Consider the following 57,671-nt stretch of genomic DNA (forward strand, 5'->3'; position numbering starts at 1 on the left):
ATGTTTGGCATATCTATTAAGTAAGTAGAGTTCAATAATATACGTTGTGTCTCACAACTACTTTTGCAAGAGGTCTATTGAGTGTTGAAGGGTTATGCTCAAGCTCAGTGAGCTGATAAGTATCGCTATAATAGTGCTGCAATTGCTCAGCGCTAATTGAGAACGGAGGGCCGTCCTTTTGACTTTGATCATAGTTAAGCGTAATCAGTAATTGTGGTGCGGCTTTTTTATCGACACTACCGCTCAGTTTGCGTATCTGCTCGCTATATTTTGGACCCATATTTGGCGGTAGGGCAATCAAGGCTGCTCTATCATATACTGCATCAACTTGACCTATATTGTCAGCCGTTAGCGCAAAGATATCTGCCACCCATAGCTCAATCGTCTGCCCTGATAGCTGACCTTGATAGCGTTTTATATCAGCGTTATCGGTAGGATGGCTAATTTTCGGTGTCATACCTTGCTCAGTGAAGAATTCCTCTACTGCAGATTCGACAAGCTCGATACCAACAACATCATAACCTTGCTGCGCCAGCCAAGCCATATCTATCGACTTACCACTTAACGGTACGAGTACGCGACTGGCTTTCGCAAGATTTAGAGTCGAAAAATATTTGCGCAACAAGGGATTAACCTCGGACTTATGAAAGCCAATACGACCCTCGAGCCAACGCGATTGCCAAAAATCAGCTTGCATATTCTATGTCCTTAACCTGTTTTTTAAGATAGTAGTGTTAGAGGTCATTATCATTGTCATTATGATAACGCTAAACGGCGCAAAAAAGCCAAGCGTAATCACACTTGGCTTAAACACGTACATTAGACACCTACAAATATAACGTCGACTGTCTAAGCGACCATATACTCTTTAAACTCTTGACGTAGCTTAGCAAGCTTTGGAGGAATGGCAAAGTTGCAATAAGCTTGACTAGGGTTTCTGTTAAAGAAGTCTTGATGATCTTCTTCTGCACGATAGAATTCAACGGCAGGATGTACTTCGGTAACGACGTTGACGCCCATATCACGCAGTTTGTTAATCGTACGATCAACGGTTGGTTTTTGTGCTGCATCCGTATAGTAGACTATGCTGCGATACTGGCTACCGACATCATTACCTTGACGATCTTTGGTCGTTGGATCGTGAGTCGCAAAAAACACGTCGAGTAGCACTTCTAGTGGTAGTACTGCGTCATCAAACTTTATTTTTATGACTTCGACATGACCACTGTTACCGCCGCATACAGCCCCATAGTTGGCAGTTGCTGCCTCGCCGCCCATGTAGCCTGAAACCACAGACTCGACGCCTTTTACGGATAAAAATACCGATTCGGTGCACCAAAAGCAGCCACCACCTAAGATAATTGTTTGCATAATAGGTCCTATTATTAATGATTTAGACTAAGCCTGTTTTGCGTCTTTCGCTATGTGCTTACAAAGCTTAGTTTTACCTATTTAGCATAACAAGCAGGCTTGGTGCTATGAGTAACAAACAGTAATGTTATAATGGGCTTTTGCTAAATGTCTTACTATACAAACTGTTTGTTAAATGAGCCGTTCCATGAGTCAATCTATTCCCTCTCCAAAAACTGATATCGACCCTAGTATTAAGCCGGATACTTTATTCGATAAGCCTTTTACCACGCCGCTGGATAAAGTCGCGCGCTTCTCCTTTGATGAGCAAGTGGTCGCCTGTTTCCCTGATATGATTCGCCGTAGCGTACCGGGTTATGGTCAAGTGCTTGCCATGCTCCCGATTTTTGCGCGTCGTCATTGCAAGTATCGTCAGACCAATAGTGAGGGTCAACGGGTCAGCCGTGTTTATGATTTGGGTTGCTCGCTTGGCGGGGCGACGATGGCGCTCGCGGGCGAGTTTGCAGCGTCTGATTTACAGATTAAAGCGATCGATATCTCACCGGCCATGACCAGTGAAGCAGAAAAGCTGCTACACGACAACTATCCGCAGCATGACATTGAAGTGATTACTGCTGATATTCGTGATATCGAATTTGAGTCCTGCGATATGGTGATTCTCAATCTCACGCTACAGTTCCTACCTGCTGGAGATAGAGTCGCGGTGCTAGAGAAGATATATCACGCGCTAGAAGAGGGTGGAATCTTAGTCTTGACCGAAAAGACTCATGCTATAGATGAGCAATATGACGCTTGGCTGGTCGAGCGCTATTATGACTTTAAACGGGCGAATGGTTATAGCGAAATGGAGATTAGCGGTAAACGTAACGCGCTAGAAAATGTGTTGATTACCGATACTTTAGATCAGCATCATCAGCGTTTGGATGAAGTAGGTTTCGCAAGGCATTTGACTTGGTTTCAGTTTTTAAACTTTGTGTCGATTGTAGCGTTTAAGTAGTTTTTAAACAAACCCTTAAGAATAAATAACCCATGCTCCGCAGATTTCACGACTGTTAAAGCACGCTAAGCTTGAGGCCAATCTTTTTATCTTTGCTCTTCTTTTTATAACTATTATCTAGCCAATGATAACTTGACGAAAATTGAAAATTTTATGACCAATCACACCATTGCCAATGCTGAACGCGAACTGTATTTAACCTTGTTGACCATCGCTGAGACGCAGCCGATGGCTTATGAGTGGCTGGCGCTGTTACCCAAGTGGCTAACGGCTATTAAGGATAAGCGCAATTACGCGCATGCGCCAGCTTATCAGTCCTCCGTGGCGCGATTGCCGACGATTACTGCTGATAGGGTGGATTTGAATAGTTCAGCTATCACAGTGAATGCTGAGCTTAGTGACTCTGAGCGTAAGCAAACGTTAGCGCTACTCAAGCAGCTGATGCCGTGGCGTAAAGGCCCTTTTTATATTGGCGGTCAGCTTGGCAAGGATGATTCAGGTATTCAGATAGATACCGAATGGCATAGCGACTGGAAGTGGGAACGAGTGGCTCCGCATTTAAGTCCGCTTAAGAACAGACGCGTGCTCGATGTCGGTGGCGGTTCGGGTTACCACGGTTGGCGCATGGCAGGGGCGGGCGCAGAAACGGTAATTATTGTTGATCCGTCTTGTCTTTTTTATCATCAATTTATGGCGATTAGGCATTTTGTGGATGCCGCTGACGCTTATCGTACGCATTATATTCCTGTGCCCTTAGAGGCGTTGCCCGAGCACAGTCAACTGTTCGATACCGTGTTTAGTATGGGCGTGCTCTACCATCGCCAGTCGCCTTTTGAACATTTGCAGCAGCTGCGTGGTCAGCTGGTAAAAGGTGGCGAGTTAGTATTGGAGACTTTAGTGATTGATGGTGATGCCAATACGGTACTAGTGCCGCACGATAGATATGCACAGATGAATAACGTGTACTTTTTACCCTCAGTAGAGGCGCTAATAGGCTGGCTAGAAAAGGTTGGGTTTAAGGAAGTGCGCTGCGTGGATGTCGATGTGACCACGATAGAGGAGCAGCGCGCGACGGAGTGGATGACTTATCAATCGCTCACAGATTTTCTTAACCCCAATGATCCTAGCAAAACGATTGAGGGATACCCTGCGCCGAAGCGGGCGACGATTATAGCTAGAAGGTAACGTTTCGCTTTATTGTCGTTTTGCATTATTGTCAATGTAGAGGTAACAAGCTGTGCAAAAATTCATGAATGCGCAGACGCTAGCAGTGTTCTTGTGGATGAGTGCTATCAGCTTATGGTCTTTACCAGCACTAGCGGCGTATGGCCATCCTTTTGAAGGCAGTGGCTTTGTAAGCGACGACTGCAATTGGTCTGTGATAATACCTTGACGTGCCGAGCAGCTGGCTATACCGACGAAGTAGCCGATTGGCGCGGTAGTATCTTGATGACCGTAGAGGCGGGAGTAAAAGTACCTGATGCCAAGGTTTTATTAAACGACTGGGAGTCTTCAGACGGAGAAGATGCTGAACTAGGATCAGCAAGTGATCCTGTTGAGCTATGGCTAAATGATAAGTCCTATGGCGAGGTTAAAGACAGTAAATTGACTAGCATACAAGCGATTCAGCTTCTCAAACATGCACGCCAAAATACCAAAATAGTCTTTGCAAGGGGTGCGTATCGATGGAAAATCTCTGATAAAGGCATGGCTGCTGTATTACTCAAGATAGATGATGTGCAAGGGCGCGTAGGCACGCCGCTAGCTTTAGTCAGCAAAAACAATCCCAATCGGCAAATTCCTAACTCTGCCAAAGCAAAACTTATAATCAAAAAAGCATTTGCTTATTCTGACGAAGAGAACACATCACTTGCTTCATCAACACTGAGCTATTTTCAAGATAATATTAATAAATGGGCAGTAGCGACTCTTGATAGTGAAGCGCGCACCGATTGTAACGTGCTGACCTCAGACCAAAGCTGGTTCGATGAAAAGAATAAGACTTGGCAGTTCATAGCTATTGATAGGGATCATACCTTAGCTCGCCAGTCTTGCTGGACGGGCGCCTACAACTTTGGTTATGGCTATTGGTTGCTCGATAACGACAAACCAAATAAACCTGAATTAATTACTCTATCTGGTTCAGAGTATAGTGAAGGTGAGATATTTTCCGCGCATAAAGGTCGCGGATTAGGCGACTGTTGGTCAATGTCTAACTGGGTTTGGAATGGCAAAAGTTTTGTGCTTTCTAGTGAATTGACGACTGGCATGTGTCGCTTAATAGAAGCTGGTGGGGCTTGGAGTTTATCCACTTATGTCAGTGAAGTGGTTGAGCCTAACCAATAAACCATTTTTCAAAAGCCACTTCGACTAAAACTTTGATAATAAACCCTACAAAACCTGCGCCTAAAGCTAAAAACATCCAAAAGGTTCCCGCGCGCCCTGCGTCAGATTTTTTAGAAAGGTCCCAAATAATAAAAAATAAGAAAGCGATAAATACAGGTAGTAATATATACAGCCCCCAGTTGGTAACCGTGCTAGCAGCAATGGCGAACATAATTTTTCCTTAAGTGAAATAAAAATAAAAGCCATATTATAACGTGGAACGGTTTTGATATGAACTTTTACGGTTGGCAATATGACAGTATTACTACATTCAACACGCCCTAGTCGTTAGATGCCATAAATTGTGGCTGTTTAACGCTATTTTTATCAATAATGATGCAATAACCTGCAAAGATTGTTATATTTACGGGTTATCACTTTTTCGTCATATTTATCTGAGTTCATACCCTTATGTCACAAGCCCAAATCGATACTTTAGCAGCCCTGTTCGAAGACGCTGTCCAAACTCTAAAAGAAGGCGGCGTATTGCCTGCTGATTGGCAAAATAATAGCCAGATTACCCGTACTAAAGACCTTAGTCACGGCGATTTTGCGAGCAACATTGCGATGACCGCTGCTAAGGCTGCGAAGAGTAGTCCGCGCGCTGTAGCGGAGCAAATCGTTAACGCGCTACCCGAAAATCAAGATATCCGCCAAGTTGATATCGCCGGGCCTGGCTTCATTAATGTATTTTTGAATAGCGATGCGAAGTTTGCGGTTTTAGAAGATATTTTTACTCTGCAAGATCGTTTTGGTCTCAGTGAGCAGTTTGCAGGGCAAAAGGTGCAAGTGGAGTTTGTTTCCGCTAACCCGACCTCAAGCTTACACGTTGGTCATGGTCGCGGCGCTGCCTTTGGTATGAGTGTGTCTAATTTGCTCGAAGCAGTGGGTTATGATGTCACCCGTGAGTACTATGTCAATGACGCTGGTCGGCAGATGGATATCTTGGCGACGAGTACTTATTTGCGCTATCTAGAAGCGAACGGCGAGAATGTGACTTTTCCTTCTAACGCTTATAAAGGCGACTATGTTCGTGATATCGCCGAAACTTTAAAGACGCAGCACGGCGCTAGTTACGTGCATTCTTTTGCCCAAATCGCTAAAGATGTTACTGCAGATGCTAAGTATGATATCAATGCTACTGGTGAAAAAGAGCTGATCTCAGGCAATAAAGAGGCGCATATTGATGGGCTGATTGCTAATAGCAAACACTTATTGGGCGAGAATTATGAGCTGTTTCTCAATGCCGCGCTGACTGGCATTTTGGCCGATATCAAAGATGATTTGAACGATTTTGGCGTGCGTTATGAGCGCTGGTTTAGCGAAAGATCGATCACTGATGAGATTGAGCCGGCGCTGCAAGTGTTACAGGAAAAAGGTCATCTATATGAGCAAGACGGCAATATTTGGTTCAAATCCACAGATTTTGGCGACGAAAAAGATCGCGTAGTACGCCGTGCTAATGGCCAAACCACGTATTTTGCCTCTGATATCGCTTATCATAAAAACAAGTTCGATCGTGGTTTTGATAAAGTAATCGATGTGTTGGGCGCGGATCATCACGGTTATGTACCGCGAGTACGAGCCGCACTATTAGCGCTCGGTATCGATGCTGAGCGTTTGGATGTAGTCTTAGTACAGTTTGTCGCCTTGTGGCGTGGTAGCGAAAAAGTGCAGATGTCCTCGCGCTCTGGTGAGTTTGTGACCTTGCGTGAGCTACGCGAAGAGGTCGGCAATGATGCGGCGCGTTTTTATTATGTCGCGCGTAAGCCTGAGGTGCACGTAGATTTTGATTTAGAGCTTGCTAAATCACAAAGCAAAGACAACCAAGTGTATTACATTCAGTACGCACATGCTCGCGTCTGCCGTGTATTAGAAAAACTACAGACTAGCGGGCTGAGTGTCGATGACAGCGTTGGCGCGGCGCAGCAAAACTTGCTGAGCGCTCCAAGTGAAGAGGCGCTTATTAAGCTGTTAGCCGCTTATCCTGCGACTTTATTACGGGCAGCGACGGGTTATGAGCCGCACATCTTGACCAACTACTTAAAAGAATTAGCAGCGCTATTCCACGGCTGGTATGACACCAATCGTATCTTGCCTATGAGCCTGACCTCAGGGGCGACACCAAGCACAGATGAGCTGGAGATGATGCAGGCGCGTTTGCGTTTATCTAAAGCAGTTCGGCAAGTACTGGCTAATGGCCTAAATCTTTTAGGGCTGACTGCACCTTCTAGCATGTAAGCGAATACGTTATACTGATACCAGTGTAGTCTTATATCAACGTCGTCTTATACCAACTCAGTAGGGAGAAACCAATCCATGTTAGCCAAAAAACCTAGAGGCGCCACTGAAAAGCGCAAGTCGAGTAGCGTATCAGGCTTATTGTGGATGTTCGTTGGCGCGATACTGACGCTCATGATAGGGGTGTTTTTATACCTCTCGCCCTTGTTTAATTTTAGTCCGGCCGAGAGTGAAACCGCGGCTGATGCTGATCGGCAGATACAGCAGCGAGTAGAGACGGACACGGATAATGCAGATTATGAGTTTTATGATATCTTGCCTAATCAAGAGATGGCGACTATTCCTGATGAAGATATCGGCGGCTTAGAGAATGATCGTTTAGGCGCTACAGATGAATTTGAGGCTGACGTCGTCGTGACTCAGCCTGAAAATCAGGATGACAATAGCAATCTAGGTATCTCTGAAAATACGACGATTGAACCGAGTGGCAACTCAGCAGCTAACAACAGCGACGCAAATAATGAGATTACGATAGTAGAAGAAAACGCCACTTACGATGGTACCACGCCTACGCCTCCAAACAGTAATAGAGCAAACAATGCCAATACAGCGGCTGGTAGTGGCACAGCGACAGTACAAAGAGCACAAGCCCCGACTTATATCCTACAAATCAACAGCTTCGGTGATGCTGATGAGGCGGATCGTCGCCGCGCGCAAGTGTTAATGGCAGGTGTGGATGCTAGAGTCGTCAAAAACATGACCGGTAATGGCCTACCTATTTATCAGGTGATTTCGCGTCCGATGAACAATCGTCAGGAAGTTACTAGTGCGCAGCAGCGTTTGCAGAACAACGGTATCGATTCCATTATCGTTGAGCAGCGTCGATAGTTGCTAGAAGTCGTTATTATCATTAAGGAAAAGCGTCACATCGACGCTTTTTTTGTGCTATTTTTTTGAGAAGTAAACTGAATAGCAGCGTATTTTAACGATAAGATGTTTTAGCAATAGATTATCTGAGCTGATAGCGATCAGCAAGACTATCCCCTTTATCAATTGACAGTGAGAGCCTAATAATGAACTCAGCTGAGACGACGACAGCGTCAACTGGCATGATTAAATCATTCTTTCAAAAATACTTTATCGATGCTTTTACTGGTATGGCCTTGGGGCTGTTTGTTACTTTAATCGCAGGACTTATCATCTCGCAAATCGGCGGTTGGTTACAGATTCCGGCACTGATAGCTATCGGCAAACTCGCCTCTGTGTTAATGGGCGCAGGGATAGGCGTAGGCATCGCTTACTATCTCAAAGCTCCGACGCTAGTGATTCTCAGCTGCTTAGTCGCTGGTATGCTTGGCGCGCATACCGAAGCTTTTATGGCGGGGACGTTGTTTACCGCGCAAGAGTCGGGCCCTGCGACCTTTTTGGCACTCCCCGGTAACCCTATTGGTGCTTATTTGGCCTCAGTGTTTGCGTATCGAGCAGGTACTTGGGTTTCTGGTAAGACTAAACTGGATATCTTGCTTGTACCTTTAGTAGTCTGTACTGTCGCTTGGGCAGTATGCGCTTTTTTAAACCCACCAGTAGTCATTGCGGTTAATGCGGTCGGTCAAGGCATACAGGCGGCGACTGAATTGCAACCCTTGTTAATGGGTATCGTCATTGCGGTCATCGTCGGTATTTTACTGACGCTCCCAACCTCTAGCGCCGCGATTTGTATTGCGATTGGGCTTGGCGGCTTGGCTGGTGGCGCGGCGGTGGTTGGCTGCGCGGCGCATATGATTGGTTTTGCGGTCGCAAGCTTTAAGGATAATGGTTTTAGCGGTGTCATCTCGCAAGGGCTTGGCACTAGTATGCTGCAAATCCCAAATGTATTGAAAAAACCTATTATCTTACTACCTGCTATTGTGGCTAGCGCCATAGTTGGACCTATCGCAACCGTGGTGTTTGAGCTGGCTTGTACTGCGACGGGCGCGGGCATGGGCACAGCAGGACTGGTTGGCGTGTTCGGAGTGATCGAAGCTTCACAGGCGCTGATGAGTACCACGCAATTGTGGACGGCGATTATCTTATTAATGTTTGTATTACCGGCTATTATTGCAGGCGCCGTGGCTTGGCTAATGAGAAAGTCAGGCTGGCTAGTCGCGGGCGATATGAAGTTGCCTTAGCAGCGACTTTATAGAATTAGAGCTGTTTTTACTAATCAGCTAATAATAAAAATCCCAGCTATGCATAATAGCTGGGATCTTGATTTTTCAATTTCGTGTCTATGATTAGCGCCGCACATCTACAGGAGCGCCACCGTTTGGCCAGTCCTTGTCTTTATTAGCTTTGACAGGACGATCAAGGTGCGTGAAGTAACTGGCAATATCGACCGCTTCTTGATCGCTGAGCGTATTACCTTGTCCAAATGGCATCTTACCTTTGATAAAGGCGGCCGCTTTGTAAGTACGCGCCATACCCGCGCCGTCATTATATGACTTATCGCCAGCGACAGCAGGATACAGATAGGTCCCATCATCATTGTACTGACCTTCACCGTTCTCGCCATGACAGACCGTACATTTTTCGGCGAACAGCTTTTCACCATTGTCGGGGTTTGGCTCCAAGGTATTGTCCACTTTCACAAAGCCGCGACCCTCAGGTGAGACACCGATAGGCATATCTTGTGACAGCCAAGTCATGTAAGAGATAATAGCGTTCATCTCGTTAGAGCCTAAATCCAACGGTTTACCGTTCATAGAACGCTGGAAACAACCGTTGACGCGTTCTTGTAAGGAGTTAACGCGCGCATCGCGAGAGCGGTAAATAGGAAAAATACCGGGTAGCCCATTCCAAGGAGCGGCGTAAGCTTCTGAACCATTGCTTAAATGACAGCTAGTACAGTTGAGCTGATTGCCTACATTATCAGGTAACTCACGATAAGTATGATTGACAATCTCTAAGCCACGGCGTACAGATTCACCATATTCATTATCTGGAATCGTCGATTCATCTGGCATTTTTATCGTAGCTGTGCCGCTAGTTGCGTTATTAGTGCTTATTTCGGTAGCAGCTGGCATGTCGTTTTTGAGCTGTTCAGCACGCGCTTCAAGTCCTTGTACGCGGGCGATGGCTGCGGCTTCTTCCAAGCGATCTGTGGCTTTGACACTGCCATCATTACTACAGCTTGTAATACCGATACTGCTGACTGCTAACAGTGCGACCGTAAGGATAGATGGTTTAGTTAATAAATTATTCTTCATTGGGATATCCTTATCTTAAATCATAATATGCTGTCACGTATATATATGCTATTTTAAGTGAGATTATAGGAGTAGTATTGGTTTAAATAAATAAGAAGGGTAGCAGATTAGTGTTTATTTACAATAGTCATAGAACACTTTAATCAAAATAATTATAAGGACATAGCGTACTTGTTAGAGTGATTTACTCTACAAGTTGAGCATAATATTATTATAGCAAGTAGTGAGACAGACAAAGCTTAGTGGTCATTTTATGCCTTTATTTTTATAAAAAAACACGCTTAAACCTTTATAGGTTTAAGCGTGTTTAGTATTTAAAACGTCAATCGCAAGCTATTAGTATTTGAGGGTAATAAGACGAGTGGTCTTAGTTAGTCTTTTTTGAACGCTTTTTACCTTTCATCTTACGGGACAGCTTGTTAACATCATTAAGTATTTTGCTATAACGGTTTGGAAATACCCGCTGCACGGCATCTATCATCTTAGCATCATTACCAATCAAGCGACGCGGCTGATTGGTAGCGGCTGCCTCTAGAATGACCCAAGCTGCGTCGTTGGCATCGAATTTCAAAAACTTATTGAAGCTGCGAATAGCGCTTGGACCTGAGCGCATTCCAAGCTCGCTTATGCTGTCGTTACCACGCGCGCTATTGGCGATATTGGTTCTGATGCCGCCTGGATGAATACAAGTAGCCGAGACGCCGCTGCGCTGAATATCTAGCTCTTGACGTAAGCTCTCAGTGAAGCCACGTACCGCAAACTTACTGGCATTATAAGCGGACTGTGAAGGCTGAGCGGTTAGACCAAACAAGCTTGAGATATTAATAACATGACCGTGCTCATTGAATTGGCGCGATTTATTGTCATCCTTGTTAATGCTCGCTTCGGTTTCGCTAAGCTTGACGCTGTTTTTAATCAGTGGCAAAAAGGCTTTGGTGCCGTAGACGACGCCCCAAAAGTTAATATCCATCACCCATTCTAGCTCTTCGATACTACTGCCTTCTACGGTAGAGTAGAGCGCTACGCCAGCATTATTAAAGACAAAATTTACTTTGCCGTGGTCTGCTACAACGCTATCCGCCCAGTCATAAACGGCGTCTTTATCAGCCACATCAAGGACGGCAATAGTGCTTTTGACATTATAACCTTCTAGCAGTTTTTGCGTTTCAGCGAGCGGCTCTGCGCCGATATCTGAGAGCGCCACTTCACAGCCCATTTTGGCTAAATGCAGGGCAAGCGCCCGACCCATACCAGAGCCTGCACCAGTAATAGCGGCGACATGGCCTTTATAGAAGTCGCTAATATCTTCACTTTGAGCGCTATTTGATGCATGCGGTTTTAACGAATCGGGTAAATGCTGACGTAGAGCAGAGGTCATAGCAGTCATGGAATTCAACATGATTAACAATCCTTTGTAATGATGAGAGTGATGATAAGGTATAAAGCACGAGTGTTAAATGAATACAATAATACGGTAAACATAATAATTTATTATATGAGCTTATCACGGCTTAGGCTGAGCGCCGAAACACATTGGTATACGCAGCTGTCATTTTTTAGCATAAAAAAAGGTGTCTAGCATATATAATGCCAGACACCTTTAGGATAACAGATGACCAATTAAGCAATTTTAGGAATTTTGCCTTCATTAATGACCGTATCATCAACAGTGACCGATTTGGCATTTTCCATTGAAGGTAGCTCATACATGGTTTCTAGCAGCGCATTTTCGACGATAGAGCGTAGACCGCGTGCCCCTGTCTTGCGCTCCATGGCTTTTTTGGCAATGGCATCAAGCGCCTTTTGGGTAAAGGTAATTTTAGCGCCTTCCATATCGAATAGATACTCGTACTGCTTAACCAAAGCGTTCTTAGGCTCGGTCAATATCTGTATGAGCGCTTTTTCGTCTAGCTCTTCTAAAGCCGCCAAAACCGGCAAACGGCCAATCAGCTCTGGGATAAGGCCGAACTTAATCAAATCCTCTGGCTCTACTAGCTGTAGTAGGTCTGAGCTACGGCGGCTATCGTCTTTTGAGCTGACGTCAGCGTTAAAACCAATGCCGCCTTTTTCAGTGCGCTGCTGAATGACTTTATCAAGTCCAGCAAAAGCGCCACCAACGATAATCAAGATATTACTAGTATCGACTTGGATGAGCTCTTGCTGCGGGTGCTTGCGACCACCGTGCGGCGGGATAGCGGCAACCGTGCCTTCGATCAGTTTGAGCAGCGCTTGCTGAACGCCTTCGCCTGAGACGTCACGAGTGATCGATAGGTTCTCGCCTTTTTTGCTGATCTTGTCGATTTCATCGATATAGATGATACCTTGCTCAGCTTTGCTGACATCATAATCAGAAGCTTGCAGCAGCTTTTGGACGATGTTTTCGACATCTTCACCGACATAACCGGCTTCGGTGAGCGTTGTCGCATCCGCCATAGCGAAAGGAACGTCAAGGAGGCGCGCTAAAGTCTGCGCTAGTAAGGTTTTACCCGAACCAGTTGGGCCAATTAGCAAGATATTGCTCTTCGCCAATTCAACCATCGCATCATCAGCGCCGATCTTAGCTTTCTTCTTATCGTTCGCTAAGGTTTGGCTCACTTTTAGGCGTTTATAGTGGTTATAAACCGCGACTGCCAAGGCTTTTTTGGCCGCGTCTTGACCGATCACATAGTCGTCAAGCTTCGCACGCAGCTCCTTAGGAGTCGGTAGCTTTTTATTGACCCATGAGGTATCTAGCTCGCCCTCTGTTTCTTCCTCGTCAACGCTGTCTACGATGAGGTCAGTACACAGCTCAATACATTCATTACAGATATTGGCATCATCAGCGGCAATTAACTGTTTCACTTCATTTTTGGCTTTACCGCAAAATGAACACTGCGGGGTCTTGTCTTTTGCCATGTAGGGGCACTCCTAAAATCTTACTTTTCTGGTTTAAAACTTAGCGATAAACGAAGTTTGGCGATTTCTTTGGCTTAATAACCGTTTAGGCAACAGGCTATTTTTTTAGTTCCGCTGGGCGACGCTCTAATACTTCATCGACTAAGCCATATTCTTTGGCTTCCTTGGCATCTAACCAAAAGTCACGCTCAACGTCTTTTTCGATTTTCTCTACTGGCTGACCTGTGCGCTCGGCCAAAATCTCGTTTAAACGGGCACGAGTTTTAATGATTTCACGCGCATTAATCTCGATATCGGTCGCTTGACCTTGCGCGCCGCCTGAAGGCTGATGGATCATCACTCGTGAGTTGGCTAGCGCATAGCGTTTACCGCGCTCACCCGCTGCTAGTAAGAATGAGCCCATACTATAAGCGCCGCCCATACAGATAGTGGATACTTCCGGCTTGATGAAGTTCATGGTATCAAAAATAGCGAGACCGGCACTGACAGAACCGCCAGGAGAGTTGATATACAGATGAATATCTTTGTCTGGGTTTTCCGCTTCTAAGAACAGCAACTGAGCAACGATAAGGTTGGCCATATGATCTTCGACTTGACCGGTCAAAAATATCACCCGCTCACGTAATAGACGCGAGAAAATATCGAATGAACGCTCGCCGCGAGCGGACTGCTCAACCACCATAGGAACCAATGCGCCTTGTGCCGCTTGGCCTGCGCTTTGTACCTGATCGTGGGCGCTCATCAGCATATCGAAATGAGGGTTGGCAGTAATGCGATCATAATCTGTCATAGCAATGTCCTAATATGAAATAAAAAGATAAAATACAATAGCGGTTATTAGAATAGATGAACACTATTAATAAATGAAAAGTTAACAAATAAAAAGTGCAGTAATAGTAACTTTTTTGACTAGCAGTAGTAAATGCCTAGCTTGTTATAGTGAGTTAACTATAAATGATAAATTGTTCCCTATTAATAAGGCGTTGATAGTCAATTATCAAGGGGTGGGCGGCAAAGATACTAAAAAAGTATCTATGAGTAGTGGAGATGACTAGTGCTAAACGTAAATTGCTCTAACGAAAATGCCCCAACAGAGTTGTTGAGGCATTTTGTTATACAATAATTAATAAACTTCTGTTAGCTAGTAACTAGTTCTTTCGTCTATTACATCGCTTGCTGTTGTTGTTGCTGAGCAGCTAGCAAGTCTTGATAGCTGACTTCTTTGTCAGTGACTTTGCCTTGCTCGATGAGATAATCAACCACTTGATCTTCTAAGACTACTGATTCGATATTAGCGCGTTGCTGCTTATCGTTGGTGTAGTACTCGATGACCTCATTTGGATCTTCGTAGTTTTCAGCAGCTTCTTTGATGAAAGTCTCGACGCGATCTTGATCGACTTCGATGTTTTTGGTATCGATGACGCGAGCGACGATGATACCAAGGCGAGCGGCACGTAGCGCTTGCTCTTCAAACAGCTCATTAGGGAGCATATCTTTATCGAAGCTATCAGCGCTGGAGCCGAACTGCTGAGCGAAACGCTGCATCATCATGCTGCGTTGACGGTCGATTTCTTGCTCAAGCATAGCGTTTGGTACATCAAACTCGTTTTTTTCTAGTAGCGCATCAAAAGTCGCTTGCTTCACTTGGCTACGAGCCGCGTTCTTGATTTCGCGTTCCATATTTTTGCGGACGTCTTCTTTTAATTTATCCACGCCGCCTTCCGTCACGCCGAATAGCTCAAGGAACTCATCATCGATTTCAGGTAGCTTAGGTTTTTCAACCAGTTTAACGTTGATTTTGAACTGGGCCTCTTTACCGGCTAAGTTTTCGGCTTGATAATCTTCTGGGAAAGTCACATCGATAGTCTTTTCTTCGCCAGCTTTCATACCTTTGATACCATCTTCAAAACCTGGGATCATCTGGCCGCTACCGATAACTAGTTTGAAGTCCTCGCTTGATCCGCCTTCAAATTTTTCACCATCGATTGAGCCTTCAAAATCGAAAGTGACCTGAGTATCTTTGGTCGCTTTACCTTTTTTCTCAACGAACTCTTGACGTTGCTTTTGTAGGTTTTCGATCATCGTATCGACATCGGCATCATCTACAGAGGCGGTATGACGCTCCACTTCGATCTCATCGATACCTTGTACTTCCACTTCTGGGAAGATCTCAACGGTCGCTTGATAGACTAAGAAGTCATCTTCAAGCTTGACGTCATCGATATTTGGCATACCAACCGCGCGGATGTCCTCTTCTTTGATCGCTTCAAAGACGGTATCGCGGATGACATCATTGATGACTTCTTGCTGAATGCCCGCGCCATACTGTGAGCGGATATGCGACATCGGCACATTGCCTTTACGGAAACCGTCAATTTTGGCAGTTTTTGCCACTTGGCGAATACGGCCTTCGACCTTATTTTGGATTTTTTCAACTGGGACTTTAACCGTCAGTTGTGTCTCTTTGTTAGACAGCTTATTGGTTGTGACTTGTAAATCTGTAGCCATGTTAATTACACCTTAGATGATTTAAATAATAGCCAATCGCGCTTATATATGGATAAAGATAAACGAGTTATCGATTGCCGTTAGAATGAATAGGGTATCGCAGATATCAGCTTTAAATACTAAGCTTCAAATACTTAGCGCTGATAACCATTATTGCTGTCCGCAAACCCTGATTACTGTTATTAGTCAGTCAGTTATCAAATAAAAGGGTCAAAGTCGAGCAGCAATAAAATTTAAAAGTAGAACAGTATAAGCTATCTACTAATTAAAGTAAAAGCTATCTGTTACCTGACGGTATATTTGCTCTAAATCGCTTGCTAAAAGCAATAAATGGACGCCAAAAACCTCATAATTGCTGCAATAACTGCCTAATCGCTTGTCCGCGATGACTGATTTGGTTTTTATGATCGCTATCCAGACTCGCAGCTGTTGCCTCAAGCTCAGGTAACCAAAACAGTGGATCATAACCAAAACCGCCCTGACCGTGAGGCGCGTCCAGTATCTCGCCTTGCCACAGACCTTGCGCGATAATCGGTAGCGGATCGTCAGCGTGACGGACCAGCGCTAGGACACAGACAAACAGTCCTTTAATTGGTGTATCCTTATTATTAGTGCGATTCTGTGCGCAAATAGGCTGCAAGTCCTCAATTAATTTAGCGTTATTCTTAGCATCGTTGCCATGCTCGCCGGCATAGCGAGCAGAGTAGATGCCGGGTGCGTTGCCGAGTACGGGCACACATAAGCCTGAATCATCAGCAATCGCTGGCAAACCGCTGCTACGGCTAGCATGGCGCGCTTTGATAATCGCGTTTTCAACGAAGCTCAAACCATCTTCTATCGCGTCCTCTATGTTTAGCTGACCTTGAGGGGTGATAGTAATGTCCAGATTCGCCGCTGTAAATAAACGCTCAAACTCTGCTAGTTTGCCTTTATTATTGCTAGCGAGTACCCATTGCTTTTGTGCTGAAAATTCGCTGAACTGATCCTTTGATAAATTTTGTGTGTGTTTTAGAGAAGTCGTACTCATAAGATATATCCAAAATTTAAGAATTTACGCTGCGTTATCCGCTAGCCTATAATAATTCGCAAACGCTCTATAACATTCAGTAACGGATATCATCCGCGACTATTGTTATACTGGTTTACAAGCTACAGTGAATTATAGCTTACGACTTATACTCTCTAAGTTTGCTTCTTATTAATTTAGAATCTATAACATTGATTTAAATGGATAAGTAGCGACTCGGAGTTATTAAGCTCGTTTTAGGGTTATAACTTTTTAGATTTCTGATAAGGGAATTTATAACAAGGTGCATAAGCACCAGTGCATATTCACTAATAATAAACTCAGCCAACTTAGTCTACTCTTTTATAGTGAGCTCTATCATTAAAACGGTATAGAATTCAATGCTATGAATCGTTGGCTAAAACAGCAAGGATAAAATAACTATGTCAAATATTAAATTACCAGATCTTCCTTATGCCAAAGACGCATTAGAGCCACATATTAGTGCCGAAACGCTCGAGTATCATCATGATAAGCATCACGCCGCTTACGTAAACAAATTAAAAGACTTGCTACCAGGTTCTGGTTTAGAAGACAAAACGCTACCAGAGATCATTGAAGCGACTGCGAAAGATGACAGCAAGCAAACGATGTTTAACCAAGCAGCGCAAGTCTGGAACCATACGTTCTACTGGAACTGCATGACGCCAGACAATGGTGGCGGCGAACCTACTGGTGATCTAAAAGGCAAAATCGAAGAAGATTTCGGTAGCTATGATAAGTTCCGTGAAGAGTTCAAGAATGCAGCAACCTCACAGTTTGGTTCAGGTTGGGCTTGGCTAGTAACCGATAAAGTCGGTGGCAAATTGTCTATCATGAAAACTAGCGACGCCGATAACCCACTTGCACATGATAAAGTTGCCGTATTGACTTGTGACGTGTGGGAGCATGCATACTACATCGATTATCGTAACCGTCGTCCTGACTATGTCGATACGTTCCTAGACAAGCTAGTAAACTGGGACTACGCAAACGCAAAATACAAAGGTCAAGATGCTGGTGTTGAAGGTAAATAAGCTACCTAGCTTTTGATTTATAAATAAAAAGAGGACGCTGAGAGGCGTCCTTTTTTTTGGTTTGAACTATCATTTTCATTTTAAATATTAAGGAGTAATTATTTATTATTTTCCATCGCGTTGTTTTATATGCTCTTGCGTTTCTAGTGGAATTAATCTGTTATATAAATCCTCTAATTCTTTGGGCTTAGTAATTAGTTCGTCAGCAATAAAGTTTAAAATATTAAATAGTCCATGAGCAATACTTTTATCGTCATCTAAATCTATTTGACCGGGATGTACGGCGTTATTGCCAATAACTCTTAAAAGGTCTAAAGCCTGTTGTACTGTAGAGTTCAAACCTTCTGCTACTAATTCCTTTATATCGTTATTAATGTTCTTGCCACTTTTACCTACTTGTTTTAAGAGCTTTTGAAGTGCTAAGCGCAAAAGGGCTGTTGAACCTTTTGGAGAGTCTATAAGAATTTGTGAGGCTTCGATGTAAAGAGCCTTTATATCTTTATCTAAATCTTCATTAGGTGGCTGAATATTGGTTTTCTTAGGATAAACAATCTCTTCATTAATCCATAATGTAAAATTATTACATGCAGCGCAAGTTGCTACTGAGAAGTTCTTAGGTACAAATTCATAAAGACGAATTTGAAAATTATTGTCGATCCTGTTCAAAAATTTCATGACATGCTCTTGACCAGTGACATTAACACTTGATCTGTAGTTTAAATAGAGATGGTTAATAATTTCTATAGCTGTAGTACCAGCCTCGTCAGCATCAAACCATTCTTGGGTCGCAACAGTATTACAATGAAGGCACTGAAACTTACTGTCTTTGTATTTTGGTAACATATATTGCTCCATAACTTATTTATACATGGTTGCATATTCTGTAGAAGATTTGATTCTACTTTACAACACCTCAAACCCAAATTTACCTAACGCCTCTCGCAACATCGCAATATTATAATAAGCATGCGCATTTACGGTGTTTTGAAAGAAGATATATAGCGTATCGAAATGCTGACGCTGATTGGCGATGGCTTGCGCCCAAGCCATCATCTCTTCTTGGCTATAACGATAATCATGACGGTCGGCGGCGCTCATGGCATCCCACCAGTTCAGATTATTGCCGTGCATCCTTAGATAGCCAGTCCGCTCAGTAAATATTAATCTGGACGGCGGTAGTCCGCTGACTTTGGGATAATCGACGCTACACCAAATAAGACCTTGCTGTTTAAAGCTATCGACCACTTGCGGGGTGTGCCATGCGTTATGACGAAACTCAATTGCTAGAGGATAATCGCCAAACCAACTGACTAGATTGGCTAAATATAAACGGTGCTCGCGAGTACGATCAAAGCCGTGCGGGAACTGTAATAATAGAGGGGCAAGAGCATCAGCTTCGATAAGCGGCGTCAAGGCATTGAGAAAAGCTTGCGCATGTTCGGCAGTGCCTTTACGGGCATGGGTAAAGTCTTGATGCAGCTTTACTGCAAACTTCAATTCACTATCCGCTTGCTCATAAGCTTTATTAATCATACCGGCAAAGGCTTTTTGGCCGATAGGCGCGTAGAAGGTGCTGTTAATCTCGACCGCGCCGTATTGCTTAGCGTATTCACGTAGGAAGTCGGTCTTTTTGGTGCCTGTTGGGTATAGTGTGCCGAGTAGGTCGGTATCGCTGTAGCCACCAGTGCCTAAATATATGGTAGGAGTAGAATGATTAGTCATAACGGCTACTTATTAAAAATCTTTATTAGCTCTTTTGATTATTAGTTCTTACGATTATGGGTTTTGCCTTACTTTTTCCGTTGCCAAAGCCATTCGATAACCGCTAATATCGCATTGTCATCACCTAGTTCACGAATGATTGCACTGCGACCCTCTGTAAACAGCGACTGCGCATAGTCTTTGGCTGCATTTACGCCCATGAGCTTGACATAGGTTGATTTGTCTAGTTTTTCATCGCTGCCAGCCGGTTTACCTAGATCATCGGTGTTTCCCGTCACATCCAAGATATCGTCTTGTACCTGAAAGGCGAGACCAATATGCTGGGCACAGTCCTGCAGTGCCATCCGCTGCGGCGCTGTAGCACCGGCGCATATTCCGCCCATCAGCAGCGCTGCTTCTATTAACGCGCCGGTCTTATCACGGTGAATGGCTTCCAAATCCGTTTGCGATATGCCTGTACTCGCTTCTGCATTGAGATCGAGCATTTGCCCTGCCACCATACGCCGCGCTCGCGGTGCAAATACTGCCAAAAGCTTACTGGCTATCAAGTCATTAAAAGGCGCAAAGGTAGCGATCTCGGCGCTCAGTACTTCAAAAGCCAGCGTCTGCAAAACATCGCCTGCTAACAAAGCGGTCGCCTCGGTAAAGACAATATGAGCGGTGGGCTGACCACGGCGCAGCTCATCATCGTCCATGCAAGGCAAATCATCATGTACTAGCGAATAAGTGTGCAATAGCTCCACCGCTAATGCCGCTCTTCGGCACATATCATAATGCGCTTCATGGCGCAAAAGAGCAGCCAAATCATCTGGCTTGTCTTGCATTATAGTTTTCGTTTTAGCTTGCTCGTCAGCTGAGGCTGCATTATCAGCGGCAGCGATAACACTAGCAAAAGCACTGGCGACTAATAAAGGTCGTACCAGCTTACCTTCACCGGTCATTACATAGCGACAAGCTTCATCTAACGGACTTGGCAAATCAGCATAGGTAAATAGCGCTTCAATATCTTCGGCTAATTGCACGCGTAACGAGCTTGAGAGCTGCTCAAAAGAGTCAAAAGGAACGAATTGCGGAGTGGAGGGATAAGACATAAAGCTACCAAGGACTAAGTGAAATGACAAAAGCGAAAATGGCCTTAGTTTAGCATGATAGTGATAGCGGCTTATATAGCGGGCGCGCAAGATTGGCTAAGCTTTCGTTACGTATTGATGATTTAATTTGTAGCGCCAATATGTTTTTATAATATAACCGTTAAGGCTTGATAATAACGGGTCAGATAACCGATCCTTCTAGGGCGCTGCTATGCAGATAAAGCATATTGAAGGAGAGGTAAATGGCTATTAGCGCTTTAAGAGTGACTTACGAGTCCGGCTTTAGCTTGTGACAGTCGCGGTTATAATCCCTAAACTGATTGTCGATACAGGCTAAAGGGCACTGATAGCAGTACACATTGCTGTATGCTCTAACAGATAAACTTAACCCGTTAGTCTTTCATTTTATTAGTCTTTTACTAATTATTGGTTTTTACTAATAACTATCAACGATAATTTTCATTTAAAAACGTACCTTTTAATAAGCTTTGATTGTATCAATCAGCTTTTGTAGTCCTATAAATCATATAACCCAGCAAGGAGTTTCAAATGGTATATCAAGGAAATCGCATTACCGTAAGCATGCTAGAGGATGGCATCGCTAATATGCATTTTAATGCTGAAGGTGAGAGCGTTAATAAATTTGACATGGAAACCAACAAACAGCTTAACGAAGCGGTCACTGCTTTAGAAAAAGCCGACGATGTGAAAGGTCTTATCGTCACTTCAAGTAAAGGTGTGTTTATCGCCGGCGCTGACATCACAGAATTTGTCGCTTCATTCCAAAAACCAGAAGATGAGATCAAAGACTGGGGCGTTAAGGTCAATGATAATTTCAATCGTTTTGAAGACCTGCCATTCCCAAAAGTTGCCGCGATCAACGGTGCGGCGCTAGGTGGTGGTTGTGAGATGACTTTGGTATGTGAATACCGTGTGATGAGCGAAAAAGCCATCATCGGCCTGCCTGAAACTCAGCTGGGTATTTTCCCAGGCTTCGGTGGTACGGTGCGTAGTACTCGCGTCATCGGTATCGATAATGCCTTAGAGCTTATTGCTACTGGCAAACCCAAAAAAGCACTAGAAGCGCTAAAATTAGGCTTGGTTGACGCCACTGTCGCGGCTGATGATTTGCAAGATGCCGCTGTCGATTTGGTCAAAAAATGTATTTCAGGCGAGCTTGATTGGCAGGCCAAACGTGAAGAAAAGCTCAATCCTGTTAAATTAAACCAGCTTGAGCAAGCGATGGCGTTCAATAGCGCTAAAGGCATGATCTTCTCTAAAGCCAATCCAAAGCAGTATCCTGCGCCTGCGCTCGCTATCGAAGCGATCGAGAAGCACGTTAACTTGCCACGTGACAAGGCTATCGAAGTCGAAGCCACTTACTTTGCCAAAGCGGCAAAAACGCCGCAAGCTGAAAGCTTAGTCGGTCTATTCTTAAATGATCAATTAGTCAAAAAGCTTGCTAAAAAACACAGCAAACAAGCGCACGAAATCAATGAAGCTGCGGTACTCGGCGCCGGCATCATGGGCGGCGGTATCGCTTATCAAGCTGCTAGCAAAGGCTTGCCGATCATCATGAAAGATATCAAATCTGAGCAATTAGATTTAGGTATGGGTGAAGCGAGTAAACTGCTTGGCAAAATGGTAGAGCGTAAAAAGATGACCCCTGCGAAAATGGGCGAAACCTTAAGCCGCATCCGTCCAACACTAAACTATGGCGACTTTAGCGAGACTGATATCGTTATCGAAGCAGTAGTAGAAAATCCAAAAGTGAAGCATGCGGTACTCAAAGAAGTCGAAGGCTTAGTCAAAGAAGACGCGATTTTGGCTTCTAATACCTCAACGATATCTATCACGCATTTAGCAGAAGTGCTTGAGCGTCCAGAGAACTTCGTCGGTATGCATTTCTTTAACCCCGTACACCGTATGCCGCTAGTCGAAGTTATCCGCGGTGAGAAGTCGTCAGAAGAAGCGGTTGCTACGACGGTAGCGCTAGCGACTAAAATGGGTAAAGTGCCCGTCGTCGTGAATGACTGCCCAGGATTCTTAGTGAACCGTGTGCTATTCCCGTACTTTGGCGCTTTTGACTTACTGCTTAAGCAAGGTGCTGACTTTGCCCATGTTGATAAAGTCATGGAAAAATTCGGCTGGCCTATGGGTCCGGCTTACCTAATCGACGTAGTCGGTTTAGATACCGGTGTCCACGGTGCAGAAGTGATGGCAGAAGGTTTCCCTGATCGCATGAACCCTGATTATAAAGGCGCTATCCAGCATCTATATGAGAATGAGCGTCTAGGTCAGAAGAACGGCGTTGGCTTTTATAAGTACGAAACCGATAAGCGCGGTAAGCCGAAAAAAGTCGCTGACGAAGCCACTTATAAGCTGCTAGAAGCTACAACTGATAGCGACAAGCAAGAGTTTGACGATCAAGCGATCATCGATCGCACTATGCTAGCTTTCTGTAATGAGACGGTACGCTGCTTAGAAGATAATATCGTCAGTACACCTGCTGAGGCGGACATGGCCATGATTATGGGTGTTGGTTTTCCGCCATTCCGTGGTGGCCCGTGCCGTTACATCGATCAATTGGGTCTAGATAACTATCTTGCACTGTGTGAAAAATATGCACACCTTGGCAAAGCTTATGAAGCGCCGCAAAAGATTCGTGATATGGCAGCGGCTGGTGAGAGATTCTACCCTGTTGCGTAATTGAGTCTTAAACGTATATAGACCGCAGTGTATAGATAATCTATTAGGATAAGTGCCGTAAGCTTGCTGACTATTGAGGATGAACAATAACCATCCATCAAGCTAAGCGTTACGGCGCTGACAACAAATTGAAAAGGAATACAGTATGACAACTTTAAGTCCAACAGACGTAGTCATCGTCGACGGTGTGCGTTCAGCAATGGGAAGAACCAAAAACGGTATGTTCCGTCATGTGCGTGCTGATAGCCTATCAGCTGAGCTGGTTCGCGCTTTAGTCGAGCGTAATGATTTCGATACCAATGACGTCGAAGATATCATTTGGGGCTGTGTCAACCAGACCCTAGAGCAAGGTATGAATATCGGTCGTAACATCGGCCTGCTAGCTGACATCCCAAAAACTACCGGTGGCCAAACCGTCAACCGTCTATGCGGTTCATCGATGCAAGCTCTGCACACGGCAGCGGCGCAAATCATGACTGGCCAAGGCGACACCTTCATTATTGGCGGTGTCGAGCATATGGGTCACGTCGGTATGATGCATGGTATTGATTTAAACCCAGCGGCCTCTAAGCACTATGCTAAAGCCTCTAACATGATGGGCCTGACCGCTGAGATGCTAGGACGCATGAACAATGTCAGCCGCGAAGAGCAAGATGCGTTCGGTCTTGAGTCGCATCGCCGCGCTTGGGAAGCGACTACTGAGGGTCGTTTCGATAACGAAATCATCGGTATCGAAGGCCATGATGACCAAGGTCGTCTGCAGCTTTGCACGGTCGATGAAGTCATTCGCCCGGATGCAACTATGGAGCAGATGCAAAAGCTACGTCCCGCCTTTGATCCAAAAGGTAGCGTAACAGCGGCCACTTCATCAGCATTATCTGACGGTGCATCCGCTATGCTAGTGATGAGCGCGCAAAAAGCCAAAGACTTAGGTCTTAAGCCGCGTGCTCGTATCCGCAGCATGGGTATCGCCGGTTGTGACGCTGCTATCATGGGCTATGGTCCTGTACCAGCATCACAAAAAGCACTGAAACGTGCGGGCCTAAGCCTAGAAGATATACAAACGATTGAGCTCAACGAAGCTTTTGCTGCGCAGAGCTTGGCCGTTATTAAGTCTATGGGCCTAGAAAATAAGCAAGACATCATCAACATCAATGGCGGCGCGATCGCTTTAGGCCATCCACTTGGCTGTTCAGGCGCACGTATCACCGTGACTCTACTTAACGCTATGGAACAGATGGATACTGAGATTGGCCTTGCGACCATGTGTATCGGTCTAGGTCAGGGTATCGCTACGGTTATTGAGCGCGTTTAAGCCTTAATGCTATTTAATGATTAGATAGCCTTTCACGCTTAAATACTAATTTTTTTAATGCAGAGCCCCCAATTGTAATGATTGGGGGCTTTTTGGTGTTTGTTGTTGAGTTTGCAATATGAGTTGATTATGAAAGTGTTATGCTTTAAGAACATATCTCAATGACAAGGAGTCAGTTATGTCAGCTAATAAAACATCGACCGCTAAAAAGGTTGCGGTTATCACGGGTTCAGCGGCAGGTTTAGGCAACGCTATTGCGACACGATTAGCCAAAGACGGTTTTAAAGTCGTCATTCATGATATTGATGAAGACAATCTTAAACAAGCAGAAAAGACACTTAAGGATTCTGGTTTTGAGGTTACTGCGGTAGTAGGCGACGTCGCAAATCGTGATGATCAGTTTAACCTCGTCAAACAGGCGGTAGACAAGTTTGGTCAAATAGATGTGTTTGTCAATAATGCAGGTGTGGAGTCGGTAGCGCCTTTTTTACAGATTGAAGAACAAGAAGTCGATAAGTTATTCAATATTAATGTCAAAGGTGTCATCTTTGGGACGCAAGCGGCCGCTGAGCAAATGAAGCAGCAAGAGGGCGTCGGTAAGATTATCAATGCTTGTAGTATTGCCGGACATGAGTCTTACGAGATGTTAAGTCTCTACTGTGCCACTAAGTTTGCGGTACGCTCTTTTACTTACGCTACTGCGAAAGAACTGGCAGAGTACGACATCCGTGTGAACGCCTATTGTCCTGGAGTCGCTGATACGCCGATGTGGGAGCGAATTGATCAAGCGTTCGTTGATCATAAAGGCTATGAGCCCAAGCAAGCATGGAACGAGTTCACAGCTGGAATCTTAGTAGGTCGTCCTCAGCAGCCTGAAGATGTCGCAAACTTAGTCTCATTTTTAGCATCGGAGGATGCCAACTACATCACAGGACAAACGATTCTTACCGATGGTGGTATGGTATTTAGATAGGGCTAGAGGCTGATTTAAGCTAATTAAATAATGAAATGTGATGATGAAATAAAGGCTTTGCATCAACGGCAAGGTCTTTTTCTTTTATTAAGATAGACTATCTCATTGACGCCCTAAGTAAACTATGCCTAAATAAGAGTAGAGAATAAATTTATATTATAGGATTCTGTAGTACACGACTACAGTCGTACAAGGAGTGTAATATGCCTACTATGATTACTGATCGGACTTACCGTATCGCCCGCGAAAATACCCAAGCTATGGTTGTCGACGTTCAAGAGCGCCTGACGCCGCATATCTTAGATCACGACAAGATCACTAAAAAGATAGTGACTTTGATCAAAGGTCTGCAAGCGCTCGATATCCCCATTATGCTCAATGAGCAGTATAAAAAAGGACTAGGCGAAACCTTGCCTGAGATTACCGATGTGCTAGAAGGCAGTAACGCCAAAGGCTTTGAAAAGGTCACTTTTAGTGCCTGTGATAATGATGACTCTTGGCATCACTTAGCGCAGCAAAACCGCAGTATTGTGATCTTATGCGGCGTTGAAACCCATGTCTGTGTGATGCAGACCGCGCTTGATCTACTAGACAACGGCATGCAGCCTGTCATTATCGGCGATGCTGTGGGCTCGCGCTTTGCCTATGACAAAAAGCAAGCCATTCGCCGTATTCGCCGTGCGGGCGGAGTGATCACTACCGTTGAATCTATCTTATTTGAGCTCTGCCGCAGCAGTAAAGACCCTGCTTTTAAGACCATTAGCAATTTAATTAAATAATAAGGTTGGGTGTTATAAGGCAGTCGTCTCCATAGTACGTCTTTGGTAAACGATGTTAATAAATGCGATGCTGCCGCGTAGTATACAGCAGCATCCATAAGTACTATTATTACAGGCTCTTAATACTAACGCTTCAAACCAACGAGTTTTTATGTCTTTGCATCAAACCGCTACATCCACTGCTAAGGCTTCTGTGTATGCTAGCCCGTCCGCTAACGGTCAAGTCAGTCCGCAGTCTAACGATAGTCATCCTGCTAGAAACATGGACAATATCACTCATTTTCTGTTAGAGCTTGATGCACTAAAACACGTCAACCGCCGTAATTACATTACCCAAAATACTGATACCAATGAGTTAAGAGTAGAGAACTCTGCTGAGCACTCATGGCATTTAGCAATGGCGTGTTGGTCCATCGCTGAAGCGTTTGAACTAAAGGTCAATCATGAGAAGTTACTGAAGATGGCGCTCATTCATGATTTGGGCGAGATTGATGCAGGTGATACTTTTTTATACGCAGATACTCGTAAGGATGCGCATATTAAAGAGCGCGATGGCATAGCCCGCCTACAACACGAGCGCGGCAATGGTATAGCACATCTAAGCAAAATTTGGGAAGAGCAAGAAACTGGAGATAGCGCTGAGACTCAACTGCTTAAAGTCGTCGACCGCTTATTGCCTTTTTTATTAAATATCCAGACCCAAGGCAAGACTTGGAGAGCGCTTGGTATCAGGCGCTCGCAAGTGGCCGCCGCCCATCGTTTTATCAAAGATAGCTTTCCAACTATTCATCATTGGATGAGCGCCCAACTCGATTATGCAACCGAGCAGGGGTGGCTAATAACAGGCTAGCGCCTTTTTTATCAGGCTTTAGCCGTTCCTAAGAGCTGACCCATTTGCACGACCGAATTTGCGCTCATACTTTGTTGCCAATCCGCCTTTGCTGCTTTTGGCAGGACTACAATCGCGGTTGAGCCGAGATAAAAACGACCAAGCTCATCACCTTTAGTAAGTTTCATATTATGCGCTTCTTCTTGCATAGTATCGGTACGCGTGATTTTACCTGTTGCGACCGTTTCAATACCTGCGACAATCATAGCGCCGACCAGTACCACTGCCGCCTTACCGTATTCGGTATCGAACATACAAACTAGCCGCTCATTACGCGCAAATAAATCGGGAATATTGGCCGCTGTGACCGTATTTACCGAAAATAGCGTACCTGGTACGTAACGAGTAGCCGTTAAAGTACCCGCAAAAGGCATATGTACGCGGTGATAGTTACTGGGCGCAAGATAAACCGTTGCAAAGCTGCCATCCGCAAAATAATCACCATCTGCGCTATTGGCAAGCAATTGACCAATGTCATAATCACGGCCTTTGGCTTGCAGGACTTTATGATCTTTGATTTGCCCAAGCTGTGATATTATCCCGTCAGCAGGACTAACGATACCACCGGCAGTACTATCGATAGTGCGCGCATCGTCTTTTAGCTCGCGGGTAAAAAAGTCATTAAAGCTCTCATAAGCGTTAAAGCTATCACGCTCATATTCTTCTAGTGTCACGTTGTAGGCTTTGGCAAAGCTACGAATAAAAGCGCGTTTGACTAGCGGATGACGGCTAGCGGCCAAGCGCCCGGCGGCTTTGCTTAATTGCTGCTGCGGTACAAACTGTTGCAGAGTGGTAAATAAAGTCATAAAAGCTACCTAAGAATAGATTAAAAATAACAACTAAATATAATGATAATAATACCCTTATTTTATCATGATCTACTTTTATCTGTGTGTGCATAAGTTATCTTTGCATACTTAACACAACATATATCAAGAGCCATAAAGGAGTGGTCGATGAAAGCGCTTATTCAGCGAGTAAAGCAGGCGAGTGTCGAGGTCGATGGTCAAAGCGTTGGCGCAATCGAGCAAGGAGTACTAGCGTATATCGGTCTTGGCCCTGATGACGACTTCCAAACGGCGAAGCGCATGATCGATAAAATACTGACCTATCGTATCTTTGAAAATGAGAGTGAACCCGCGAAAGTTGGCAAGCTTGATCAGAATGTACAGCAAGTCGGTGGCGGCTTATTATTGGTTTCGCAGTTTACCTTGATGGCGAAGACGGATAAAGGTCGTCGCCCTGATTTTGGCGGGGCGATGAGTCCTGAGACGGCAAAGTCTCTATTTGCTGAATTAGTCGCTTATGCCGAGACTCAATATGCCAAAGTGTCGACGGGTAAATTTGGCGCGAATATGCAGGTGATGAGTATCAATGACGGACCGCTGAATTTTATTTTAGAAGTGGGCTAATTTAGCATTTTTCTAATTTTTTACTAATAAAGGATGGGATTGACCGCGCTACCTTTGATATAGATCCCGTAGTGTACATGCGGCGGTGTACCTTTGGCATTGCCGCTATCACCCACGTAGCCAATAACATCGCCGACTTCCACCCAGTCATTGACTTTGATCTCGGCATACTCTTCTAGATGTGCGTAATAATGTCCCGCACCGCCAGGACCAACAATGACTACAACTCGCCCGCCTAAGTTGTTTTCACCTACTTTAGACACAATGCCATGGGTAGTGGCTTGCACGGGAGTGTGACGCTCAGCGAAGATATCAATGCCTTCGTGGCTGCGTCCTGCACTGCGAGCGGCGCCCCAAGTATCGGTCAAATGCTGGCCGGGTAGCGGACTGGGCAAGCTATTCTCAGTAGGCAGTTCTTCTTGGAGCAAAGTTACCTGCTGCCACTTGGCAACAACAAAGGTTTGTGTTTGCCAGCGAAGATTCGGTAGCACTTTGTCCACGACGAACAGTAGCGCAAAAAATAAAGCCGCTCTAGTTAACAGGCTTAGCAGACGAGCTATCGGAGACCGTTTTGGGGCTTTTGGATTAGTGGTTTTAGGTAATGGCGGTGGCTTTGATGATGGCATGACGCGCTCTTGTAATTTTAGCAAATGGTATAATATATCTTTATACTAAGCTGTTTTTGCTAAGATTAGCATGAGCAATTCGTAAACCTGCAAGATGCCCTCATGTTTAGCGATGGACGCTTGTTAACTGTCTTTCACTTAACTTGTGACTCATTTAATTTATGACTGTATTGACTACCGCCCTTATTATCGATACTGAAACCGATCAAGGCCGTGACCCGCGTCCTATTCAAGTGGCGACTATCAATGTCGCTACGGGTTTTGAGTGGATGAAGTACTTTAATAGTGGCCGCACGATATCACCGGTAGTCATCAAGGTTCATGGTATTACCGACGATGATGTCGCAGGGTGTGAGCGTTTTGAGTTGGATAAGTTTGAGCTGCCGGAGTATCTGATTGGCCACAATGTGCGCTTTGATTGGCGCGTAATTGGTCAGCCCTCTGCCAAGCTGATTTGTACTGTTAGGCTGGCGCGTGCCGCCTTTCCAGAATGGCGCTACTATGGTCAGTCAAAGTGCATCGAGCAGCTGCTAGGTAAAGATGAAGCGCAGCAGATGACCATCAAAGCTCACGATGCCCTAGGTGACGCGCGGATGTGTTATTTGCTTTATAAAGCCTGCTGCGCGCGCCTAGAGATTGAGCCAACCAACTTTGCCGCTGCGCATAAGATATCTAATACCGCTAGCCCCGCCAGTAGAATGCCTTTTGGTAAGCACAAAGGTAAGCTGGTAAAAGACGTGCCTATCAGCTATATAAAGTGGATGCTGGGGAATATCCACAATATGCAGCCGACGTTGTATACAGCATTGACGAAGCAAGTAGAGGCGGAAAAAGCCGAAAAGTTATAAGCTAGTCCTGCAAACCAAAAAACATCTTCTGTTAGTTATTAATACTCTTTAAAGCCTATGAATTTTTATTCAGCCAATCTACTGCCATCTGCCAGAGCTGCGGCGCTTTGCTATAAGTTTTACGACTAAAATAACGCATGTGCCCGATGTGACTGACGCCCAAATCTTTAGGGTTTAGATAGTGTTTTTCTACGGGCATGCTAGTAAATACTCTAATCATATCGTCCATATTTTCACTATTGGCAATCTCATCATCACTAAAGCCAAGCCAGCTTGAGGGCATAGTCAGCTCATCATAGTAGTGATTATGAATAGTTTTCCCTAGCGCCGTTTTGATGTAGCCTGCGCCATTACACCACTCACGCCACTGACGTGCGACTCCGCGAGGTAGCGGCTCGCCCATACCGATTTTGTCCGCAGGCGTATAGCCTAAGACTAAATTAGTCAACGGAATAAACGCGTCCATAAAACCCATGGCTTTAAGCTTATAAGGCATTTCTAAGTTTTTGATGCGTCCTGATGAGCACGCGACATTAAATACTGAGCTCAAAGCGGCATAGTTCGGCATCAGCCCGATGAGCTGACCCCCAGCACTGTGCCCGATGAGATGATAACTGGCCTCTGGAAATTCGTACTGCAAAGCATCAAGTACCGCTGGCATGTCATGGCGACCCCAACTAATGAGAGAAGCATCAGACTTAGCTAGAGTAGTCGATAAAGACTGACCGATGCCTTCATTATCAAAGGTGATAACTCCAAAGCCTTGCTCCGCTAAGAAAGTGGCAAAATTATGATAAAACTGACGCTTGATACCTGTCGCTGGCGCTATCATTACCGCTGCTTTTATCGCAAGAGTTGTCTCAGAATTGGTCTTGGTTTGCGGATGATAGACCGTTGCTGCTAACGGCTGATTACGCTCAGTCATAATGGTCAAAGGATAACTCTCAATGGCGCTATCTTCACTATTGTTTGTATAATCGTTGATATCATTGACAGCTGAGTTGGTCGCTGCAGGCGTTGCAAGAGTATCGTTATCGAGCATAATCATATCCTAAAGGTTTAAAAGTGTCGTTGTTGAGTAGTGAGAAGTCGTTGATGGCATCTGACGATAAGGCTTATGGTAAAATACATAGTAGACTAGGCGAATTAGACAGTAAAATAAAATATAGGACATATTATGATGCAAATGAAGATCAACAATGAAAACTATGAAGTTATTACCAGTAATGATATCTCAAATATAGAGCAAGCGGTCGATAAATCCAGCTTGAGTATGCCTCTAGTGGCAGTCTACTGCGGTTCGCGCTTGGGCAATAACAAGATATACGAGCAGGCCGCGCGTGAGCTTGGCAGTGCTTTGGCTAACAACGGTCTAGGACTGGTCTATGGCGGCGCTAGTATCGGACTTATGGGCGCAGTCGCTGATGAAGTCATCAAGAGCGACGCGCAAGCGGTTGGCGTAATTCCAACCTTTATGCTCAAGCACGAGATCGCCCATCAAGGTCTCACTCGTTTACATCTCACTGATACTATGCACACGCGTAAGACGGTGATGGCAGAGTATGCCGATGCCTTTATTACCTTGCCTGGCGGTCTTGGCACGCTTGAGGAGATTATGGAAATCGCCACATGGCGTCAGCTCTATCAGCACGAAAAACCGATGATTATTCTTAACATCAATGGCTTTTATGATCGCATGATTGAGCATTTGAAGTTCACTACTGAGCAAGGCTTTATGAAGCAACAAGATCTGGAGCGCTTAGTCGTCTGTAACACCATTGACGAAGCTATAGAACTGTTACAAACCATCGTGACTATCGAAGATGAGGTAGATACCAAAAAGATGGTTGGTAATTAAACCACCTTTATACTTAGTCGCTAAAGCTAATCATCAAACTCAGTTAACATCTTTAAAAAGCGACCGTTACAGCCAGTAACGGTCGCTTTTTCTATAGCCAGTCTTATCGATATTGATTATTTGATAAGGGTATAAAGACAATAAATCTAAACCTCAGCAGTCGTCAGACTATCTAATGCCAACTCGCTAATACCGTGGTTAACGCCTGCCATCGCTACGGGGAAACCGCGCTGTTTTGCGAGCTTTTGTGCTACTTCATGGACGGCTGCGCTATCGTTGTGCGCTAAATAAGACCAATTATGAGTGTAACGAGCGGTATTAGCGGCTAAGTTTTTTTCTAATAAGCCAATCTCTAATAACTGAGCGACGATTTCATCAGCAGCAAGTAAAGTCGAAGAAGCCTTGACGTTTTCAGCGCGAGCATAGTGCAAGTGCTTATAGAGGCTGACATCCGCCACGCGCAAGGTATCATCTTTACCGGGTATCTGCTGACCACCGTACAGAGCATTACCTACTGTACGCGCACTGTTAAAAGTCGGTACAAACTCTGCTATGTATTCAATCGCTTGCTGACTACGAGCCTGCAACGGCGCTTTATCCCAGCCGTCTTCGATATAATGCAGATATTGGGAAGGCAGTTTAGGCTGTGCACTGTTTTCACTAGAAGCTACTAAACCATCATCGAACAGAGTAATCGCTTTACTCATACCATGAATCTGGAAGTAGCCACCTGGATAAGGCGTCAGCTGCGCCATTCCCTCTGGCGTGCCGCGCGCACCATAGACGATGATCTCTGGAATTTGCCCACCGGCATCTTCCCAGTGAGTGATGTAAGAGGATTTGAACTCAACCATACGCTCAACATCTACTCCGACCATATCGTCGATAATACCGGTACGAAAACCGCAAGCATTGATTAGATAATCAACTTCAATAGACTCATTTTGATCTGTACTATCTTTATCCTGTTGCTGATACTCTATGCGCCATTTGCTGACATGATGATTGGCGTTATTACAGTCGCTGCATTCAACAGCACTTACTTGTGCCACTTGTGTATTGGTAAAAACATGCGCGTTGTCATAACCTTCAAGCGCCAGCTGCGCTGAAGCTGCTAAACGAAAGATATTCCAGCCATATTCTTGTACGACAATCAGTGGGTATTTTACTTTATTGAGATCCAAATGCTTAGCTGCTGGAATCACCCATTCATCAAGGGTTTTAGGCACTGCCACTTGCTCACGTTCAGACAGCTCAATGAGCTGCTCGTGACTATAAAGTTGATAATAGTCCTCAGGCTCGCCAAGCACCTTATTGTTAGGGTCCTGTGCAATCAAGTCACGATAAGCTTGGGTCAAAATATCAAGCCTCGGTAACAAGTCCTCAGGCAGACCTTCATCTCGATTTGGAACCGCAAATACTGTAGGGCGCACGTCCATCGTGTAAGGGTACAGGCGCAAGATATCAATACACTGTTTCAATAGCGCCACGCAGTCCTCATCAGGAATCTCGCGATATAAGTTGCCACCTGCATGTAGATGACACATAGGCGGGCCATCAATTAAGGAGGCTTTTTTCTCAAATAAATAAGTCTCAAGGCCTAGATCCGCAAGGCGAATAGCAATAGTAGCACCAGCAGTACCGCCCCCTAAGATACCAACGCGCTTGGTGGCTTTGTCATTGCTCATTGCCATTTTATGATTAGAGTTGTTAGCAAGCTGTTGTGACTTAGTATAATTAGCTAATAGTGTCATGGTTTTGCTCTTATCGGTTTGGCGGCTTTAGTTGCCACATTCTGTTAGTATTTTTCACTGAAATTTTAAAATATTGTCTAATGCTTTTAATTATCGAGAGCTTTAACCTAATAAAGGCAAGTTAGTTAAAGGGTTATCAAAGATATGCGTCCGCAGCACGCGAAGTTCAATATAAGACCTTAACTGCAAGCGTCACTCCCATAGTAGATATCTTTTAGAAGTGCTATACCAGTAGCGCATTCAATAGAGTCATAATAGTTTTGTTTTTAACTGATTATATATAGCGTTGATAGCGCTAACGAAAGCCAGATCAAAAAGAATTCTGCGCCAGCCATTGTTTAGCTGTACTTATCTTATTAATATCTATTGTATAAATAATTAAAAAATATATTGCAGTAAATACGTAATAAGTTGCATTAGTTTTGTCAGCAAAAACCAAAAAAAGGTACGAGAAATGAAGGTGATGAGAGTGGCTGTTACCATTCGGCTTTATAGCAAAATCTACTGCTTAATGTAGCTTAACTAGATTTCGATTTGATAGTAGGCCGAAACACAAGTGATTAAACTTATAGATTTCTCTCGTTTTTGTAAAGGCTGGCTGGAATACAAAGGGTTAGCCGACTGGGTATGCTATATTCGAAACTTCTTCGCTAATTGAGTTGCTTAAAAATGACGAATATTAGAGAGTGAGACTGTTGTGGTTAAATAAAATACAAACCTAAATAACAAGGAAGTAACTATGAAAAACATTATGATGTTAACGGCAATGAGCGGTGTATTAGCTCTCACAGGGTGCTCTACTATAGACAATATGTTTGGTACTAATCTCTCGAGTATGAATAAGACCCCAACCCAAACCGTACCTGTCACTAGTAAAAACGGAGTGCTAGTAGGCTCTAATAACAACATGACTTTGTATACTTTTGACAAAGATACTGCCAATATGTCTAATTGTAAAGGCGGCTGTTTGGATGCGTGGCCTGCGCTGACTGCGCCAAACAGCGCGATGAGCGTAGGTCAATATTCAACTTTTCAGCGTGACGATGGTAGCTATCAATGGGCCGTAAACGGTAAGCCTTTATATTATTTTGTCAAAGACAAAAAAGCGGGCGATATGATGGGTGATAATGTCAAAAACGTTTGGCACGTGGTTCGTACCCGTTAATATAGAGATAAATTAATAGCAAAAAGCATGAATCAATAAAACAGGAGCTGTCGATACCGATAGCTTCTGTTTTTTCTAATGAAACTAAGGTTAATTAAAACGCGCTTTTAGGTTGTCGATAATGGTTATATTTCTAGATTATCATATATCTATAACTTGCATAAAAACCCAAAAACCGTTAAAATCGCGGTTCAATTTTCCCGCTGGGGAAAGGCTAAGAGAGCAAAAGTGTGGTGTTGGATGCTGGAATAAGCCAGTGATGCAATTGCTAGACTTATAGATGTGCTTAGTGCCTCAGTTACGTATGCTCAACGCTTAAATAAGTAGGCAGCATACATCGGACTTAAGAGAGTTTATTATGCGTAAAGATATCCATCCAAATTACCAAGAAGTTTTATTCCATGACACTAACGCTGACGTGTACTTTTTGACGCGTTCTACCGTTAATACAAAAGCCACTCGCGAATATGAAGGTACAGAATACCCATACTATCCACTGGATATCTCAAGTGCATCGCATCCGTTCTACACAGGCGAGCAGCGTAAGAGCTCTACTGAAGGCCGTGTGGCAAGCTTTAACAAACGCTTTGGCGCGTTTGGTGGTCGTAGCAAAAAAGCGACTAACGCTGAATAATTGGCTTTTACTGAACGATTTGCAGTTCAGGTATTAAAGCTGAAGTTTAGTATTAAAGCTGAAGTGTAATCCAAAAAAACCGCTGAATATTCAGCGGTTTTTTTATGCGTACATAACAGTTTTTAACTTCTATACTGTGATTGATGGTCGCTCAGGTGTCAAATAATTCGGCTATAAGCTCCGCCAACTGCTGCGCCCAATAACCATACATAAGGCTACTGGGATGAAAGCCATCATCAGCAAACATGACTGAGATATCAATAGGACCACCGTTTGAATGCTCGTTTAACATCCGTGCAAAGTCGGTTGCCATATACGTCACGCTATCATGTGCGCTACAGACTTGCTGCAATATCTCATCGAGCTTTGTGGCTTTGGCTCCCACAAAATGACTCAAAGGCGCCGGCAATGCGGGCATTTGTTCCATTTGCGGTAATCTTACAAAAATCAGCTGACGCACTGCAAATTTACGCTGGGCAATAGTAATAATCGCTTCAAGTCGCTGCTGCCACTCAGCTGCTGCGACCTTAGTTGTCGTATCATTAACCCCAACGCTTATTACCATGACGTCAAGTGGCTGACTAGGTTTTGGCATGACATACAAGCGACGTAAAATATCAAAGCTAGTATGCCCCGTTGTCGCCTGTACCGACCAACTCAGCGTAGCAAACTGCTGAGCAAAGGCTTGATTGTTTAGCGCTTGTTGCTGTAGGGCGGGTATCAGTTTGCCTGCTAGAGCCTCTTGTTGGGTTTGACTGCCAACTCCAGCCGCTGCCGAATCACCAACCACCATAACGCTTAAGATACGGTTATTGTCGCCTATAGTTTGGTGAGCCGCGTCTGTAAGTTTCACTTGTCCATGACGTTCGCCCTCAGGCTCAGGCAGACGCACGGTGTCGCGTTTTACCTTACTACCTTGATACAGGTAAATGGGAGCCAGTAATACGTCTCTTGCCGTGGTAGAGAGCTTAGTAGACATTGCAGCTTTAGTTTTTGAATGGGCTACCATCCCGTACGCTCCCGAATAGTGGTTAAGGTGTCATCGACTAGCAGCTTGCCATCGACATAGACCTCACGAAGTAAGCTTTGAGCGCCTTTATTAAGCTCATCTACTTTAACGGTCTTTAGCTGAGCGCTATTGTCCTTTATTAAAGCTAGCCGGCCTTTTTTTGAGCGTTTTGAGTGGCTAGTCACCGGGTCTTTATAAATGTCTTTCCATTCGCCATCGATAGAGATGGCACTAGCTTTCATCGCCCAGCTCATTGTATCGCGGTTGACTTGCTGTAGTAGGCCGCCGCCCATACCAAAGGTAATATTCTCCGCGCTAAAGCCAGCATCCATCACTGCATCGACGATTTTGCTTAAGCTTTGCGCGTTGATTCCATCACCTTGAATAATGCGTACGTAATCTGGCAATACTTTATAGCCTTTGCTATTGATAGTCGTACCAAATTTTACTGCTAAGCGCTCTAACGCTTCACGCACCACTTTGGTCGGTTCACCACTATCAGGGCGAATCACTAAGGTTCCGCCCATGTTTTTGACCGCTTCTTTTAGCTCATCGCCCCAGATATTGTCGATAGCATTCCATAAGTCGTAACTGTCAGACACCACCGAGAAGGCTTTATCTGGGCCGCCGAATTGCTCAATCATATTGGCAAAAGCGGCGGTTTCGCCATCGCGTCCCCAAGCGGTCATGGTACTATGCTCAGCGGCAGGAATAGAGAAAGCCGCCATCTCTTTATCCATACCGTACCAGCGACTGGCAGCGACCAAAGCTGTCATCGAGTCGGTACCCGAAAAGTTGACTAGGTTCGCCAAACTACCCAGCGCTACCGATTCAAAACTCGACGCGCCGCGAGCGCCAAAATCATGCAAGCGAAAGGGTAGTGAGTCCGTATTATCAGCGGACTTCTCTAATGCTTTACGGATAATACCCTTGCAGTAATAAGAGACACTAGCCACCGTTGAGGGGTACCAGATAGCGCGTAGTAATGCAGTCTCGATATAGCTCGGTAGCCAATAAAACTCAGGATCAGTATTGACGACCTGACAGACGACATTGGACACAGGTACGATGCTACCTTCGGGAACGGCTTCGATACGTAGCGGTAGATAGCCGTTATGTCTCTCTAGTAATAGCTCCCAACCAGCACGATTAAAGGTCAAGCCGTGCGCTTCAATAACGAGCTCGGCTTCATCGATATCTTGCTGAGTGATAGGGCGGCTTAAGTACTCTTTGATAAAAGCCTGTAGACCAAAAAACACCACATCGTAGTCGCCTTTTCGCGCTTCGACATAGCTTGACATATACTCGCTACCCGCTGGATATTGTACCCAGTGCGAGGTTTTGTAGCTGTCAGAATTTAAGATAAGATTGTTGAAATTGCTGGTGTACATCACAGAACTCCTCTGCTTTGAATAAAATGAATCACTTGCGTTATGTCTGAGCTATAGAGTGACTTGAAGTGCTAGAGGTACATCTGCTTCCCTCTATAACCCAGACGTTTAACAATTTATCCATTAACCTCATTTTGCTAAAATTCTAAATGAGGTATAAAAACCCTTGCCGTCTATCGGCTTGGGCATTGAAAATTTTTATGCAAACGACTGAATAATTAACTAAAGCCCAACCATCTTAGTAATAATCGCATAGTGATCTTCGAACATCATCTTCGCATCTAGTTCAGCTAGTGGTAACCAAAAAGCATTGGCAGCATCATCACCACCTTTCACTTTCGGCAAACCTTTCGCATCATTCTTTAATTGTAAATAAAAAGCTTGCGTAAGGGTACGACCACGGGCAGAGCGGTAGGGATCATCAAAGGTATGCTGACTGTGAAACGAACCACGTAGCACAGGCTCAGGCACCTTTAGACGCGTCTCTTCGCGTAACTCACGGATACAAGCATCAAACAAGGTTTCTTTTGGATTGAGAAAACCGCCTGGCAGCGCCCAAAGACCACGTCCTGGCATACTGCGACGCTCAACGAGTAAGATATGTCCTGATTGCACCACAAGTGCATCGGCAGTCATAAAGGTCGGTGGGTAAGGGGCGGATTCCCATTGTTTTTTGTATTTATCAATAAAGCCTGCCTCTTCGTGCAGCCGCTGATACTCGTCCGTTTTATTGAACGCTTTTAGCACTTGGCGAGTGGACTCAGGCGTACGCTCTGGGGTTGGCATTGCACCCATCAGATAGCTATCGCGAATAGGCGTTGCCGATAGGTTTTTATAATTAGGCACAGAGACCGAAGCCCAATTCGGGAAGAGCGAAAGGTAGTAAGAAGAGCTGTCTTTTGAATGACCGATTAAGCCAATATCTGCGCTCAAATCATCGGTGACTGATCTGACGCCTGCTTGTACGTACTTTAACCAGCGCGTGTCGTTGTATAGCGCATCATCGAGCGCCACACAATGAATACGTGCGGCATCTTTATCGCTATATGCGCCTTTGATCATCGCGGTACGCTCAGCGACCGAAAATGGGTTACGCAGGCTACGCGGCAAGTTAGCAGAACCTATCAGCATAATGACATTATCTGCGCGCTGTAAAGCCTCATCGATAACCGCTTTATGTCCGCAATGAAAGGGCTGAAAACGTCCGATAAAAACCAGATATTTATAGTGCTTATTATTGTTAGTATTGGCTGCTGATGCGCTCATAAACCTTTTTCCCTACGATAAGCGTATTTACTATTACTCAAAAAATGCATAATGACGCCAATACTGACACAAGCGCTTAGTGGCTGACAAGTGCAAAGATGTTTTGTACCGCTGACAGTAATGAACGATGAAATTTAACGGTTATATTTTTCGATCCAAGCGGCCACTGTCGGCCAAATCTCCGTTGCGGCGTTGCGGCTCATAAGGACGCGTGTATGATCGTAATCTTCTAAGTGCCCGCTGGATTTGGCATACTCGATAAAGACATTTTGTGCATTGGCAAACTCATCAAAAAATAGCTGACAGCCTTGAGTCGGGGAGATGAATAGATCGCCTTTACCGCTGATTGCATAAACAGGCGTAGTAATGTTTGCCATACCTTGCCGATAATCAAAACGTTCATCTGAAGGGGTAAATTGTTTATCGATGTCTTTATTTTTAATAAAACTACTTTTAAAGTTTTTTTGTAAGTTCCAGTCATACCACTGCGTCATCGTATAGTAGCTTTCGTTAAAAGGGCCAAGACCGAGCTTTTTGGCAGGCATATAGCCCAGTATCTTAGTGAAGATTTTTGCTGCAAAAATTTTGGCGTAACTGATAGGGTTTAGGACAGCGCCGTAAGCTTGGCAAGCAAAAGTGCTGATACTATTAAGCTTGGTGATATAACTAGGATGCTGCACTAAAAACATCGCCAGACCAACACCACCGCCGCTATGAGTGACGCAGTGCAAGTTATCAAGCTTGAGATCGTCAAATAAGTAGCGAAAAGTAGCCTCATAATCGTGAGTGGCCACGCTCTCAAAGTTAAATCTACTCTTAGGTATTGAGCTGCTACCATGACCGCGCCATTCCATGATGTAGCAACTATGGCCAAGGCTTGCTAGATAACTGGCGATGCCTAGGCAGACTTTTTTGTCCGAAAAAGTACCATGAGTCAAAAAGATATTTTGTCTCTTTATCGTCGTTTGTGACGGTTTATTGACAGTTTTATCAGTAATTTTCCAAACAGCGATTTTTTCGCCATCTTTGCTGGTTACTAAAGTTAAGTCTTCATCAATCATAAAATAGTGGCTTATAAGTAAAGGTATAAGACGTGTTCGCAGTCGCTCTAGTTGATGCCTTTTAAAAGTGACATAGCGCTACTGGGAGGCCTTTTTTTAAAGTCCAGTTATGCCGCATCGAAAGATAACAGTACACACGTAAAATCTATATCAGTAGCGCGCTTTAATCCTTACCAGTTTTCTATTCAGCTGCTGACTATATGAGTTTAATACTGGTAGTGTGCTGCTTAAGTACTGAGGTGTCATATCCTATAACGATAGCGGCTTGATAATCAATATTATTGCCTTAATATAAAGGAAGTAGTGATGACGATTAAATCACAGTAGCGAGGTCGGAATTAAAGCCTATTTGGGTTATAATAGCGCTCAAAGGTTATTATTCAGTAAAAAACAGTTCGCAAAAATGCTATGGATTAAAATCATAATAGACACTGGTATTTTTGAACAAAATCAATTTTTACGTTAATAGGTTAAATTCTTTTGAAAATTATAGCCATTAAATTAAAACCGTTTCAATGATAGGTATGCAAACTGACGACACAACGGTGCTAGCAATCATGCGTCGGTGTCATAACGCACAGGAAATACTATGAGTAATCAAAATACAAGCAATCAGAATCCAACTGCAAGCGCCCCTACTAGCAATGAAGCAGAGTTTGAGTCTGCTCTTGATACCGAGCAAACTGAGGCTAAAAGTAATATTACTATTACTGAGTCGGCGCAAGACTATCTAGCAGATTTGCTCGCCAAACAAGGTACCGACGGTATTGGTGTGCGTATCTTTGTGGAGCATCCCGGTACGCCGCGTGCTGAGTGCTGTATGGCCTACAATCAGCCCGGCGAAGAAGATAGCGCGGATCTAAAATTCAGCTATGATAATTTTGCGGCCTTTATTGATGCTGCTTCTGTACCTTATCTAGAAGACGCGGTCATTGATTATAATAAAGACCGTTTCGGTGGCCAGCTGACCTTCCGTGCACCGAACTCAAAAGTGCCGAAAGTAGGCGCTGATGCCAGTATTGAGGAACGTATCAACTATGTGCTGCAATCAGAGATTAACCCAAGTCTTGCCGCGCATGGTGGTGATGTGCAATTGCTTGAACTTATCGAAGAAGAGGGCATTGGCCTGACTGCAGTGCTGAAGTTCGGTGGCGGTTGTCAGGGCTGCTCAGCGGTCGATATGACTCTGCGTCAAGGGGTGGAAGTGCAGCTTAAGCAACAAATTCCAGAATTGACCCAAGTCGTTGATGATACCGATCACACTCGTACCGAAAATGCTTATTATAAATAAGCTCTGCATAAAGATGGGGTGTTAATTTTCTTTGCTTATGATATTTATTCATTAAGTAATAAAAAATTCGCTATTCTTTTCATAAGGAAGCTGGGTTATGATTAACTCAGCTTTTTTTATGCCTAACATTTGATTATCATTGAATAAGCTTTTTAATCGAATGATTTTTTAGAGATTTAATAACTTAACTAACTTAGAAATCGCAATTAATAAGGAGCACATCATGAGCGAGGAAAATGCAGAAAACGGTAGCCATCATCAGCGTTTAGAGACACTAGCGATTCATGCTGGTTATAGCGTTGAGCAGACCACTAAGGCCGTTGCGGTACCGATTTATCATACAAGCTCTTATGCTTTTGACGACACTCAACACGGCGCAGATCTCTTTGATCTAAAAGTCGCGGGCAACATTTATACTCGTATTATGAACCCGACCAATGCAGTATTAGAGGAGCGGGTCGCAGCGCTAGAAGGCGGTATTGGTGCTTTAGCGGTTGCTTCTGGTATGGCAGCGATTACTTACGCGGTGCAGACTATCTGTGAGATGGGCGATAATATCGTTGCGGTATCGACCTTGTACGGCGGCACTTATAACTTCTTTGCTCATACGCTACCGCGTCAAGGCGTTGAGGTGCGTTTTTTCGATCACAAAGACCCCGAATCGATTCGTGATCTCATCGATGATAAAACTAAGATGGTATTCGCTGAAAGTATCGGTAATCCGCTGGGTAACATCATCGATATCCAAGCGGTGAGTGACATCGCACACGAATATGGCGTACCCGTAGTGATAGATAATACGGTTGCTACTCCAGCTATTTGCCGTCCGTTTGAATACGGCGCTGATATCGTCATTCATTCGCTCACCAAATACATGAGTGGCACTGGAACCTCAATCGGCGGCGCTATTGTCGATAGTGGCCAATTTGCTTGGGGCGATCATCCGAAGCGCTTTCCACTGCTAAACGAGCCGGACGCTAGTTACCATGGTGTCAATTTTGTCAAAGACGTAGGCGCTGCTGCCTTTATTGCTCGTGCTCGGGTCGCACCGCTGCGTAATACCGGGGCGGCGCTCAGTCCGCTCAATGCCTTTGGCATCTTACAGGGGATTGAGACTTTAAGCCTACGCATGGAGCGCCATGTCCAAAACGCCCAAGCGGTCGCTGAGTATCTAAAAAGTCATGATAAAGTTGCTTGGATCAAGTATGCAGGTCTAGAAGATCATCCTGATCACGCTTTAGCGCAGAAATACATGAAAGGCACGCCGTCAGCGATTTTAACCTTTGGCGTAAAAGGCGGCCGCGAAGCCGGTGCGCGCTTTATTGATGCGCTGCAGCTGATTACGCGTCTGGTCAATATCGGTGATGCTAAATCGCTAGCGAGTCATCCTGCGACCACCACGCATCGACAGCTAAACGGTCAAGAGCTAGAGCAAGCCGGAGTCACCGAAGATATGGTGCGCTTGTCTATTGGTATTGAGCATATCGAAGATATCAAAGCGGACTTAGAGCAAGCTTTGGCTAAAGCTTAGTACTTTAGATAGCTCGCTTTATATCTTTGGCTAGATAACATGATTCGCTAAAATAAAAATCCCGTCTCTTTAGAGGTGGGATTTTTTATTTTAATACTTTTAGCTAATAGTACTGAAAGCAAAAAGTAATCAAAGCTAATTAAGCAGTCAGTACGCGCCGCGCTATATCTTTATAGAGTTGCGACTCTAGACGTGGACCGAACTGCTGGATCACTTGTGCTGATACCTCGCCGGCTAGACGTCCACACTCAGGGAGGGAGTAATGCTGTGATAAGGCATATAAAAAAGTCCCTGAGTAATTATCTCCGGCGCCATTGGTGTCGATGACGTCGATAACTTTTGGGGTAGGGACTTTATGGATCTCGATAGCGGTTTGGTTATCAGGTTTATGTGCGATGATGGTATCATTAGCGCCATCGGTCACTACCGCAGTCTGGCAATAGTTGAGAAGGGCGCGAGCGGCGGCCTTGATCTGCTTTTTTTCAGTGAACAGTTTGGCCTCTTCGCTATTGCAAAATATCACCGCTACTTTATTACCGAGCATATTGAGCAGGCCTTCTTTGGCAAACTTCACCACGGCAGGGTCGGCAAAACTGACGGCTATTTTGGCATTATGAATACCGGCTTGCTGGCGCAGTTTAGTCATAGCAGGCTGAATACCTTCTGACATAGCAAGATAACCTTCTAAATAGAGCCAATCCGCCTTTGTTAACGCCTCAAAGTTGACGTTTTCCTCGCTGATATCGCTTGAGGTGCCAAGATAAGTTTGCATGGTGCGCTCACCATCATCTGTCACCGCCACGACGCATGAGCCGGTGACACCGCCGGCATGAATCGATCGCTTTGAGGTGGCAACGCCCGCATTATGTAAGTCTTCTAAGTAAAATTTTCCAGCCTCATCATCGCCAACGCGGCAGGCATAAAAAGGCTTGCCGCCGAGACTGGCAAAGGCGTACATAGCGTTAGCTGCTGAGCCGCCGCCCGCTTGTTTTGACGGTTCGATATTGGCCAGCTGAAAGTAAGCCAGCAATTGCTGCTGCTCTTCAAACGCCGCGAGCGTCATATTGCCTTTGGTTAATTCTGTCTCTTCTAAGGCGGCATCACTCAACACATATTCGTGATCGACCAATGCATTACCTATTGCTATCACATCGTACATGGCTTACTTCTCCTAATTGAATGCTAGAACGCTATTTTAAAACCAGCGAAATAAATACAGACTGTCTTTATCATAACGGGCGCTACGCTTGTAGCTCAAGTAAACGCTGATATAAGGCGTTCTTTTTGACTCCAGTGATATCGGAAGCCAAGCTTGCCGCTTTTTTGACTGACAAGTCCAAAAGCAGGCGCTCTAAAAGCTCATCATGGATGCTGATATCGTCGCTATCTTGAGCGCTAGCCTCTCCTGCGACAACGATGACTATCTCACCGCGCTGTTGATTGTCATCGGCTTTGACAAACTCAACCAAGTCTCCAAGCGTTGTTTTATGCACCGTCTCGAAAGTCTTAGTCAGCTCACGGCAAAAAGTGACTGCTCGATCGCTACCAAATACTGCGGCCATATCGCTCAAGCTTGCCACAATGCGATGCGGCGCTTCATAAAATATTAAGGTTTCTGTACGCGCCTTTAGCGCCTCTAATTGTTTTTGGCGGCCATGAGTCTTCGCATTTAAAAAACCAATGAAGCTAAAGCGATCGGAGGGCAGACCGGCTACCGAGAGCGCAGCGATAGCGGCTGAAGCACCGACGATAGGCGATACCTTTACCCCAGCATCATGAGCAGCTTGTACCAATTGATAGCCGGGGTCACTGACCAAAGGTGTACCGGCATCACTGATTAGCGCGACGGAGTGCCCTTGCTCGATCATCTCAATGATTTTTGGCGTTTGAATCGCGCTATTGTGCTCATGATACGCCCAAAGTTTATTGTGGGCTTTTTTATTTGCGTCGCTCTCTGCGCGTACTTCTGTCTTGCCATTATCATGATTAGTATCGGTTTCATTGCCTTTGTCGGCTTTAGTATGAATACCAAAATGTGACAACAGCTTGCCTGAAGTGCGAGTGTCTTCGCAGGCGATAATGTCGACTTGTTTTAAGATAACAATCGCATGCGCAGTCATGTCAGCAAGATTGCCTATGGGGGTAGCAACGATATACAAACACGCTGGCATCTTTGTAAGGGTGGACATGAAAACCTCAAATCGCTATAGATAATTAGAATAAAAAGTTAAACTTATGGGCAAGTAACGCTATTGAGCAAAAAGTAAAAGCGGTAAAACCTAGCTAGTTTAGCATGTTGTGCTATGATAATTCTGAAATGTTGCGCAGACTAATGAAGGCTATGACCTATAAAAAGCCAAATAAAAAGCCAGAACATAAACCGCTACTACTGACCTCCCCCAAACAGCGTCAGGGCAGCCACTATGAGCATCAGGCTTGTGAATATCTGCAAGCAAAAGGGCTTATCTTGATTGCACAAAACTGGCAACAGCCTAAAATAGGTGAGCTTGATTTAGTGATGCTAGAGACCGGGAAATCATGGTCGACTCTAGTGTTTATCGAAGTGCGGCAACGCCGAATATCCAGCTTCGGTGATGCCGCGCTCAGCATAACGGCGGCTAAGCGCAATAGAATCATTAAGACTGCCAAATATTTTTTGCAGCAGCATCCTAACTACGCCGATTATGAGTGCCGCTTTGATGTCATTGCTTATGATACGACTGATACTCATCGCAAGCTAAAAGACGCTGCGCTCAGTGCGGGGCCAGAATGGCTACAAGGAGCTTTTGCAGCACAGGCTTGGTAGCCGAATATCTATTCATCAACGCTTAGTCATCAACGCTTAGTCATCAAGGTTTAGATGAAAGGCGGTAATCAGGTGCTATAACTTAAGGGTTACAAGCTAAGTCGCTAACAGATACCGTTACCAAAAACCTAACTACTAACGGTAAAAATTAAGTAAAGTAGCTAAACTCTTTAAAGACTTATAAAGGTCATAAAATCGTATTAATCATGCTCTAACAATCATGCTCCAAGAGGTCAATAATGATAAGGATGTTCCCGCTCGCTGCTATCTCAAACACCTTAAGTGGTCAACCGTGTGCCAAGATGATAATGACTAGCCTAGTGATGACTAGCCTCGCTATCACCGGCTGCACGACTAACTATCTGACGAATAGCACCAATGGTACTTATGGCGTACCAGTCACTGAGCGTACTATTCCGCAGCGTCTGCTTGATCGTAGTATAGAGCACACTGCCAAAATTAATGTTTACGGCTTACAAGAGAATTTGCAGCAAAACAGCCGGATGAGCATAGATAGCTTCAATAGTGAAGTACTGCTGAGCGGTGAAGTTCCTACTGAGGCGCTGAAATCGCAAATAGAGCAAGTCATCAAGTCGATGCCTGATGTGCGGCAAGTCTATAACGAGCTTATCGTTAGTGTCGCTCGCGGTTATAGCTCAACGGTACAAGATGGCTATATCACCTCAAAGCTACTGGCAAAAGTCGCGGCGAGCGATGGGGTAAAGTCCTCTCAGCTCAAAGCGGTAACTAATAACGGCGTGGTCTATATCATGGGCCGGATGACCCCAACCCAGCAGAGTAATTTAATCGATATCGCCAATGATACGGCAGGCATCACAGAGCTAGTGTTATTTACGACCTTAGTTAATGATATAGGCGCGACTATCAGCAATGAAGACATCATGACTGACCCTACTTTAACTACTAATGTAGATGTCACGATACCAAACGCCACCGCAGTTATTAGAGCCCCAACCCCATCCTCTACTAACAGCGCGGTTGTCGCCCCCGCCGCTGATAATGGCCAGACTATTAACGCTCCTGAAGATACACAAACAGCACCTAGTTCCTCTAGTCCTTATGTGGACTTGTACCAAGATGAGTAGACGGTAGGATAAGCTGAATATTCACAAGAATGCTAACCATTATCACAGGACTTATCTGACTTCATTATCTTTAACCATTAAGCTATTTACTGTTGTAGAAGCGATAACATCTTGTAGAAGCTCGCAGCTTAATGCCTCCAAAAGCACAAGAATAAATAAAGATATCTTCTTAACTTTAACAGATGAATCCAGAATAACAGGAAAGTAGATCATGAAGCAGCCAACCGATGCGACCCAATCAGCGAGTGAAAACTCTGAGCCGTCACGTCAATTTAAGCTCGTAAAGAAATCTAAGCTTGTAAAGATGGGGATGACGGCCGCGGTTGCGTTTGGCGGTATGGTATTGGCCACTCAGCAAGCGCAAGCATTATCCGCATTGGCGATAGTCAATGGCCTGACCGCTAGTGGTGGCGTCACGGTCAGTAAAGACATCTTGTATGGTGACGAGCCAGCGCAAGATTTAGACGTCTACTATCCCAAGCCTTTAGCACAAGCGATGAAGTCTCAAAAAACGATTACCAGTAGTTATCCTATGGTGGTTTTCGTCCATGGCGGTTCGTGGGAGAGTGGCAATAAAGACGAATACGCCTTTGTCGGTCAAAGCTTAGCGCAGGCCGGTTATGTTACGGCGGTCATTAATTATCGTAAAGCGCCTGAGCATGTCTATCCTGATTTTGTGGAAGACACCGCGCAGGCCATCGCATGGAGTTATAAAAATGCTGAAAGCCTACATGCCGATCCACAGCGCTTAGCGGTGATCGGACACTCAGCTGGCGCGTTCAATGTGGTCGCGGCTGTGTCTAACGAGGACTTTTTAGCGCCTTATGGCATTAGCCCAAACGATATCACCGCCGTTATCGGTATTGCTGGGCCTTATAGCTACGACTTTCGAAAGTATGGCGGATCCAGCGCCTTTGCCAATGATGCGACGCCTGACGAGGTCATGCCTGATCGACAAATCAAAGGTCCACAGCCGCCTTATCTATTATTGACCGCCGAGAATGATAAAACCGTTTATGACACTAATACTGTGAAAATGACTCAGGCTCTCAAAGATTACGGCGCAACGGTTGAAAATGGTGAGATAAAAGGCGCCAGTCATGCCACTAGTATTGGGGCAATGGCACCACCACTGCGCTGGGTTAATGATGTGCGTGCCCAAGTTTTGAGTTATCTCAATAAAAAACTCGACTAGAAAAGTCTGACCCTATTGATAAAGCAGCCAATGTTTTTATGGCTTCAGCACTAGCTTTTACCTGTTGCTTTATAAGCAGTCTATAACTAATGCTATAAATAGCTGCTGCTTGACAATACTGTGCTAGACAATACTGTAAGAGAGTCAAACTCTTGTTATAATGTCGCCACCGACATAAAAATACTGAAATAAAACATCTTAAAGAATACAGGATACTTTATGAGCATGAACGCTGATGATTTAATCGCATTTTTACAGCAGCACTATCCAGACGCTTTTATTCAAGCAGCCAATCAAGGTAATAAATTTGATGTACGCGTAGTGGATGCAAGCTTTGAGGGCAAGCGCAGCGTACAACGCCAACAAGCTATCTATGCGTTAGTCAATGACAAGATAGCAAGCGGTGATATACACGCGCTTAATATCCAAGCCTTGACGCCTGCTGAATGGGAAGTGCAGTCAAAGGGCTAAAACGTTACGCCCAAAGCTAAGCTTACTAACACATATCAGCTCACTAGCTAGTGTTGCTAGACTCGTTTCGGTCTATTTTACTTATCATCATAATTACCCTTAGGTTGTCATTTTATGGATCAATTCTTAATTACCGGAAGCAGTCGTATTGCAGGTGAAGTCACCATCTCCGGTGCTAAAAACGCCGCTTTGCCGTTATTGGCGGCGATGATATTAGCCGAGACCCCAACGACTTTGCATAATGTGCCTTCACTGCAAGATGTACGCACCTTGGTTCAGCTCATTGGTGGTATGGGAATCGATATCCATAAAGATGGCGATACGGTGACTTGTGATACTAAAAATATAGATAGCTTCTATGCGCCGTATGACTTAGTTAAAACCATGCGTGCGTCTATCTTGGTCTTAGGGCCATTGCTAGCCCGTTTTGGTGAAGCCGAAGTATCTTTGCCAGGGGGCTGTGCGATTGGCTCACGTCCTGTTGATCAGCATCTTAAAGCTTTTGAAGCGATGGGAGCTGAGATCAGCGTAGAAAATGGCTATGTTAAAGCTAAAGCTCCAAAGAGCGGTAAGCTGATTGGCTGTAAGTTTTCTTTCGATATGGTGACGGTTGGTGGTACTGAAAACGTCATCATGGCTGCCGCTTTAGCGAAAGGAACGACCGTTCTCGGTAACTGTGCGCTCGAGCCAGAAGTCGTCGATCTAGCCAATATGCTAGTAGCGATGGGCGCGAAAATTAGTGGCATTGGCACTGCGACGATGACCATTGAAGGCGTTGAGCGCTTACAAGGCTGTGAGTATTCAGTGGTACCTGATCGTATCGAGACAGGCTCTTATCTGGCCGGTGCTTTGATGACGCGCGGTGATGTGCTCGCTAAGAAAACGTCGGCTGCATTGTTGATTCCTGTCCTAGAAAAGTTTGAGTCGATGGGCGCGTTGATTACCACAGGTGAGGATTGGATTCGCGCGCAGATGAGTGTTCGTCCGCAGCCCGTTGATATTCGTACCCAGCCACACCCAGGCTTTCCTACTGATATGCAAGCTCAGCTAATGGCCATCTCTTGCCTTGCTGATGGCACAAGCACCTTTATTGAAAATATCTTTGAAAATCGCTATATGCATGTGCCAGAGCTCAATCGCTTAGGCGCTTCTATTCAAGTCGATGGTCATACAGCTGTCGTGAAGGGCGTTGAGAACTTTACAGCGGCGCCAGTGATGGCAACCGATCTGCGTGCCTCTATGTCGCTAGTGATGGCGGCAGCGGCGGCTGAAGGGGAAAGCCTTATTGACCGTATTTATCATATCGATCGTGGTTATGAAGACGTTGAAAATAAACTACGCGCTTTAGGCGTGAACATTGAGCGTATCAACAGCAATGACTGATACTGATAATACGAGCGCTGTGTTTGCTAAAGGGTCAGAAGACTGCTAGATCAAAGCCATATGAATCGACGCTTAATATTTAAAACTGACACTTACTACTTAAATCATATTTAAACTTTAGAAAAAACTATGACTGGAAGCTATGACTAGAAATAAAGAAAAACAACAAGACAGTGCTTTATTAAACGAAGTGGACAATGAGTTTAATGGTCTGACCTTAGCGCTTTCTAAAGGTCGTATTCTTGATGAAACCATGCCGCTACTACAAGCAGCAGGGGTGGACTTGTTAGAAGATCCTAGTGCATCGCGCAAGCTTATCTTCCCAACCACTAACCCCAATGTGCGCGTACTAATTTTGCGGGCAAGCGATGTGCCTACTTATGTAGAGCATGGCGCCGCTGACTTTGGGGTAGCAGGCAAAGACGTCCTACTTGAGCATGGCGCCAACCACGTTTATGAGCTTTTAGATTTGCGCATTGCGCAATGTAAGCTGATGACCGCTGGTGTTAAGGGCGCAACTCTACCTAATCGCCGTTTGCGTATCGCCACTAAGTACGTCAATGTTGCTCGCGCTTATTTTGCCAGCCAGGGTCAGCAAGTTGATGTCATCAAGCTTTATGGCTCGATGGAGCTTGCGCCTTTGGTCGGTTTGGGTGATTTGATCGTCGATGTGGTCGACACTGGTAATACCTTGATTGCAAATGGTCTCGAGCCACGCGATCATATCTGTGACGTCTCTTCGCGGCTGATTGTCAATCAAGTCAGTTACAAGCGCAAATTTGCTTTACTTGAGCCTATTTTAGATAGTTTTAAAGAGAGTATAACAGCGTCAGTATAACAGCTGCTTCTTAGCTTAAGGTTTTTATCCATTGATAATATCAAACCTCATTATCTAAGCGTAGCAACCAGTTTAGTGCCGCATTTTATATAAGGCGTGCTACACTGGTTTTACTGTGCTGGCTCGTTATGTAAGCAAGAATATGACTATAAATAATACTTTACGTGGTTAAGGGTTGCTTTGAAATCGCTTAACATTTTGCTGATCGACTCATTGTCAGCTCAACTATAGGATCCAGTTATGCGCCAATTGACGACTCAAGATAGTGACTTTGAGCAGCAGCTATCTACCTTGCTTGCCTTTGAGACTGTTAACGACGCTGATTTACTACAGACCGTTGATGATATCATTGCGCAGGTGCGCACTCATGGTGATAGCGAAGTATTAGCGTTAACACAAAAATTTGATCAGCACCCTGCAACAATAATGGCCGAGCTAGAAGTCTCACAAGAATCTTTAGTGAAAGCTTTTACGACGCTTGATACTGAGGTAAAAGAAGCTCTGAACACCGCTGCTACGCGAGTCAAGGATTTTCATGAGCGTCAAGTACAAGACAGCTGGCACTATGAAGATGAGTTGGGTAATCGTCTGGGTCAAAAAGTCACGCCGCTTGATCGCGTCGGTATCTATGTGCCCGGCGGCTTAGCGTCTTATCCATCCTCAGTATTGATGAACGCTATTCCCGCGAAAGTCGCGGGCGTGAGTGAAGTCATCATGGTGGTACCTGCGCCTAATGGTGTGCTCAATCCCTTGGTATTGGCTGCCGCGCATTTGGCAGAAGTTGATCGAGTCTTTACTGTAGGAGGAGCGCAGGCGGTAGCTGCTTTAGCTTATGGTACTGAAACGATTCCACAAGTAGATAAGATCACAGGCCCAGGTAATAAATATGTCGCCGCTGCAAAGCGCGCAGTCTTTGGTCAAGTGGGCATCGATATGATTGCTGGACCTTCTGAGGTATTGGTTTATGCCGAAGGTGAGGCAAGCGACCGTGCCGACTGGCTAGCGATGGACTTATTGTCACAAGCTGAGCATGATCGTATTGCCCAAGCTATCTTTGTTACTACCAGTAGTGAGCAATTAGCCGAAGTCGCTGCGGAGATTGATAAGGCTTTGAGCGAGCTACCTAAAGCAGATATCGCGCGCGACTCTTTGCAAAACCGTGGCGCTTTGATACTGGTCAAAGATAGAAAAGACGGTATGGCACTGATTAATCGGATTGCGCCTGAGCATTTAGAGCTGTCTGTTGATGATCCAGATAGCCTGCTTGATGATGTTCGTCATGCTGGGGCGATATTTATGGGTCGCCATACCCCAGAGGCTATCGGCGATTACTGCGCTGGGCCCAATCACGTCCTGCCTACTTCAGGCACGGCTAGATTTTCATCGCCGTTAGGCGTTTATGATTTTCAAAAAAAATCCTCTATAATCTATTGTAGTGAAGGAGGTAGTAAGCCTTTAGCCCAGACCGCTGATATCTTAGCGCAGCGCGAAGATTTAGAAGCACACGCGCGTTCGGCTCGTTATCGTTACCAGTAAGACTTTATAAATAACTAAATGACAGTATAAAAATATAGACGTACTAATAGATATAATAAACCCTCTATGACATATAAACCGTCATCATGACATAGCGTTAATCATTTTTAACTCTTTTTTTAATTGGGGATTTCTAACAGCGTATTACGGTATTGGTAATATCGCTGTCAGAGTAGAATAATAGTAGGATAACTTATGAGTGAAATAAAAGTAGATACTAGGCTGTGGTCCACTAAAGCGCGTAATTTATCACCTTATACCCCTGGTGAGCAGCCGCAACACGATAACTTATGTAAGCTTAATACCAACGAAAACCCATTTCCGCCCTCACCAAAAGTCACTGAAGCGATCAGTGCTGTGCTTACGCAGCAAGCTAAGGAGCTGCGCTTATATCCTGCGCCTGAATCTGACGACTTACGTGCCGCTTTAGCTAGAGCGTATGACCTCGATACCAATCAAGTTTTCGTAGGCAATGGTTCAGATGAAGTACTCGCCTTAATATTTGCCAGCTTCTTTATGAAAGAGCGTCCATTACTAGCGCCTGATATCAGCTACAGCTTTTATCCGGTATATGCTCAAACTTTTGGGGTTGAGCTGGTAAAGATCGCGCTAGAAGCTGATTTCAGTATTGATCCTGATGCGTATCGTCAGCCTTGTAGCGGTATTATTATTGCCAACCCCAATGCGCCAACGGGTTTATTACTCTCCCTTGCAGATATCCGCAAGCTAGCGAGCGAACATCCCAATGCCACTATTGTCATAGATGAAGCTTATATTGATTTTGCGCAAGTTGATGCAGCAGATTCTGCAGCGCCCGTTTCAGCGGTGAGCTTGATTAATGAGCTAGATAATTTATTAGTCACCCAAACCTTTTCTAAATCGCGCTCGCTTGCAGGCCTCAGAGTAGGGATGGCATTTGGTAATGCCTCGTTGATTGAAGCGTTGACGCGTATGAAGAATAGCTTCAATAGCTATCCGTTAGATAAGCTCGCGCAAGCTGGTGCGAGAGCTAGTGTTTTGGATACTGAGTATTTTGAGCAGACTTGTCAGCAAGTGATTGATTTGCGTCATTCTTTGACTGCCGAATTGACGGCTTTAGGTTTTGACGTATTGCCATCGCAAGCTAATTTTGTTTTTGCGCGTCCCCATGACGGTGATGCTAGCGGTATAGCAAGCGCGTTACGTGAACAAGGCATCATCGTTAGACACTTTGATCAGCCGCGTATTCAGGAATATTTACGTATTACGGTAGGAACCGCTGAGCAGCATCAGCGTCTCGTTACTGCGTTAAAAGAGCTGACAGCTTAATCAAAGCACTATTTTTGGCTATTAAGATAAGTTTTTATGAGCATTCTGCTTGTGCTAAAACCGCAAGCAGATTACCAACTTTATCTAAGCATTCTTGATACTCGGCATCAACATCTGAAGCAACGGTGATGCCGCCGCCTGCCCACAAACTGACGGGTTTACTACCGTCTTTTAGCCTTGTCGCTTGCAAGGTGCGAATCAGCACATTCCATTGGCCACTGCCATCAAAATTCATATAGCCTAAGGTGCCACAATAAGCACCACGCGGCGCTATTTCTAGTTCTGAGATAATCTCAACCGCTCGTTTTTTGGGCGTGCCTGTGATCGAGCCTGCTGGCAAGCTACCAAATAATACCATCAAGGGATGAGTGTCTGCCTTTAATTCAGCAGTGATAGTACTGACCATGTGATGGACATTACTAAAGCTCTCAATAGCAAATAATTGCGGTACTTTGACCGATCCAGTCTTAGCGTATTTGCCTAGATCATTGCGTAATAAATCGACAATCATCACATTTTCAGAGCGATCTTTATCGCTGTTGATTAGCTGCTGTTCAAAGTCTTTATCCTCTTCGATAGTTAATCCGCGCGGCATCGTACCCTTTATAGGTTTAGTGGTGATGTAGTGCTTGTTGCTATTAGAGTTTTTGCTAAAAGTAAAAAACAACTCTGGCGAGCAGCTTAATAATTCAAAATCTGCACCTTTTAGCGAATCGTTATTTAAAGGATTGACGCTCATATAACCGGCAAAAGGGGCTTGCGTATTACGTTGTAAGCTAGGCAGATAGTGGAGCAAATTTAGGGTGGCTGACGTCTTATCTTTAGGATTAGTCAAAGCTGTTAACTTACCCTGCCAAGCTTGGGTAAGATTGATTTGATAGCAGTCGCCTTGCTGTAGATAACGCTGAGTTTGGGCAAAAGCTTGTTGATAATCATTTTTTTGCCACTCAGGCTGTAGCTTTAAGGGCGCAAGAAGCGGAGTACGCTGACTTACACCTTTAAGGCCATACAAATTGTCAGCTTTACGATCTTTAGTTAATTTATATTCTAAAGCATCGAGATAAGAGACAAGCTGATCTGAGTCATTATCCTTTATCGCGTTGCCTGTGTTATCAGTCGATTTGCAGCTTAGCGACCAGAGTATTCCATCAGCTGCAGTATTGTTATTTGCGGTAAGATAGATATCATAATGACCGAGCGCTGCAAGCGGCGACTCAGCGCTTGGCATAGTGACCGCTGGGCTTAAGTGCTGCGCGGCGATGTCATAACCGATAAAACCGATAAGACCATGATAATAGTGAGGCGAGCGTAGCGGATTTTGCGCTGCTTTTTCTAGCTTTTCGTAATCTTGGCAGTAAGCAATGAGCTGTTGCTGCCAAGCCTCATAAGTGGTGTTTTCCGCAGTTGCCGCCCTAGAATCGTCGCGAAACGTTTGGATCAGCTTATAGGACTCTTGCGAATCTGGCGCAAAATAAAGCTGCCAGCTGACTTTAGGTAGCAGACCGATAACTGGCTCGCCGTCATTATTGAGCCAAACCAGTTGCCAGTTTGCCGCGCTGTTTTTAGCGAGTAGATGCTGATGCAGTATAGGCAATAACTCCGCGGCACATAAGTCGCCAAAACGCCAGCTATGATTTGGCATAGCTGGCGTTGCGCTAAGAGGTTTAATAAAAGAGCTGTTGTTACTCATAAATTTAGATTATTCAGTGAACGCTTTAATGATTAAAGTGGCATTAGTACCGCCAAAACCGAAGCTATTACTCATCAATGTCTTGAGTTCGGTTTCGCGCTTTTGGGTGACAATATCGAAACCAGTGGCGTCTTCATCTAGAGTGTCGACATTGATGCTTGGTGCAATAAAACCTTCTTGTAGCATAAGCAGACAGTAAATCAGTTCTTGCGCACCGACCGCGCCTAAGCTATGACCAGTCATGGACTTAGTGGAGCTTATCGGCGGGACTTTACTGATATCGTCATTGAAAACTTTGGCAATGGCTTTTAGCTCAGTGACATCACCGAGTGGCGTACTAGTACCGTGACTATTAATATAATCTACGCGCTCAAGACCAGCTTCCGCTAGTGCTTGCTGCATACAACGTACTGCGCCTTCACCGCTTGGTGCTACCATTTCTGCACCATCTGAGCTTGCGCCATAACCGACGATTTCAGCCAAAATATTAGCGCCGCGTGCGGTAGCATGCTCTAAGCTTTCGACCACTAGCATCGCGCCGCCAGCCGCTATCACAAAGCCATCGCGGTCTTTATCATAAGCTCTAGAGGCCAGCTTTGGCGTGTCGTTATACTGCGTACTGACCGCGCCCATCGCATCGAACATGCAAGACTGTGTCCAGTGCTCCGCTTCGCTACCGCCCGCGAGTACCACATCCGCTTTACCGAGCTGGATGAGCTCAGCGGCATGACCGATACAATGCGTTGAGGTGGCGCAGGCAGAAGCAAGAGAGTAGGAGACGCCTTGAATCTTAAGGCCAGTCGCTAGTGCCGCTGATACTGAGCTGCCCATCGTTTTGGGCACTGCCATTGCCCCAACACCGCGCAGACCTTTTTCGCGCATCGCATCTACCGCATTGACGATATTCTCGGTCGAAGCTCCGCCGGAACTGGCAACTAATGCCACGCGTGGATTATTATTAATGATCTCAAGGGGCAAGCCCGATTGCTCAATAGCGTCTAAGGCGCTGACATAAGCATAGAGGCTAGCATCACTAAAAAAGCGTTTGAGCTTACGATCGATTTTGGAGGTATCCAATGCCGTTTTATCAATACTGCCGCTCACTTGCGACTTAAATCCATGCTCGGCATAGGACTCATTAAAAGTGATACCAGATTGTCCTTCTTTAAGAGACTGGGTCACGCTAGCCAAATCATGACCGATGCAAGAGACGATCCCAGCTCCTGTAATAACCACTCGGCGCATATTCTATTCCTTGTAATAATAGTATTTTTACGATTTTCAGATAGGTTATGAACGGCTGTTCGTTAGCTAGATTATTCGCAATCTAGTCCAATCTGAACCTCAGATAAAGTCATACAATGATACCTTAGTTCCGACTATAATGATGCACAAGCTATGCAATATATTTTACTGACTGATAAGTATGATTGATTTATAGCAAAGAATTTGAGTATCAATTTTTGGCTTATAAAGTCATTGTGAGCCTCATCAACTATTATAAAGTAGTGAAAAATCAGTAGAAGATACAAACTTTATGTTCTCAATAACATTGTTCACACTGACACGCATTACAAGAATTAGCTACTCTAACAAATGCAGATTTAGTAAAACCTTTAATATTTTGAGAAGGTTTTTAAAGGTTAAGAGACAAACCACTTAAAATACAGAACACCTAAAATATAAAGCAATAGCCGCTAACAATAACATTCTGTTTACTCACCCTGTCAATTTAAGGATATAACTATGGCAAAGCGTAACACCCTCTCTAAAGGTATCAGCACTATCGGTCATTTTACTCGTGATAATCTTGAGCGCATGGGCGCTTTTATTGATAGCGCTAACGCTAAGGCAGGCAAACCGCGTCAATATAAAGCGGTCGATCTAGGCGATGAGGATTATCAGCAAGATTTATTTCGTGAGCAGACGTTAAAGGCTACTCAGCAGCTGATCGGCGCACGCTTTGCCACTTATGGTAAGTATGCCAAAAAGATAGTTCCTAATAGCCTTTTTCAATCGACTATCGATAGCGCGTTTGCGCAGGTCGCTAACCTTGCTTCTAGTTGGAGCCGCCTAGATCTGCCAAATGAGCATCGCTTTGCCGATATATCGAGCTTAGATGACGAGCAACGCTATGCGCTAGCGACTGATGTTGCTAACCAAAACCGCGCTTTAGCGACATTAGGCGGTATTACCGGCCTTGCTGGTTTGCCAGGTTTACTTGCCGATACGTTATGGTTATTATTAGTATCGCTACGCACCGTCTATCAGCTAGCCGCCGTTTATGATA

The 57,671-nt window shown here is 44.8% G+C and carries 53 protein-coding genes (1 of these 53 running past the window's edge); 29 read left to right on the forward strand and 24 right to left on the reverse strand.

The window, feature by feature from the left end; all coding sequences use genetic code 11:
- Positions 1-31: 31 nt before the first annotated feature.
- Positions 32-697, reverse strand: coding sequence for a thiopurine S-methyltransferase (gene tmpT / locus ACS8FD_RS09650; RefSeq protein ID WP_439275637.1), 666 nt, complete (start codon positions 695-697; stop codon positions 32-34).
- A gap of 152 nt (positions 698-849) precedes the next feature.
- Entirely contained in the window at positions 850-1,371 is a 522-nt protein-coding gene (gene msrA / locus ACS8FD_RS09655) for a peptide-methionine (S)-S-oxide reductase MsrA (protein ID WP_439275638.1), read from the reverse strand.
- 175 nt (positions 1,372-1,546) lie between these two features.
- Here msrA and cmoA point away from each other — a divergent pair, with 175 nt between their 5' ends.
- From cmoA to ACS8FD_RS09675, 4 genes are all read left to right on the forward strand, one after another.
- Positions 1,547-2,368: a carboxy-S-adenosyl-L-methionine synthase CmoA gene (cmoA, locus tag ACS8FD_RS09660; RefSeq protein ID WP_439275639.1), complete on the forward strand. Its 822-nt coding sequence runs from the start codon at positions 1,547-1,549 to the stop codon at positions 2,366-2,368.
- 153 nt (positions 2,369-2,521) lie between these two features.
- Complete coding sequence (gene cmoB, locus ACS8FD_RS09665) at positions 2,522-3,553, forward strand: tRNA 5-methoxyuridine(34)/uridine 5-oxyacetic acid(34) synthase CmoB (protein ID WP_439275640.1); 1,032 nt, start codon at positions 2,522-2,524, stop codon at positions 3,551-3,553.
- A gap of 52 nt (positions 3,554-3,605) precedes the next feature.
- Positions 3,606-3,761: a hypothetical protein gene (locus ACS8FD_RS09670; RefSeq protein WP_439275641.1), complete on the forward strand. Its 156-nt coding sequence runs from the start codon at positions 3,606-3,608 to the stop codon at positions 3,759-3,761.
- Positions 3,740-4,714 (forward strand): DUF1176 domain-containing protein, encoded by a 975-nt coding sequence (locus ACS8FD_RS09675; protein ID WP_439275643.1) that lies wholly within the window; start codon positions 3,740-3,742, stop codon positions 4,712-4,714. The genes ACS8FD_RS09670 and ACS8FD_RS09675 overlap by 22 nt, the downstream gene beginning before the upstream one ends.
- On the opposite strand, the gene ACS8FD_RS09680 is transcribed toward ACS8FD_RS09675, so the two are convergent.
- Complete coding sequence (locus ACS8FD_RS09680) at positions 4,704-4,925, reverse strand: DUF2788 domain-containing protein (protein ID WP_439275644.1); 222 nt, start codon at positions 4,923-4,925, stop codon at positions 4,704-4,706. The genes ACS8FD_RS09675 and ACS8FD_RS09680 overlap by 11 nt on opposite strands.
- 239 nt (positions 4,926-5,164) lie before the next feature.
- Between ACS8FD_RS09680 and argS the strand changes: the two genes are divergently transcribed.
- The 3 genes from argS (at position 5,165) to ACS8FD_RS09695 (ending at position 9,162) form a co-directional block, all read left to right on the forward strand.
- Complete coding sequence (gene argS, locus ACS8FD_RS09685) at positions 5,165-6,994, forward strand: arginine--tRNA ligase (protein ID WP_439275645.1); 1,830 nt, start codon at positions 5,165-5,167, stop codon at positions 6,992-6,994.
- 78 nt (positions 6,995-7,072) lie between these two features.
- A complete protein-coding gene (locus ACS8FD_RS09690; RefSeq protein ID WP_439275646.1) occupies positions 7,073-7,882 on the forward strand; it encodes an SPOR domain-containing protein in 810 nt (269 codons plus the stop codon).
- Between the two features lie 185 nt (positions 7,883-8,067).
- A complete protein-coding gene (locus ACS8FD_RS09695) occupies positions 8,068-9,162 on the forward strand; it encodes a PTS transporter subunit IIC (protein WP_439275647.1) in 1,095 nt (364 codons plus the stop codon).
- A 105-nt stretch (positions 9,163-9,267) separates the two neighbouring features.
- Here the strand turns inward: ACS8FD_RS09695 and ACS8FD_RS09700 are convergent, their stop codons facing one another.
- The 6 genes from ACS8FD_RS09700 to rdgB all read right to left on the reverse strand — a co-directional run bounded on the left by ACS8FD_RS09700 (position 9,268) and on the right by rdgB (position 16,669).
- Positions 9,268-10,239 (reverse strand): c-type cytochrome, encoded by a 972-nt coding sequence (locus tag ACS8FD_RS09700; RefSeq protein ID WP_439275648.1) that lies wholly within the window; start codon positions 10,237-10,239, stop codon positions 9,268-9,270.
- A gap of 367 nt (positions 10,240-10,606) precedes the next feature.
- Positions 10,607-11,638 (reverse strand): SDR family NAD(P)-dependent oxidoreductase, encoded by a 1,032-nt coding sequence (locus tag ACS8FD_RS09705; protein WP_439275649.1) that lies wholly within the window; start codon positions 11,636-11,638, stop codon positions 10,607-10,609.
- Between the two features lie 221 nt (positions 11,639-11,859).
- Positions 11,860-13,134 (reverse strand): ATP-dependent protease ATP-binding subunit ClpX, encoded by a 1,275-nt coding sequence (gene clpX, locus ACS8FD_RS09710; protein WP_439275650.1) that lies wholly within the window; start codon positions 13,132-13,134, stop codon positions 11,860-11,862.
- 97 nt (positions 13,135-13,231) lie between these two features.
- A complete protein-coding gene (gene clpP, locus ACS8FD_RS09715; RefSeq protein ID WP_439275688.1) occupies positions 13,232-13,876 on the reverse strand; it encodes an ATP-dependent Clp endopeptidase proteolytic subunit ClpP in 645 nt (214 codons plus the stop codon).
- Between the two features lie 422 nt (positions 13,877-14,298).
- Complete coding sequence (gene tig, locus ACS8FD_RS09720; protein ID WP_439275652.1) at positions 14,299-15,642, reverse strand: trigger factor; 1,344 nt, start codon at positions 15,640-15,642, stop codon at positions 14,299-14,301.
- 346 nt (positions 15,643-15,988) lie between these two features.
- Complete coding sequence (gene rdgB, locus ACS8FD_RS09725; RefSeq protein ID WP_439275653.1) at positions 15,989-16,669, reverse strand: RdgB/HAM1 family non-canonical purine NTP pyrophosphatase; 681 nt, start codon at positions 16,667-16,669, stop codon at positions 15,989-15,991.
- Between the two features lie 422 nt (positions 16,670-17,091).
- Here rdgB and ACS8FD_RS09730 point away from each other — a divergent pair, with 422 nt between their 5' ends.
- The gene (locus tag ACS8FD_RS09730) at positions 17,092-17,724 is read left to right on the forward strand and encodes a superoxide dismutase (protein ID WP_299221761.1); all 633 of its coding nucleotides are present in this window, start codon (positions 17,092-17,094) and stop codon (positions 17,722-17,724) included.
- Between the two features lie 105 nt (positions 17,725-17,829).
- Here ACS8FD_RS09730 and ACS8FD_RS09735 read toward each other — a convergent pair whose 3' ends face one another.
- From ACS8FD_RS09735 to ACS8FD_RS09745, 3 genes are all read right to left on the reverse strand, one after another.
- A complete protein-coding gene (locus tag ACS8FD_RS09735) occupies positions 17,830-18,567 on the reverse strand; it encodes a DUF4145 domain-containing protein (protein WP_439275655.1) in 738 nt (245 codons plus the stop codon).
- 60 nt (positions 18,568-18,627) lie between these two features.
- The gene (locus ACS8FD_RS09740) at positions 18,628-19,446 is read right to left on the reverse strand and encodes a DUF72 domain-containing protein (RefSeq protein WP_439275656.1); all 819 of its coding nucleotides are present in this window, start codon (positions 19,444-19,446) and stop codon (positions 18,628-18,630) included.
- Positions 19,447-19,514: 68 nt separating this feature from the next.
- On the reverse strand, positions 19,515-20,537 hold the full coding sequence (locus tag ACS8FD_RS09745; RefSeq protein ID WP_439275689.1) for a polyprenyl synthetase family protein: 1,023 nt from the start codon (positions 20,535-20,537) through the stop codon (positions 19,515-19,517).
- 549 nt (positions 20,538-21,086) lie between these two features.
- Between ACS8FD_RS09745 and fadB the strand changes: the two genes are divergently transcribed.
- The 5 genes from fadB (at position 21,087) to ACS8FD_RS09770 (ending at position 27,163) form a co-directional block, all read left to right on the forward strand.
- Positions 21,087-23,246, forward strand: a complete 2,160-nt coding sequence (fadB, locus tag ACS8FD_RS09750) for a fatty acid oxidation complex subunit alpha FadB (protein WP_439275657.1) — start codon at positions 21,087-21,089, stop codon at positions 23,244-23,246.
- 145 nt (positions 23,247-23,391) lie between these two features.
- Complete coding sequence (fadA, locus tag ACS8FD_RS09755) at positions 23,392-24,561, forward strand: acetyl-CoA C-acyltransferase FadA (protein ID WP_439275658.1); 1,170 nt, start codon at positions 23,392-23,394, stop codon at positions 24,559-24,561.
- 178 nt (positions 24,562-24,739) lie between these two features.
- Positions 24,740-25,534, forward strand: a complete 795-nt coding sequence (locus ACS8FD_RS09760; protein ID WP_439275659.1) for an acetoin reductase — start codon at positions 24,740-24,742, stop codon at positions 25,532-25,534.
- Between the two features lie 203 nt (positions 25,535-25,737).
- Positions 25,738-26,313 (forward strand): isochorismatase family protein, encoded by a 576-nt coding sequence (locus tag ACS8FD_RS09765; RefSeq protein ID WP_439275660.1) that lies wholly within the window; start codon positions 25,738-25,740, stop codon positions 26,311-26,313.
- A 151-nt stretch (positions 26,314-26,464) separates the two neighbouring features.
- The gene (locus ACS8FD_RS09770; protein ID WP_439275661.1) at positions 26,465-27,163 is read left to right on the forward strand and encodes an HD domain-containing protein; all 699 of its coding nucleotides are present in this window, start codon (positions 26,465-26,467) and stop codon (positions 27,161-27,163) included.
- A gap of 11 nt (positions 27,164-27,174) precedes the next feature.
- Here ACS8FD_RS09770 and asd read toward each other — a convergent pair whose 3' ends face one another.
- On the reverse strand, positions 27,175-28,008 hold the full coding sequence (asd, locus tag ACS8FD_RS09775) for an archaetidylserine decarboxylase (protein ID WP_439275662.1): 834 nt from the start codon (positions 28,006-28,008) through the stop codon (positions 27,175-27,177).
- 150 nt (positions 28,009-28,158) lie between these two features.
- On the opposite strand from asd, the gene dtd reads away from it, so the two are divergent.
- Complete coding sequence (dtd, locus tag ACS8FD_RS09780) at positions 28,159-28,614, forward strand: D-aminoacyl-tRNA deacylase (protein ID WP_439275663.1); 456 nt, start codon at positions 28,159-28,161, stop codon at positions 28,612-28,614.
- Positions 28,615-28,637: 23 nt separating this feature from the next.
- On the opposite strand, the gene ACS8FD_RS09785 is transcribed toward dtd, so the two are convergent.
- Positions 28,638-29,264, reverse strand: coding sequence for a M23 family metallopeptidase (locus tag ACS8FD_RS09785; protein WP_439275664.1), 627 nt, complete (start codon positions 29,262-29,264; stop codon positions 28,638-28,640).
- Between the two features lie 137 nt (positions 29,265-29,401).
- Between ACS8FD_RS09785 and ACS8FD_RS09790 the strand changes: the two genes are divergently transcribed.
- Entirely contained in the window at positions 29,402-30,088 is a 687-nt protein-coding gene (locus tag ACS8FD_RS09790; protein WP_439275665.1) for a 3'-5' exonuclease, read from the forward strand.
- A 55-nt stretch (positions 30,089-30,143) separates the two neighbouring features.
- On the opposite strand, the gene ACS8FD_RS09795 is transcribed toward ACS8FD_RS09790, so the two are convergent.
- A complete protein-coding gene (locus ACS8FD_RS09795; RefSeq protein ID WP_439275666.1) occupies positions 30,144-31,130 on the reverse strand; it encodes an alpha/beta hydrolase family protein in 987 nt (328 codons plus the stop codon).
- Positions 31,131-31,268: 138 nt separating this feature from the next.
- Between ACS8FD_RS09795 and ACS8FD_RS09800 the strand changes: the two genes are divergently transcribed.
- A complete protein-coding gene (locus ACS8FD_RS09800; RefSeq protein WP_439275690.1) occupies positions 31,269-31,946 on the forward strand; it encodes an LOG family protein in 678 nt (225 codons plus the stop codon).
- A 146-nt stretch (positions 31,947-32,092) separates the two neighbouring features.
- Here ACS8FD_RS09800 and ACS8FD_RS09805 read toward each other — a convergent pair whose 3' ends face one another.
- A complete protein-coding gene (locus tag ACS8FD_RS09805; protein WP_439275691.1) occupies positions 32,093-33,640 on the reverse strand; it encodes an FAD-dependent oxidoreductase in 1,548 nt (515 codons plus the stop codon).
- A 799-nt stretch (positions 33,641-34,439) separates the two neighbouring features.
- Between ACS8FD_RS09805 and ACS8FD_RS09810 the strand changes: the two genes are divergently transcribed.
- Positions 34,440-34,865: a COG4315 family predicted lipoprotein gene (locus ACS8FD_RS09810; RefSeq protein WP_439275667.1), complete on the forward strand. Its 426-nt coding sequence runs from the start codon at positions 34,440-34,442 to the stop codon at positions 34,863-34,865.
- A gap of 358 nt (positions 34,866-35,223) precedes the next feature.
- Positions 35,224-35,499, forward strand: a complete 276-nt coding sequence (locus ACS8FD_RS09815; RefSeq protein WP_439244238.1) for a type B 50S ribosomal protein L31 — start codon at positions 35,224-35,226, stop codon at positions 35,497-35,499.
- Positions 35,500-35,650: 151 nt separating this feature from the next.
- Here ACS8FD_RS09815 and ACS8FD_RS09820 read toward each other — a convergent pair whose 3' ends face one another.
- From ACS8FD_RS09820 to ACS8FD_RS09835, 4 genes are all read right to left on the reverse strand, one after another.
- The gene (locus ACS8FD_RS09820) at positions 35,651-36,508 is read right to left on the reverse strand and encodes an SGNH/GDSL hydrolase family protein (RefSeq protein ID WP_439275668.1); all 858 of its coding nucleotides are present in this window, start codon (positions 36,506-36,508) and stop codon (positions 35,651-35,653) included.
- Entirely contained in the window at positions 36,502-37,899 is a 1,398-nt protein-coding gene (locus ACS8FD_RS09825) for a nicotinate phosphoribosyltransferase (RefSeq protein ID WP_439275669.1), read from the reverse strand. Before ACS8FD_RS09825 ends, ACS8FD_RS09820 begins: the two co-directional genes overlap by 7 nt.
- Before the next feature lie 222 nt (positions 37,900-38,121).
- The gene (locus ACS8FD_RS09830) at positions 38,122-39,165 is read right to left on the reverse strand and encodes a bifunctional nicotinamide-nucleotide adenylyltransferase/Nudix hydroxylase (protein ID WP_439275670.1); all 1,044 of its coding nucleotides are present in this window, start codon (positions 39,163-39,165) and stop codon (positions 38,122-38,124) included.
- 134 nt (positions 39,166-39,299) lie between these two features.
- The gene (locus ACS8FD_RS09835; protein ID WP_439275671.1) at positions 39,300-40,226 is read right to left on the reverse strand and encodes an alpha/beta fold hydrolase; all 927 of its coding nucleotides are present in this window, start codon (positions 40,224-40,226) and stop codon (positions 39,300-39,302) included.
- Positions 40,227-40,815: 589 nt separating this feature from the next.
- Between ACS8FD_RS09835 and nfuA the strand changes: the two genes are divergently transcribed.
- Positions 40,816-41,517 (forward strand): Fe-S biogenesis protein NfuA, encoded by a 702-nt coding sequence (gene nfuA / locus ACS8FD_RS09840; protein ID WP_439275672.1) that lies wholly within the window; start codon positions 40,816-40,818, stop codon positions 41,515-41,517.
- 223 nt (positions 41,518-41,740) lie between these two features.
- Positions 41,741-43,048: an O-acetylhomoserine aminocarboxypropyltransferase/cysteine synthase family protein gene (locus ACS8FD_RS09845; protein ID WP_439275673.1), complete on the forward strand. Its 1,308-nt coding sequence runs from the start codon at positions 41,741-41,743 to the stop codon at positions 43,046-43,048.
- 139 nt (positions 43,049-43,187) lie between these two features.
- Here the strand turns inward: ACS8FD_RS09845 and ACS8FD_RS09850 are convergent, their stop codons facing one another.
- Complete coding sequence (locus tag ACS8FD_RS09850; protein WP_439275674.1) at positions 43,188-44,207, reverse strand: adenosine kinase; 1,020 nt, start codon at positions 44,205-44,207, stop codon at positions 43,188-43,190.
- A gap of 82 nt (positions 44,208-44,289) precedes the next feature.
- Positions 44,290-45,237: a 16S rRNA (cytidine(1402)-2'-O)-methyltransferase gene (gene rsmI / locus ACS8FD_RS09855; RefSeq protein ID WP_439275675.1), complete on the reverse strand. Its 948-nt coding sequence runs from the start codon at positions 45,235-45,237 to the stop codon at positions 44,290-44,292.
- A gap of 104 nt (positions 45,238-45,341) precedes the next feature.
- Here rsmI and ACS8FD_RS09860 point away from each other — a divergent pair, with 104 nt between their 5' ends.
- The 8 genes from ACS8FD_RS09860 (at position 45,342) to hisC (ending at position 53,691) form a co-directional block, all read left to right on the forward strand.
- Positions 45,342-45,854, forward strand: coding sequence for a YraN family protein (locus ACS8FD_RS09860; RefSeq protein ID WP_439275676.1), 513 nt, complete (start codon positions 45,342-45,344; stop codon positions 45,852-45,854).
- A gap of 248 nt (positions 45,855-46,102) precedes the next feature.
- Positions 46,103-46,960, forward strand: a complete 858-nt coding sequence (locus ACS8FD_RS09865; RefSeq protein ID WP_439275677.1) for a BON domain-containing protein — start codon at positions 46,103-46,105, stop codon at positions 46,958-46,960.
- Positions 46,961-47,171: 211 nt separating this feature from the next.
- Positions 47,172-48,155 carry an alpha/beta hydrolase gene (locus ACS8FD_RS09870; RefSeq protein WP_439275678.1) on the forward strand — a complete coding sequence of 328 codons (984 nt, stop codon included), beginning with the start codon at positions 47,172-47,174 and terminating at the stop codon, positions 48,153-48,155.
- 219 nt (positions 48,156-48,374) lie between these two features.
- Positions 48,375-48,626 carry a BolA family protein gene (locus tag ACS8FD_RS09875; protein ID WP_439244262.1) on the forward strand — a complete coding sequence of 84 codons (252 nt, stop codon included), beginning with the start codon at positions 48,375-48,377 and terminating at the stop codon, positions 48,624-48,626.
- Positions 48,627-48,740: 114 nt separating this feature from the next.
- Positions 48,741-50,009, forward strand: a complete 1,269-nt coding sequence (gene murA / locus ACS8FD_RS09880; RefSeq protein WP_439275679.1) for a UDP-N-acetylglucosamine 1-carboxyvinyltransferase — start codon at positions 48,741-48,743, stop codon at positions 50,007-50,009.
- 142 nt (positions 50,010-50,151) lie between these two features.
- Positions 50,152-50,847, forward strand: a complete 696-nt coding sequence (gene hisG / locus ACS8FD_RS09885; RefSeq protein WP_439275680.1) for an ATP phosphoribosyltransferase — start codon at positions 50,152-50,154, stop codon at positions 50,845-50,847.
- 240 nt (positions 50,848-51,087) lie between these two features.
- Positions 51,088-52,383, forward strand: coding sequence for a histidinol dehydrogenase (gene hisD, locus ACS8FD_RS09890; RefSeq protein ID WP_439275681.1), 1,296 nt, complete (start codon positions 51,088-51,090; stop codon positions 52,381-52,383).
- 195 nt (positions 52,384-52,578) lie between these two features.
- A complete protein-coding gene (hisC, locus tag ACS8FD_RS09895) occupies positions 52,579-53,691 on the forward strand; it encodes a histidinol-phosphate transaminase (protein WP_439275682.1) in 1,113 nt (370 codons plus the stop codon).
- 34 nt (positions 53,692-53,725) lie between these two features.
- Here the strand turns inward: hisC and ACS8FD_RS09900 are convergent, their stop codons facing one another.
- Positions 53,726-55,381: an anthranilate synthase component I family protein gene (locus ACS8FD_RS09900; RefSeq protein WP_439275683.1), complete on the reverse strand. Its 1,656-nt coding sequence runs from the start codon at positions 55,379-55,381 to the stop codon at positions 53,726-53,728.
- Positions 55,382-55,390: 9 nt separating this feature from the next.
- On the reverse strand, positions 55,391-56,626 hold the full coding sequence (locus tag ACS8FD_RS09905) for a beta-ketoacyl-ACP synthase II (protein WP_439275684.1): 1,236 nt from the start codon (positions 56,624-56,626) through the stop codon (positions 55,391-55,393).
- Positions 56,627-57,127: 501 nt separating this feature from the next.
- On the opposite strand from ACS8FD_RS09905, the gene ACS8FD_RS09910 reads away from it, so the two are divergent.
- Positions 57,128-57,671: the 5' portion of an EcsC family protein gene (locus ACS8FD_RS09910; protein ID WP_439275685.1), read on the forward strand. The gene runs 611 nt beyond the window's last position; only the first 544 of its 1,155 coding nucleotides appear in the window; its start codon is at positions 57,128-57,130; its stop codon lies off the right edge, out of view.

This window comes from Psychrobacter sp. 1U2 (assembly GCF_051847575.1).

What these genes read in the sequence shown, in the direction of transcription:
- clpP (WP_439275688.1), bottom strand. Translation starts at nt 13,876, where the DNA reads ATGAGCGCCCACGATCAGGTACAAAGCGCAGGCCAAGCGGCACAAGGC.
- ACS8FD_RS09735 (WP_439275655.1), bottom strand. Translation starts at nt 18,567, where the DNA reads ATGTTACCAAAATACAAAGACAGTAAGTTTCAGTGCCTTCATTGTAAT.
- ACS8FD_RS09825 (WP_439275669.1), bottom strand. Translation starts at nt 37,899, where the DNA reads ATGTACACCAGCAATTTCAACAATCTTATCTTAAATTCTGACAGCTAC.
- ACS8FD_RS09875 (WP_439244262.1), top strand. Translation starts at nt 48,375, where the DNA reads ATGAGCATGAACGCTGATGATTTAATCGCATTTTTACAGCAGCACTAT.
- murA (WP_439275679.1), top strand. Translation starts at nt 48,741, where the DNA reads ATGGATCAATTCTTAATTACCGGAAGCAGTCGTATTGCAGGTGAAGTC.
- hisC (WP_439275682.1), top strand. Translation starts at nt 52,579, where the DNA reads ATGAGTGAAATAAAAGTAGATACTAGGCTGTGGTCCACTAAAGCGCGT.
- asd (WP_439275662.1), bottom strand. Translation starts at nt 28,008, where the DNA reads ATGACTTTATTTACCACTCTGCAACAGTTTGTACCGCAGCAGCAATTA.
- ACS8FD_RS09850 (WP_439275674.1), bottom strand. Translation starts at nt 44,207, where the DNA reads ATGTACGATGTGATAGCAATAGGTAATGCATTGGTCGATCACGAATAT.
- tmpT (WP_439275637.1), bottom strand. Translation starts at nt 697, where the DNA reads ATGCAAGCTGATTTTTGGCAATCGCGTTGGCTCGAGGGTCGTATTGGC.
- ACS8FD_RS09740 (WP_439275656.1), bottom strand. Translation starts at nt 19,446, where the DNA reads ATGACTAATCATTCTACTCCTACCATATATTTAGGCACTGGTGGCTAC.
- ACS8FD_RS09835 (WP_439275671.1), bottom strand. Translation starts at nt 40,226, where the DNA reads ATGATTGATGAAGACTTAACTTTAGTAACCAGCAAAGATGGCGAAAAA.
- dtd (WP_439275663.1), top strand. Translation starts at nt 28,159, where the DNA reads ATGAAAGCGCTTATTCAGCGAGTAAAGCAGGCGAGTGTCGAGGTCGAT.
- ACS8FD_RS09695 (WP_439275647.1), top strand. Translation starts at nt 8,068, where the DNA reads ATGAACTCAGCTGAGACGACGACAGCGTCAACTGGCATGATTAAATCA.
- ACS8FD_RS09900 (WP_439275683.1), bottom strand. Translation starts at nt 55,381, where the DNA reads ATGAGTAACAACAGCTCTTTTATTAAACCTCTTAGCGCAACGCCAGCT.
- ACS8FD_RS09805 (WP_439275691.1), bottom strand. Translation starts at nt 33,640, where the DNA reads ATGGCAATGAGCAATGACAAAGCCACCAAGCGCGTTGGTATCTTAGGG.
- rsmI (WP_439275675.1), bottom strand. Translation starts at nt 45,237, where the DNA reads ATGTCCACCCTTACAAAGATGCCAGCGTGTTTGTATATCGTTGCTACC.
- ACS8FD_RS09700 (WP_439275648.1), bottom strand. Translation starts at nt 10,239, where the DNA reads ATGAAGAATAATTTATTAACTAAACCATCTATCCTTACGGTCGCACTG.
- ACS8FD_RS09730 (WP_299221761.1), top strand. Translation starts at nt 17,092, where the DNA reads ATGTCAAATATTAAATTACCAGATCTTCCTTATGCCAAAGACGCATTA.
- clpX (WP_439275650.1), bottom strand. Translation starts at nt 13,134, where the DNA reads ATGGCAAAAGACAAGACCCCGCAGTGTTCATTTTGCGGTAAAGCCAAA.
- ACS8FD_RS09705 (WP_439275649.1), bottom strand. Translation starts at nt 11,638, where the DNA reads ATGTTGAATTCCATGACTGCTATGACCTCTGCTCTACGTCAGCATTTA.
- fadB (WP_439275657.1), top strand. Translation starts at nt 21,087, where the DNA reads ATGGTATATCAAGGAAATCGCATTACCGTAAGCATGCTAGAGGATGGC.
- ACS8FD_RS09845 (WP_439275673.1), top strand. Translation starts at nt 41,741, where the DNA reads ATGAGCGAGGAAAATGCAGAAAACGGTAGCCATCATCAGCGTTTAGAG.
- hisD (WP_439275681.1), top strand. Translation starts at nt 51,088, where the DNA reads ATGCGCCAATTGACGACTCAAGATAGTGACTTTGAGCAGCAGCTATCT.
- ACS8FD_RS09865 (WP_439275677.1), top strand. Translation starts at nt 46,103, where the DNA reads ATGTTCCCGCTCGCTGCTATCTCAAACACCTTAAGTGGTCAACCGTGT.
- ACS8FD_RS09860 (WP_439275676.1), top strand. Translation starts at nt 45,342, where the DNA reads ATGTTGTGCTATGATAATTCTGAAATGTTGCGCAGACTAATGAAGGCT.
- nfuA (WP_439275672.1), top strand. Translation starts at nt 40,816, where the DNA reads ATGAGTAATCAAAATACAAGCAATCAGAATCCAACTGCAAGCGCCCCT.
- ACS8FD_RS09905 (WP_439275684.1), bottom strand. Translation starts at nt 56,626, where the DNA reads ATGCGCCGAGTGGTTATTACAGGAGCTGGGATCGTCTCTTGCATCGGT.
- ACS8FD_RS09765 (WP_439275660.1), top strand. Translation starts at nt 25,738, where the DNA reads ATGCCTACTATGATTACTGATCGGACTTACCGTATCGCCCGCGAAAAT.
- fadA (WP_439275658.1), top strand. Translation starts at nt 23,392, where the DNA reads ATGACAACTTTAAGTCCAACAGACGTAGTCATCGTCGACGGTGTGCGT.
- argS (WP_439275645.1), top strand. Translation starts at nt 5,165, where the DNA reads ATGTCACAAGCCCAAATCGATACTTTAGCAGCCCTGTTCGAAGACGCT.
- ACS8FD_RS09680 (WP_439275644.1), bottom strand. Translation starts at nt 4,925, where the DNA reads ATGTTCGCCATTGCTGCTAGCACGGTTACCAACTGGGGGCTGTATATA.
- ACS8FD_RS09760 (WP_439275659.1), top strand. Translation starts at nt 24,740, where the DNA reads ATGTCAGCTAATAAAACATCGACCGCTAAAAAGGTTGCGGTTATCACG.
- ACS8FD_RS09820 (WP_439275668.1), bottom strand. Translation starts at nt 36,508, where the DNA reads ATGGTAGCCCATTCAAAAACTAAAGCTGCAATGTCTACTAAGCTCTCT.
- tig (WP_439275652.1), bottom strand. Translation starts at nt 15,642, where the DNA reads ATGGCTACAGATTTACAAGTCACAACCAATAAGCTGTCTAACAAAGAG.
- ACS8FD_RS09690 (WP_439275646.1), top strand. Translation starts at nt 7,073, where the DNA reads ATGTTAGCCAAAAAACCTAGAGGCGCCACTGAAAAGCGCAAGTCGAGT.
- ACS8FD_RS09815 (WP_439244238.1), top strand. Translation starts at nt 35,224, where the DNA reads ATGCGTAAAGATATCCATCCAAATTACCAAGAAGTTTTATTCCATGAC.
- ACS8FD_RS09810 (WP_439275667.1), top strand. Translation starts at nt 34,440, where the DNA reads ATGAAAAACATTATGATGTTAACGGCAATGAGCGGTGTATTAGCTCTC.
- ACS8FD_RS09795 (WP_439275666.1), bottom strand. Translation starts at nt 31,130, where the DNA reads ATGCTCGATAACGATACTCTTGCAACGCCTGCAGCGACCAACTCAGCT.
- ACS8FD_RS09870 (WP_439275678.1), top strand. Translation starts at nt 47,172, where the DNA reads ATGAAGCAGCCAACCGATGCGACCCAATCAGCGAGTGAAAACTCTGAG.
- rdgB (WP_439275653.1), bottom strand. Translation starts at nt 16,669, where the DNA reads ATGAGTACGACTTCTCTAAAACACACACAAAATTTATCAAAGGATCAG.
- ACS8FD_RS09800 (WP_439275690.1), top strand. Translation starts at nt 31,269, where the DNA reads ATGCAAATGAAGATCAACAATGAAAACTATGAAGTTATTACCAGTAAT.
- ACS8FD_RS09830 (WP_439275670.1), bottom strand. Translation starts at nt 39,165, where the DNA reads ATGAGCGCATCAGCAGCCAATACTAACAATAATAAGCACTATAAATAT.
- cmoB (WP_439275640.1), top strand. Translation starts at nt 2,522, where the DNA reads ATGACCAATCACACCATTGCCAATGCTGAACGCGAACTGTATTTAACC.
- ACS8FD_RS09770 (WP_439275661.1), top strand. Translation starts at nt 26,465, where the DNA reads ATGTCTTTGCATCAAACCGCTACATCCACTGCTAAGGCTTCTGTGTAT.
- cmoA (WP_439275639.1), top strand. Translation starts at nt 1,547, where the DNA reads ATGAGCCGTTCCATGAGTCAATCTATTCCCTCTCCAAAAACTGATATC.
- ACS8FD_RS09745 (WP_439275689.1), bottom strand. Translation starts at nt 20,537, where the DNA reads ATGTCTTATCCCTCCACTCCGCAATTCGTTCCTTTTGACTCTTTTGAG.
- ACS8FD_RS09790 (WP_439275665.1), top strand. Translation starts at nt 29,402, where the DNA reads ATGACTGTATTGACTACCGCCCTTATTATCGATACTGAAACCGATCAA.
- hisG (WP_439275680.1), top strand. Translation starts at nt 50,152, where the DNA reads ATGACTAGAAATAAAGAAAAACAACAAGACAGTGCTTTATTAAACGAA.
- msrA (WP_439275638.1), bottom strand. Translation starts at nt 1,371, where the DNA reads ATGCAAACAATTATCTTAGGTGGTGGCTGCTTTTGGTGCACCGAATCG.